Source organism: Marinobacterium halophilum, from assembly GCF_003014615.1.
Taxonomy (GTDB): domain Bacteria; phylum Pseudomonadota; class Gammaproteobacteria; order Pseudomonadales; family Balneatricaceae; genus Marinobacterium; species Marinobacterium halophilum.
The window spans coordinates 57,672-115,342 of sequence record NZ_PYGI01000005.1; the positions used below are offsets into that span (position 1 = coordinate 57,672).

Consider the following 57,671-nt stretch of genomic DNA (forward strand, 5'->3'; position numbering starts at 1 on the left):
CCTCGGCGATCGCTTCACGGGCTTTCCAGTCTGCAAAAATCAGTTCTTGGCTCACGGGGTAACTCCGAAATTGTCAATGCTCAATTTGGGTGCGCGCATTATCCTCTTTTCGGCGATCCGGAGCAAACCCAACAACGTAGACTTTCGTCACGCCTGCGCGTCAAGGCTGCGCTTAGCGCCGCCAGCAGGTACACTTCACTTTTTTCAGCAGGATCAAGGAGCCAGAGTTGTCAACGGTATTCAGCATCCCAACACCCAAAGGCCCTGGCGACCAGAAACGACTGGGACAGGTGATCGGCAGCGCGACCGGCCTGCTCGTCGAACAGATCAGCCGCCAACATGCGGGCATGATTCTGCTGATCAGTCAGGATATGGAAAGCGCCGAGCGCCTTCTGCAGGAAGTCCGCTTCTTTTGTGGCCCATCGCTGCCGGTCACGCTTTTGCCTGACTGGGAAACACTGCCCTATGACAGTTTTTCGCCGCATCAGGATATCACCTCAAGTCGTATCCAGACGCTGCATCAACTTCCCGAGCAACAGCGCGGCGTATTGATCGTCCCGGCGTCAACACTGCTGCACCGCCTGCCACCGGTGCGATTCGTTTCGACAAATGCCCTGTTTCTTGAAACAGGTCAACGCCTGGACAGCATTGCATTGCGCCAGCGCTTTATTGATGCCGGCTACCACGCCGTGGATACCGTGTATGAACATGGCGAGTTTGCGATCCGCGGTGCCATTATCGACCTCTTCCCGATGGGCGTTGAACAGCCGCTGCGTATTGATCTGTTCGATGATGAAATCGATACCATCCGCACCTTCGACCCCGACACTCAACGCTCAATCGAGAAAGTCGAACGCATTCACTTATTACCTGCACGCGAATTCCCGTTCGATCAGGATGCCATCACCCGCTTCAAGCAACGCTGGCGTGAACGCTTCGATGTCGACCATACCCGCTGCACCATCTACCAGGATGTTGCCAGCGGCCTGACACCACCGGGCATTGAATATTATGCGCCCCTGTTTTTCGAACAGATGTCGACTCTGTTTGATTATCTGCCCGCACAGACATTGGTGCTGTACGATCAGGCACTGAAAGTCGTCGCCGACCAGTTTGGCAACGACGCCCGCCATCGTCATGATGAACGCAGCGGTGACCTGCAGCGCCCGGTCCTCACTCCGGCAGAGCTGTTTTTATCAGCGGATGAACTGTTCACCCGCTTGCGTGAATACCCGCTGGTACGCCTTAACGCCGATGCGGAAGAGGTTAAGCCCGGCCGTGACAACCTGCCCTGTGAACAGCCGCCAGACCTCAGCAGCCCGGACGCTCAAAGTCCGCTGGCCGGACTGGCCTCATTCCACCAGGCAGACTCAACTCCCCTACTGATCTGCGCCGAGTCAGCCGGCCGCCGCGAGGCGCTGCTGGAGCATGCGCGCAAGATCGGCATGGATCTTGTTGAATGCCGCGACTGGGCAGAGTTCAGAGACAGCCGCCCGGCACTAGCCATCACCACCAGCACGCTCGAGCAGGGACTAACGGTTCGTGGCCAGGCAATCGTAGTCACCGAAAGCCAACTGTTCGGACGCCAGGTTTTCCAGCGTCGACGCCGCGACAAGGAACAGATCGACGCCGATCAGGCGATACGCCACCTGTCTGAACTGACACTGGGCGCGCCCGTCGTACATATCGACCACGGTGTTGGCCGCTACCAGGGCCTGCAAACCATCAGCGTCGACAACCAGGCTGCAGAGTTTCTGGTACTGGAATATGCCGATGCCGCCAAACTCTATGTTCCGGTTTCCTCACTGCATCTGATTGGTCGCTATTCAGGTGCCAGCGACGAGTCCGCCCCCCTGCACCGCCTGGGTACCGAGCAATGGAGCAAGGCCCGCCGCAAGGCCGCCGAGAAGGTACGCGACTCGGCCGCCGAACTGCTGGATATCTATGCCCGCCGTGCAGCCCGCAAAGGTTTCAGCTTCGACTGCAGTGACGCGGAATATCAGCAGTTTTCGGCCAGTTTCCCGTTCGAGGAAACGCCCGATCAGGCCAACACCATTCAAGCCGTTGTCGCGGACATGCGCGCACCCGCGCCGATGGACCGTCTGGTGTGTGGCGATGTCGGCTTCGGCAAGACGGAAGTGGCGATGCGAGCCGCCTTCATCGCGGTGCAAAGCGGCAAACAGGTTGCCGTTCTGGTACCCACCACTCTGCTTGCACAACAGCACTTCGAGAATTTCCGCGACCGTTTTGCCGACTGGCCCGTTGAAGTTGAGCTGATTTCTCGCTTCAAAAGCGCCAAACAACAGCAGGCGACCCTCACCGCCCTTAGTGAAGGTAAAGTCGACATTCTCATCGGCACACACAAGCTGCTGCAGGGCGACATTCGTTTCAGCGATCTCGGCCTGTTAATCATCGATGAAGAACACCGCTTTGGCGTACAGCAGAAAGAACGCCTCAAATCACTGCGCTCCGAGGTTGATATCCTGACCCTGACCGCCACACCGATCCCGCGCACGCTGAACATGGCCATGTCCGGCATCCGCGACCTGTCGATCATCGCCACACCGCCTGCGCGCCGCCTGTCGGTCAAGACATTCGTGCGTCAGAGCGAGAAGCCGATGATCAAGGAAGCCATTCTGCGTGAATTGCTGCGTGGCGGTCAGGTGTACTACCTGCATAATGAAGTCAAAACGATCGAGAAAACGGCCGCCGAGATCAGCGAACTGGTACCTGAGGCACGGGTTGCGATTGGCCATGGCCAGATGCGCGAGCGCGAGCTTGAACAGGTGATGAGCGACTTTTACCACAAACGCTTCAATGTTCTGGTCTGCACCACCATCATCGAAACCGGCATCGACGTCCCCAGCGCCAATACCATCGTCATCGATCGCGCTGACAAATTCGGCCTGGCCCAGCTGCATCAGTTGCGCGGACGGGTCGGCCGCTCACACCACCAGGCCTACGCCTACCTGCTGACACCACCGCCGAAGCTGATCACCACCGATGCTGCCAAACGCCTGGAAGCGATTGGTCAGTCCAGCACTCTGGGGGCCGGTTTCACCCTGGCCACACACGATCTGGAAATTCGTGGTGCCGGCGAGCTACTGGGTGAAGATCAGAGCGGACAGATGCAAAGTATCGGCTTCAGCCTGTACATGGAAATGCTGGATCAGGCGATCAAGTCAATACAGGAAGGCAAGACTCCCAACCTCGACAAGCCGCTGCACCATGGCTGCGAGGTCAACCTGCACATTCCGGCCCTCATCCCCGAAGACTATCTTCCCGATGTTCATAATCGCTTGATCATCTACAAACGGATCGCCAATGCCGCCGATGCTGCCGCACTGGATGAACTGCAAGTTGAAATGATCGACCGCTTTGGGCTATTGCCGGAACCGACCCGCAATCTGATCCGCCTCACCCACGTCAAACTGCGCGCCGAAGCACTAGGCATTATCAAGCTCGATGCCGGTGATAAAGGCGGCCGCCTCGAATTTGAGGCGGAGCCCAACGTCGACCCTCTGGCACTGATCACCATGATTCAACGCCAGCCACAGCGTTTTCGTCTGGACGGCGCCAGCATATTGCGTTTTACTCAGCCCATGGAAAAGGTCGCCTCCCGTTTTGAAGCGGTCGAGACCCTGCTGACCCAACTGTCATCCAAGGAGAACGCTTAACTCATGGCTCCCCTATTGCGCCGCTCAATCGCATTGGCCACGCTCGCTGCATTACCGGCAATCACCCAGGCCGCAAGCTTGTACAAGGTTGAAATGCTGGTTTTCAGCCACGAAAATCCTGCCAACCTGGGCGAGGAATACTGGCCGGACGACTTGCCAGCCCTGGACCTGAGCGCAAGCCTCCTCCCTTCAAGCTGGGATGGCTATCCTCTATCGAGATTCGAAGAGCTGCCGCAGAACGACTTGCAGCTCGGCGGTGATGCCGCCGCTCTGTCGCGCTCGGCCGACTACAAGCTGCTGTATCATCGCGGCTGGCTGCAATCGATCGGCGGGAAATCACGGGCGCGCGAAGTCCGCATCAAGGCTGACTTCGATGATCTACAGCTGGACGGGAGTATCAAGATCTACAAGAACCGCTTCCTGCATGCACAACCCCGACTGGAGTTCAGCAGCACAAACATGAACGGCAATTACACAGCGGAAAACCCGGACACACCCGCTACCGTAAGCAATATTACCGTACCGGTAGTGGTTGATGCTGATAACACGCAACGCTGGCGCATGGACCAGTCTCGCCGCATGCGCTCCAACGAAACCCATTACATCGACCACCCCCGCTTCGGGGTTCTGTTGCGCATACGCGCATTGAATTGAGCTAACTAGAGCGCCCGCAGCTGGTTGTAACGGCTATCAGGGCGCTCGGCCAATTCAACCGGCGTGCCCGCCTCGATAACACAACCACGGTCGAGCACTATGATGCGATCAAAGTGGTTCGCCATCTGTAAATGATGACTGATCATAAGCACCGTGCGCCCCTGGCAGCTATCCAGCACACCCTTGATGACGGCTGCTTCTGTCACTGCATCCAGACCCTCGGTTGGCTCATCCAGCACCAGCAACGGTGATGGCTTGAGCAATGCACGCGCCAACGCAAGGCGCTTGCGCTGCCCTCCCGACAGACGACTGCCTGACTCACCAATCTGATATTCCAGAGGATTGTCGCCCAACACCTGATCCAGGCAAACACGACGCAACACCTCCAGCAGCTCTGAGGGCGAGGCATCCGGCAGCGCCAAAGACAAATTATCCGCGACGCTGCCGGCAAATAACTGCACTGGCTGCGACAGAACACTCATCTGCGCTCTGAGCGTGGTTTCGGAGTAACTCCGAACCGGACAGCCACTCAACTCCACAGCACCCGCTTCAGGATCATAAAAGCGCGCAAGCAGGTTGATCAAACTGCTCTTACCACTACCCGTATGCCCCAATACCAGCACATGCTCACCAGGCGCGACCGACAGCGACAATTGATCCAGTGCCAGCGGCGCATGCTCCGTGTAGCGCATACACACATCGCGCAACATGATCTGACCGGGGATAACCGGCACCTCAAGATCAGCATCGGGATAGCAGACACCAGCAGAAGCGCCCGATACTTCATTCAAGCGCTCCGCAGCCGTAATGGTTTTGCTCAAATATTGATACGCCAGCGGCAACGGAGCCACTGCCTCAAACACAGCCAAGACACAAAACAGCAACATGGCCAGATGTGCCGGCGCAATCACATCACTCAGCACCAGCTCGGTACCCAACACCAACGCACCCACCCCCGCCACACCAGCGATGATGGTCAAGACTGCCGTTGTCAGCCCACTGATCAACGCCATACGTAACTGCGTCCGTTGCAGCTGCCGCTCAACCGCCTGCGCTTCCTGTATTGATGTATCCACACCGCCATAGATGTGTAGATCAGCCTGCCCCTGCACCAGCGCCAACAGGCGCACACGCAGACGGCTGAGCAGCAGTAGCTGGAGCCGCCCCAAACGGCGACCGGCGTACTGCGCCAGCATCGGCAGCAATACACCCGCCAACAACAACGCAACGGTAGTCAGCAGCGCAATAGCCGGGCTGTAGCGAGCGATAAATAACACCACCAAAATACTGACCGCCAGTGCCACCAGTGTCGGCACCAATACACGCAAGTACAGATTGTCGAGTGCATTGATATCGGCCACCAGCCGGTTGAGCAGATCGGCCGAGCGGAATGCTTGCAGCCGCGCCGGTCCGAGCACCTCCAGACGCCGGTAGAACCAGCTACGCAGTTCCGCCAACATCCGAAAGGTTGCCTCATGCGTCGTGACCCTCTCAAAATAGCGACCAACAGTGCGCGCAATGGCAAAACCACGCACGCCAGCCCCAGGGGTGAAGTAATTGAATTGACGGGCACTCAACACACTCACGCCCGCCAGCGCAGACGCCGAAATAAACCAGCCGGACAAGGTCAGCAATCCTATTGCCGCCAACAGAGTAAGCAAACTGAGCAACATGCCCGCAAATACCCAACCACGATGTGCCAGCAACATGCGTACAAATGGCAGCAACGCTTTCATTTACTCACCTCGGTTAGCACCGCCGTCAAGCTGCCGGCATCCAGCTGCCAGACTTCATCCGCCTGCAACACCGAACGCTGCCGGTGAGTCAACATCAAGACCAGCCGCCCCTGACAAAGCACCCGCAGGGCAGCCAACACTTTCACCTCACTGTCGCGATCCAGATTCGCGGTTGGCTCATCCAGCAACAATACCGGCGCATCCTTTAAAAAAGCACGCGCCAACGCCAGGCGCTGAATCTGCCCACCCGATAAACCAACACCTCGCTCACCCACCTGTGTTTCCAACCCGTCAGGCAGCCGCTGTACAAATTCCAGCGCATTAGCCTGTTCCAGCGCCTGATAGAGTTGACGCTCATCAGCACCACTCTTGGCCAGCAGCAGATTGTCACGCAAAGTGCCCGGAAACAGGGAAGTGTGCTGACTGACCCATGCCACCTGCTGCAACCAGGCATTAAGCCCCACGTCTTCCAGAGGAAGGCCATTCACTCGCACCTGGCCGGCGTTCAAACGTCGAAAGCCCAGCAACACCTGCAGCAAACTCGACTTGCCAGCACCACTGGGCCCGACCAGCGCCGTGATTCGGCCCTGCCGCAACACCAGATTAAGATCAGAAAAGACTGGATCGGCCTGCCCGGGATACTGCAAACAGGCTGACGTTATCGCGACCTCACGCACCGGTTCATGCAGCCCTTTACCTTCTTCCGGTAGCGCCAACGGCTCCTGCTCCAGTATCGCCCGCAAACGCTCAGCCGCTGCAATCGCTTCCTGCTTGGCATGATAATGAGTGCCGAGCTCGCGCAGAGGCAAATAGAACTCCGGCGCCAACAGCAAAATAAACAAGCCCTGATACAGATTAACCGGCGCATCCCAATAGCCAATATCCAGATGCCCCAGGAAACTGAAGCCCAGATAGACCGCCACGACCGCAATGGAGATTGAAGCAAAGAATTCCAGCACGGCCGACGACAGAAACGCCAGACGCAATACCTGCATCGTTCGTTGACGGAATTCGTCCGCCCCTCGTTCGATCACGGCGGCCTGATCACGACTGCGGTCAAAAAGTTTCAAGGTCACAATGCCCTGCACGACATCAAGAAAATGCGCACTGAGCTGTGACAAGGCAGAAAAGTTGCGTCGATTGGCCTCAGCCGCACGACTACCGACCAGCGCCATGAACAACGGCACCAACGGCGCCGTAAGCAGGAAGATCAAACCCGCCATCCAGTTGAGTGGAAACACGAATGCCAAAATAACCAGCGGCAACATGGCTGCCAACGCCATCTGCGGCAGATAGCGGGCAAAGAAACCATCCAGCGCCTCGACCTGTTCCAGCAGCTCACTACCCAGCTCCCCGCTACGCTGATCTCCGCTATAGGCAGGTCCCAAGCGGGCCAATTGCTGCAATAAGTCGGCCCGGACGCGGCGACGCACTCTGATCGAGCTCTGCTGCCCGGCCCACTCCCGCAAAACACCTAGCGCCGCGCGCACCAACAGAGCAGCCAGCAGCACCCCTAAAAGAGGCCAGGCTATGCCGGTAACCGTATCGTCAAACAGAACTTCACTGACCAGGCGCGCCAGCAAGTGGGCCTGAACAATCAGCATCAAACCGATTCCAACACCTGCCAGCACACTGACACGCGTCCAGAAACGCTCAGAGCGCGCCAGCTGCTTTAGCCAGCGGACCTGCACACTCCCCTCGGAAGCACCCATTATCGCCCTTGCAACTCGGCAACACCTTCAGGTAACACGTTTGGCTCAAGCCCGGATTCGGTACCCGCTATATGCAACGTCTGAGTCGGGAAGGCAAATTCGGCACCATGACTGAAAATAATATCGGCAATGCGTAACATCACGTCCTGCTTGATCGCGTGATATTTCACCCACTGAGTGGTTTTGGTGAAGGTATACACCATGAAATCCAGCGAAGACGGCCCGAATCGATTCAAGTGAACAATCAGGGTCTGGTGAATATCTATCTCGGGATGCGCCTTCAGCATTTCACGAACATCATCCACGATCTGCTTAACCTTGTCCGCGTCGTCATAGCGTACGCCAACATGCTCATAGATACGTCGATTGCGCATGCGTGACGGGTTCTCGACCGATATGCTGGCAAAGGTGGCATTCGGCACATACAGCGGCCGCTGATCAAAGGTACGAATGCGAGTCAGACGCCAACCGATATGCTCAACGGTTCCCTCAATTTCCTTGTCGGGCGAACGCACCCAATCACCCACACGAAACGGGCGATCCAGGTACACCATCAAACCACCAAAAAAGTTGGCCAACAGGTCCTTGGCCGCAAAACCGACGGCAATACCGCCAATCCCCCCGAAGGCAAGTATCCCCGAGATACTGATACCGGCGGACTGCAGCACCGTGAGGCCGGCCAGAATAACAACGATCAAACGCAACAGTTTTGCCACAGCATCCGCCGTGGTGCGATCAACCTGCTTGCGCCCGCGCTCAGGCTGCGTGAAAAAAGCCTCCGCCGAATTGATGAAACGCAGCACACCCCAGGCAATAATCAGAATTGCCCCGAAGCGCCGCACCTCCGTACCGGCACCGACACTGACCGCCATCCCGTTGCGACTGAAGATTTCAAGCAGCAACGACAGGCCAATTACCCAGATCAGTAATCGAAGCGGTGTGCGTATGGATTGGAGCAACAACTCATCCCATACCGGCGCTTTCTGACTCAGATGTCTGATCAAACGCACCGTGACCCAGTTGAACATGACCGTCAACAACCAGACAATCAGGACCACGGTCATTGCTGCAATCTGCCAGCCATATTCATTCAATGCCGGCCACTGGTTGAACAGTGGCGCCAGTATCGGTTTGAGCAGCTGCTCTAACATCAAGCCTCCTCGATTAGTGCCGCAGCCAGCATGCGACTGTCATGCAGGCGTTCCTCGTCTGCAATACGGGATGGACGAGCACGCATTCGTGCCAGACGATGGGACGCCGCTACATCCTGTTGCTGAAGGTGGGCCAGTACTTCACGCGCACCCTCTGGGTCGTTACAGACCAACACCATGTCACACCCTGCTGCGAGGGCTCGATCACAACGATCAGCATAGCCACCCGCCTGACGAGCCCCTTCCATACTCAAGTCATCACTGAAGATGACGCCATCAAAGCGTAGCCGCTGACGCAAAATCTGCTGCAGCCAGAAGGTTGAGAAACCCGCCGGTGCCGAGCAGGCATCACGATAGACTACGTGCGCCGGCATTACGCCATCAAGCCCGCGTCGAATCAATGCGTCAAACGGTCGCAGGTCCTGCTCTTCAATCTGGGCAAAGCTGCGCTCATCAACCGGCAACTCCAGGTGAGAGTCGGCTTTTACCCAGCCATGCCCCGGGAAATGCTTCCCGGTTGCGGCCATGCCCGCTTCATGCATACCCGCCATAATACCGCCAGCAAGCTCGATCACCGCCTCCGCCGTTTGCCCAAAAGCGCGATCACCGATCACACTGCTTTGTCCCCAGTCCAGATCAAGCACTGGCGCAAAACTGATATCAATGTCGAACTGGCGCAGCTCGGTTGCCATCAACCAACCAATTTCATGTGCCTGCGCGATAGCGCGATGAGGGTTATCCAGCCAACGCCGACCCAGCGTCGACATTGGCGGCAAACGGGTAAAGCCGTCACGAAACCGCTGCACCCGCCCCCCTTCCTGATCGACGGCAACCAGCAGATCAGGCCGCAATTCACGGATGCGCCCCATCAGCTCACGCAGCTGTTCCGGTCCGTCGAAATTGCGACTGAACAGAATCAGACCGCCGACCTCCGGAGCCTGCAACGTATTTGCTTCTTCAGGAGTGAGCGTCAGCCCCTCCAGATCCAACATCAAAACACCAGTGGTCATAATGTCACTCTTCTATCAGGACTGGGGTACCTGGCTGCACCTGCTCGAATAGCTCGATCAGATCGGCATTGCGCATCCGAATACAACCATGGGAGAGCGGCACCCCCATTGGCTCGGTGTCCGGGGTACCATGAATGTAAATGTAGCGGCGCTGAGTATCGACATCAGCGCCGCGGTTGAAGCCGACCTCCAGGCCGCATAGCCACAGTATGCGGCTGAGTATCCAGTCCCGTTGCGGGTACTGCGCAGCCAACGCATCCGTGTAGATTTCACCGGTTGGACGTCGCCCAATAAATACTGCACCCAAGGGCTGACCAGCGCCGATACAAGCACGAATATAATGAGGGCCTCGAGGCGTACAACCGGAGCCATTACGCTCGCCCGCTCCCGCCAAAGCCGTGGAAACAGGGTAGTGGCACACCGAGGCACCACCTGCCCACACATCCAGCCGCTGCGCCGCAATCGATACGGTGAGCCGGACAGACATCAACCGGGGTCGCTATTGCCTGGAGCCAACAGACCGGCACTGATAACCGGCACCATACGCTGCAGGATCGCCTGAACCTCCACAGCCGCATCCACTTCAGTGCCCGGCTTATCCAGTGCAATCAGCACATGCATGTTGGATAACGTGAAAATGACCGACCCCATCATGAAGTGCAGGCGCCAAAAAAATTCGCGCTCATCCAGCGACTGCGTTTCCTGTCTCAGGTAATGCATAAACACCGCCATACGCTTGCCATACTGCGTATGCATGAAGCTTTGCAAGCCCTGTTGGGCAGGGCGGTACGCTAGATCCAGCAGCCTCATCAATACGGCCAGAGCGTAAGCATTACGGCCATGGACCCGCACCAGCGCTGTTGCCAGAACCTGCAACAATTCTTCCAAAGCCGGTGCTGATATATTGGCATCCAGCCGCGCAAGCCCTTCTTCAATCGCATCACACAAAGGTGTCAACGACCGCTCTGCCACCGACTGTATCAACCCCTTTTTGGAGCCGAAGTGGTAGTTGACAGCCGCCAGATTCACATCCGCCAGTGTGGTAATCTGGCGCATTGTGGTTTCCTTGAAACCCTGTTCGGCAAACAGCTGCTCAGCTGCCCGGATGATACGACTCGACGTATCAGAGGTCTGGTACATGTTTTTATCTGCCGACATTGGTTTTACTGCTCTCCAGGTGGACCACTGGTGTTCACCGATGCTCATTATCTCTGCCCTAACGTGACAATAACCGACTATTTGTAACGCGCTGCCACCAGCGCAACAACAAGCCATCCGACGTATTGATTGCCAACTGACCCAAACGCTCCTGCAAACCGAGTTTAACCTCATAGCTGAGTTCAAACACATCATGTTCCTGACACAACTCAAAGAGGTAGTCATCACTGGTTGAGATAGCGTCAATCAGCTGTTCATTCAGCGCCCGACGGCCAAACCAAACTTCACCGGTCGCGACTTTCTCGACATCCAGCTGTGGTCGATACTCGGACACGAACGTCTTGAACAGTTCATGGGTATCTTCCAGCTCTTCGATGAATTTTTCACGTCCCTTATCCGTATTCTCACCAAAAACGGTCAATGTGCGTTTGTATTCGCCCGCAGTCAGCACTTCATAATCCACGTCATGCTTCTGCAGCAAACGGTGGAAGTTGGGCAACTGCGCAATCACACCGATAGATCCGACCAGAGCAAATGGTGCCGCCACCAGGTGATCTGCAATACAGGCCATCATGTAACCGCCACTGGCTGCGACTCGATCGACACAGATCGTCAACCGAATGCCTTTGGCCTTGATCCGCTCCAACTGCGAGCTGGCAAGACCATAAGCATGCACCAGACCACCAGGACTTTCCAAACGCACGACAACTTCATCATCCTTGTCGGCGATGGTCAGAACAGCGCTAACCTCTTCACGCAGCGACTCGACTTCCGAGGCATGCATGTCACCATCAAAGTTGAGCACAAATACACGCTTGCGGGGTTTTTCCGGCTCTTTACCCTGTTTGAGGGTTTTCTTCAGTGCCTTGGCTTCCGCCTTATCCTGCTTGCGCCGCGCTTTTTCGTGCTGCCGTGCCAACGCTTCGTCCACCACCGCCGCTTCTATATCGGTTTTCAAATCTTCAAGGTGGTCATTCAGGCTTTTGACTTCAATATGCCCTTCACGGTGCTCTCGACGCCGCTCAAGCAGCGCGCCAACACCACCCACCAGCAATAAAACGCTGGCCACGAGGGTAATTACTTTGGCTAGAAACAAGCCATACTCTGCAAAAAAAGCTGTCAATATATCTCTCCGCTCAAGGCATCATGGGTTCGCTTCAGAGTTCGCGCTACTGTACCATAAACCTGATAGTTATCATGCCCATGTGTATATCAGGACACCATCACTTATGACATCGCCACTGACCCTGCAACGCATCGTCGACAAACTGCCGGAAAAGTTCAACCCTGAACAGGCAAACGAGTTGCAGGCCGTATTCCAGTTTCGCCTGTCTGATGCAGACGCCTTCTTTATCAGTATCGACAAGAGCCAGTGCGTCACCTGCTTCGGCATACATGACGACCCCAACCTGGTTGTGCATCTGGATGAAGCCACACTGATACGCGTGATCAGCGGTGAACAGGACGGCATGAGTGCCTATTTGAAAGGCCAGCTGCGCGCAGAAGGCAACGTCATGCTGGCAACGCGCCTGGGTAAACTATTTAGCCGCTGACACACTGATGGATGCAAAGAAATGATCGATCAGCTGACGCGAAATACTGAAAGGAGGCGGCAGGTCCGGCAAGTTATCGACAGAAAACCAGTCAGCCTCAAGGATCTCCTCACCATCAGGCGTCAGCACACCTCCGGCATAATCGGCAAAAAAGCCCAGCATCAACTGATGCGGGAACGGCCATGACTGAGTGGCAAAAAACTTCAGGTTCTGCACCTCAATCCCTACCTCTTCCCGAATTTCACGCTGCACCGCAGCTTCGGCACTTTCGCCCGCTTCGATGAACCCCGCAAGTGTACTATAGCGCCCAGGTGGAAAACGCCCCGAACGCGCCAACAGGCAGCGATCACCTCGCCGTACCAGCACAATAACGCAGGGTGAGATGCGTGGATATTGCACCAGCTCACAATCCGGACACATCCGCGCCAGGTCACTTGCATGCGCTACCATTGCAGTACCACAACGCCCACAAAACCGGTGCTGATCAAACCATGTCGCCAACTGGGCCGCACGTGCCAGACGTGCATATTCCGACTCATCCGCTGCCTGCGACAAAGCCCCACGCAGTCGTACATCCTCACTTACGCCGGCAGGGAGCTGACGCAGAATCAGTAAGCCATGACCGCACCCGACCTGTAACTGACATTCGGTAATATCTGCCCAGCGCCTTGCCTGTGACAACGGGGCAGTCAACTCGGCCTCATGCCGCAACAGCTGACCCTGATAACTGAGATAGTAACGCTCCGCTTTTACCGGCTCCACAGCCATCGGCATTTACTCCCCAAGATCCAATTGACGCCAGACCGCACCATCACTTTTCTTATCCAGCAGCTGAATGAAGGCGTCATGCTGGCGCAATTCATCCGCGCTGGCTCGCACGACCGCTAAAGGCGAGTGCGTCACTACTCGACGGATCGGCTCATCATCACTGTCATCCCCCTGCCCTGACGACTGCCCCAGCTGCAAGGCGGTCTGACCGCCGGTCAGGAACAGATAGACATCGGCCAGAATCTCGGAGTCCAGCAATGCGCCATGAAGTTCACGGTGCGAGTTGTCGATTCCGTATCGACGACACAGTGCATCAAGGCTGTTGCGCTGCCCGGGATGCTTTTTGCGTGCCATCGCCAGGGTATCGGTGATCGTACAGATATCTTCCATACGCTCACTGAAGCCATTACGCGCCAATTCGGTATTCAGGAAGCCGATATCAAATGCCGCATTATGGATAATCAGTTCTGCACCACGAACAAAGTTCAGGAAATCCGCACCCAGAGACGCAAATTTTGGCTTGTCTTCCAGAAACTCATTGGTGATTCCGTGTACTTCAATCGCTTCGGTTTCAACCGTCCGGTCAGGCTTAAGATAGTGATGCCACGTATTACCGGTCAGCTTGCGACGAACCATCTCGACGCACCCGATCTCGATAATATTGTGACCCGCTTCGGGATCGATACCTGTCGTTTCGGTATCCAGAATAATCTGACGCATACTCACTACTTGCCGAACTCCTCTACACCCCGGTTTGCCAACTGGTCAGCCCGCTCATTCTCGGGATGACCACTATGCCCCTTGACCCAGCGCCAATCGACTTCATGACGCGCCACCTGCTCATCGAGCGCCTGCCACAAATCGATATTCTTCACCGGCTTCCTGGCAGCGGTTTTCCAGCCATTACGCTTCCAACCTGCCAGCCAGCTCATAATCCCCTGACGTAAATATTGCGAGTCAGTGGTCAGCACCACGCTGCATGAGCGCTTCAAACTTGCCAGTGCCGAGATAGCTGCCTGCAGCTCCATTCGGTTATTAGTGGTATCCGGCTCACCGCCGTACAACTCTTTTTCCTGCTCGCCGTAACGCAACAATGCGCCCCAGCCACCCGGTCCCGGATTACCCTTGCAGGCACCATCGGTAAATATCTCAACTGGTTTCAAATCACTTCATCCTTCTGGCGGTCGGCTTCGGTTCAGCACTCGGCATACTCAATAACCGCCTGTGTTTCCATTCGGCTTTCAACGGGGTCATACCCGCTACATCTTTACGTGCCAGCACCATCAAAACTGCACCGCTATTAATTGGCAACTTGCGACTGCAACACTCAAACATGCGCAACCGTTGACGCCAGCGTTCGCTCTCAATCGGCAGATGATGGCACATACTCCGGTTTTTCAAACTGGTCATTTCCAGCAATCCGAGCCAGTCCTGCAACCGCCCCGGACTAATGAATTGCCCGCTCCACAACGGCGGCATGCGCCGCTTGAAAAAGCGCCATAGGCCCCAGTAACTGACAGGGTTGAAACTGAAGCTCAAAAGATGTCCGCCCGGACGCAGCACGCGTGCGGCTTCGCGCAACACCTGATGCGGGTTATCTGCGTAATCCAGTGCATGATGCAATATCACCACATCAACCTCGCTGGACTGGATCGGCAGCTCGGCAGGATGTGCAATCAAGGTACGAGCATCGGCACCCAGCTGCATCTGCGGAATCAGCGTCAGCTTGCGTGACACCGGACTGGCACCAAACAGGCACTGACGATGATCCCAGCCAATCTGCAGCAGATGATATCCGAATAGCGTTGGCAACACCTGTTCGGCAAAGTCCTGCTCTTGCTGCAGCAACTCCTGCCCCAATGGGCTGTCAAACCAATCACTAAGCAACGGTATCAGTTGCGGGTACGGCAGCTGTTCGCTGAACTTCATGCAAAGCCACCCTCTTCTGACTTAGATGTAAACTCGTGCCAGTATACAGTACCCTTATAGGGCTCTGAACCACGAAATGCCATGACTACAGCCATAGACTCACAGGACGTCAACATGTTCATCGTCACCGCCATTCCTGCTTTTAATGATAATTACATCTGGGCACTGAGTACTCACGCACAGCCGGATGCCGTCATTGTGGTCGATCCTGGCGATGCCGCACCGGTTCTGGAGTGGCTGCAACGCGAACAGCGTTCATTGCATGCCATCCTGATTACCCATCATCACAACGACCACACTGGTGGTGTTGCCGAACTTTCCGCCCATGCCGACATACCGGTATACGGGCCGCACAACTCACCCTTCAAGGGAATCACTCATCCGCTGGCGGCCGGAGATACCCTCGAACTGCTGGGCCAACAGCTGAATATACAAGCCGTGCCCGCGCACACACGCGACCATATCAGCTACTTCCAGCCTGCCGGTACTGCACAGCTGTTCTGCGGCGACACCCTTTTCCTGGCAGGTTGTGGCCGTCTGTTTGAAGGCAGTGCCAAAGAAATGCTTAGTGCCATGCAGTATTTTTCTTCACTGCCTGACACCACTGAAGTCTATTGCACCCATGAATATTCATTGGCCAATCTGGCATTCGCGGCCAGCGTAGAGCCCGAAAATACTGATATTCGCCGGGTTCATCAGCATTGTCATGAGCTGCGCAGCCAAGGCCTGCCTACCCTGCCATCCACCATTGCTCAGGAAAAACTGATCAATCCGTTCATGCGGACTCAGGTCAACACCGTCGTCCTGGCCGCCGAGCATTTTTGTGGTGCCGCCCTGAGGTCAGAAGTCGAAGTTCTGGCTGCACTGCGCGAGTGGAAAAACCAGTTCTGATTGACCCTCCTGCCCGGGGTCCATAGAATCATGTTTTTTAAGGTTATTTCAGGACTGATTTACAATGCGACGAGTGCCCGCCCCCCTTCTGGCCGCGATGCTGGGAATGTTCCTTGTCGGCTGTCAGACGGCGTCTGTACAGCCCCAGTCTGCACGCGTCGCGCCAACCGATCAAACGCTTGCATCCCTGGCTGGCAAAAACCGCGCCGAGGCATCAAAGCCTGACCAGCAACCCGAAGATCTCTGGGCACTGAGCCGCCAGCACATGCAACTGCCGCTGGACCTTGAGCACCCGCGTATCCAAACGCAGCTCAACTGGTATCAACGCCACCCCTCTCATCTGCTGCGGGTGACCGAGCGAGCACAGCCTTACTATTACTATATTCTGAACGAAGTACTGAAGCGGGATATGCCCGCCGAAATGGCACTGCTGCCCATGATTGAAAGTGCCTACGACCCCTTTGCCTACTCACACGCCCGTGCGGCAGGCCCTTGGCAGTTCATCCCGGGTACGGCACGCCACTTCGGACTGCGCACCAACTGGTGGTATGACGGCCGTCGCGACATTGTCGCCTCTACCGATGCCGCACTGACCTATCTGCAACAACTGCACAAACGCTTTGACGGTGACTGGCTACTGGCTCTGGCGGCCTACAATGCCGGTGGCGGCACCGTGAATCGGGCCATGCGCCGTAATCGTGAAAAAGGCCAACCCACAGACTTCTGGTCGCTTGATCTGCCGCGCGAAACCCAGGCATATGTGCCCAAATTACTGGCCGTCGCACGTGTGATCCGTGATGCAGACACACTCGATCTGGCCATCACGCCGGTCGCTAACCGGCCTCATTTCGCCATGGTTGAAACCGGTGGCCAGATCGACCTGGCACAGGTTGCCAGCATGGCCGAGATGGAATTGAAAACACTGTATCGCCTCAATCCCGGCTTCAATCGTTGGGCAACCGATCCGGAAGGTCCACATAAATTGCTCATACCGGTCGAAAAAGCCGAACAACTGCGTGAACGCCTGAGCGCCCTGCCGATTGCCAACAGAGTCAGCTGGCACCATTACAAAGTAAAACCCGGCGATACTCTCAGCACCATTGCCCAGCGCTTCAACAGCTCAACCCGCGTCATTCGTCAAGGCAACCGCCTCAAGGGCAACCTTATCCGCGTCGGACAAAGTCTGGTCGTGCCCAAACCGGGACAGACAGCTGAGCACTATGCGCTCAGTGAAGATCAGCGCAAACAGGCGAAGATCAAGCAACTCGAACAACGTCACGACAACACGCTATACCACGCGGTCGGCAACGGTGAAAGTTTCTGGAGCATCGCCCGCCGCTACGGTGTCAGTGTGCGCGAATTGGCACGCTGGAACCAGATGGCACCCGGCGACACTCTGCGCACCGGCCAAAAGCTGTTAGTACTCAATGCCACCGCGGCCACAACAGACAGCACACCCCGGATGGATCTGGCTGTACGGGATGCGCGCGACATGGTTCGCAAAGTGGGTTACCGTATCCGCAGGGGTGATTCACTATCGCGCATCGCCAACCGCTTTAGTGTCAGTATCGACGACATTCTGAGCTGGAACAGCCTCACTACTGACACGCTGTTGCGCCCAGGTCAGCCATTGACGCTGTACATCAATATTGCCGATGCAGGTTAACGCATGGATACACTGAGCATTTTCATTATTGTGGTATCGGTGGTGCTTGCCGTTGCCTTTAAATGGATACTGTTTCGCAAGATCCAGCGCTGGATGGATCAGGATTTGATCAAACAATTAGCGGCCGGAGACCATACGGCACAGGGCCGCCTGGAACATTATCATCAGCAAATGATCGCCGACGGCATCAAGCGCCCGGAACGTCACCGCCGCCTGCAAGATCAGGCCAGCGGACCTGGAACACACTAGGCGGTCACGGGGCACGCACCAATATTGACTCATCAAGTATGTTATCAAGGAGAACGCGGTGTCCGGATTCAGAGTAAGACAATCCTTTTTCAGCACAGCCCTGACCCTTGTTTTCAGTTTCACGGCCGCACTGGCACTGGCTGAACCGGCCTCGGTTCACGGTATTGCCATGCATGGCACGCCCAAATATCCGGCTGACTTTGAGCACTTCGACTACGTCAACCCCGATGCTCCCAAGGGCGGGCGCTTGCGCGAAGCCGCTATCGGCACATTCGACAGCCTCAATCCTTTCATCATCAAGGGTACCGTGGCCGACGGCACTGGGCTGCTGTATGACTCACTGCTCAGTCGCTCACTGGATGAACCGTTTTCGCTCTATGGACTGCTCGCCCGCCAACTGCGCGTAGCCGACGACCGCAGCTGGATTGAGTTCGATCTGCACCCGGAGGCACGCTTTAATGATGGCACTCCGGTCACCGCAGCGGATGTGGTGTTCACCTTCACCATCCTGCGCGAACAAGGCAGCCCCTTTTTCAAAAGCTATTATGCCGATATTGAGCGCATAACCGCCATTGCCCCGCTCAGCGTCCGTTTCGAGTTCAGCGACACCACCAACCGCGAACTGCCACTGATCGTTGGCGAAGTGCCGATATTGCCGGCACACGCATGGGCCGACAAGGACTTCACCGCCCCCTCACTGGACATTCCCGTCGGTTCCGGCCCTTACACGATCAGCACCATTGATCCCGGCCGCACCCTGACCTACACCCGCCGCAATGATTACTGGGGCGCGGACTTACCGGTCAACCGCGGCCGCTTCAACTTCGACGAGCGCCAATACGATTACTACCGCGACAGCACCGTCGCGCTTGAGGCCTTCAAGGCTGGCGAATACGACTTCCGTACTGAATTTGCTTCCAAGGCGTGGGCAACCGGCTATACCGGTGCGCCGTTTGATGAGGGCCGCATTCGCAAGGAAGAAATTGCCCATCAAAACCCTCGCGGCATGCAGGGCTTTGTGATGAATACACGCCGCAACCTGTTTGCCGATGTCCGAGTACGCCAGGCACTGACCCAGGTCTTTGATTTCGAGTGGACCAACCGCAACCTGTTTTATGGTGCCTATACCCGCAGCAACAGCTACTTTTCCAACTCGGAGATGGCCGCCGATCAACTGCCAACACCTGCTGAACTGGAGATTCTGGAGCCTGTTCGCGATCAGGTACCGGCCGAAGTCTTTACCCAGGTGTACAAGGCACCGAGTACTGACGGTTCCGGTCGCAACCGCATCCAACTGCGCAAGGCTCTGGGCCTGCTGCAGGAAGCCGGCTGGACCTTGGAAAACGGTCGCCTGATCAATGCTGATGGTGAACCCTTCCATTTTGAAATCCTGCTGGTGCAAAAAGAGTTTGAGCGGGTTGTCTCACCCTATATCCGCAATCTTGAACGATTGGGCATTAGTGCCGACATCCGCATTGTCGATGTATCGCAATACATCAACCGGTTGCGTCAGTTCGACTTCGACATGGTGGTCTACGGCTTTGGCCAGTCCAGCTCTCCCGGAAATGAACAACGCGATTATTGGCACTCAGATGCGGCACAGCGTCCCGCCAGCCGCAACCTGATCGGCATCCAGAATCCCGCTGTAGACTATCTGGTCGAAAAGCTGATCGCGGCACCTAACCGTGAGCAGTTGGTGCTGCGTGCTCGCGCCCTTGATCGGGTTCTGCAGTGGAATCACTATGTTATTCCGCATTACCACATCAGCGCCTGGCGCATCGCCTACTGGGACAAGTTTGAGCATCCCGAAACCAGCCCTACCTATGATCTGGGCCTGGATACCTGGTGGATGAAGCCTTGATGGCCGCCTATATACTGCGGCGACTGCTGCTGATCATCCCTACCCTGTTTGGCATTCTCCTGCTGAACTTCGTACTGGTGCAGTTCGCACCCGGCGGCCCGGTCGAACAGACACTCGCTCAGCTGCAAGGCTTTGGTGATGCCGCCGGCAATCGCATCGGCAGCAGCCAGCAATCGGATGTCGCCGCCGGTAGCCAGAACGAATCCGGTTACCGGGGGGCACAGGGGCTGGACCCCTCACTGGTAGCGGAGATCGAGCGCCTGTACGGTTTCGACAAACCGGCTCATGAACGTTTTTATCAAATGCTGGTCAGCTATCTGCAATTCGATTTCGGCAAAAGTTTCTACAGCGATAAAAGCGTCACCGACCTGATCATAGAAAAGCTGCCGGTATCGATCTCACTTGGCCTCTGGACCACCCTGCTGACCTACCTGATCTCTGTCCCTCTGGGGATTCGCAAGGCGGTCAGGGATGGCTCGGCGTTTGATGTCTGGACCAGCAGCGCCATTATTGTCGGCTACGCCATCCCCAACTTCCTGTTTGCCATCCTGCTGATCGTCCTGTTCGCCGGCGGTACCTATCTGGAATGGTTCCCGCTACGCGGCCTGACCTCGCAGAACTTCGATCAGTTGACCTGGTGGCAACAGATCGGCGACTACTTCTGGCATATTACTCTGCCGGTCCTGGCATCGGTTGTATCGAGTTTCGCCACCCTCACCATGCTGACCAAAAACTCGTTTCTGGATGAAATCAACAAGCAGTATGTACTGACTGCCAGAGCCAAGGGACTTGGCGAGAACGCCGTGCTCTACCGCCATGTTTTCCGCAACGCCATGCTGCTGATCATCGCCGGTATGCCTGCGGCTCTGATCGGCATCTTTTTCACCGGCTCCATGCTGATTGAGGTGATCTTCTCACTGGATGGCCTTGGCCTGCTTGGCTACGAAGCGGTTATTAACCGGGATTATCCCGTCATTTTCGGTACGCTCTATATTTTCACCCTGGCAGGCCTGCTGATGAAGCTGGTCAGCGACATCACCTACACACTGGTGGACCCTCGCATCGACTTCAGTAGCCGAGAGGTATAAACCATGCCCCTGTCACCCATGCAACGCCGACGTCTGGACAGTTTCAAGCGCAACCGCAGGGGCTTCTGGTCACTGTGGCTGTTTCTGCTGCTGTTCGGCTTCAGCCTTTGCGCCGAAATGATCGCTAACGACAAACCCCTGCTGATCAACCATCAACAGCAGCTGCACTGGCCACTGCTGCAGGACTATACCGAAGTCGATTTTGGCGGCGAGTTTGCTCTGCCTGTAGATTATCGTGACCCTTACATACAGACACTGATCGAAGAAAGTGGTGGCTGGATGATCTGGCCACTGGTACGTTTTGGCCACGACACCATCAACTATGACCTTAGCCAACCGGCTCCGTCTCCGCCTTCGCCGGACAACTGGCTGGGAACGGATGATCAAGGCCGCGATGTATTGGCCCGCGTGATCTACGGTTTCAGGATATCGATTCTGTTTGCACTGGCCCTGACCCTGGCAAGCTCGGTGATTGGCGTCTGCGCCGGTGCCGTGCAAGGCTATTATGGCGGGCGCATCGATCTGTTATTCCAACGCTTTATCGAGATCTGGTCCGGTTTGCCGGTACTGTTTCTGCTGATCATACTGGCAAGCCTGGTACAGCCGAATTTCTGGTGGCTGCTGGGCATCATGCTGCTGTTCTCATGGATGAGCCTGGTCGACGTAGTCAGGGCCGAGTTTCTGCGCGGGCGCAATCTGGAATACGTGCGTGCAGCCAAAGCACTCGGGCTCAGCGATCTGCGCATCATGTACCGTCATGTCTTGCCCAACGCGATGATCGCGACACTGACCTTCATGCCATTCGTGTTCAACAGTGCCATCGTAACCCTTACTGCACTGGACTTTCTCGGCTTCGGGCTACCGCCCGGCTCTCCGTCGCTCGGTGAGCTGGTAGCACAAGGCAAGGAAAACCTGCATGCGCCGTGGCTTGGCATTACCGCTTTTCTTTCGCTGGCCACCATGCTGACGTTGCTGATCTTTATCGGCGAAGCCGTTCGTGATGCCTTTGACCCCCGGAAAATATGACATGACAAGCCCACTGGTTTCAGTCAACAAGCTGTCCGTCTGTTTCAACGGCGCATCAAGCCCTGCGGTAAAGGAGGTCAGCTTTGAAATTGAGGCGGGTACCACTCTTGCGCTGGTAGGCGAATCCGGCTCCGGCAAGTCCGTAACCGCACTCTCCCTTTTACGCTTGCTGTCACCCCAGCAGATTCACCCCCCTGAAGGCCAGATTCTGTACCGTGGTGAAGATCTGTTACAGGCCGACGAGTCACGCCTGCAGCAACTGCGCGGCAATCGCGTGGGTATCATCTTTCAGGAGCCCATGACCTCGCTGAATCCACTGCATACACTGGAAAAGCAGATCAGCGAAACCTTGCGCCTGCACAAGGGTTTTAGCCTCGATGCCTGCCGCGAGCGCGTTATTGAACTGCTGACACTGGTAGGCATCGACGCACCCGAAAAACGGCTGGACCAATACCCGCATCAGCTGTCTGGAGGCCAGCGCCAGCGCGTCATGATTGCCATGGCACTGACCAATGAACCAGAGCTGTTGATTGCTGACGAGCCTACGACCGCGCTGGATGTCACCATCCAGCAGCAGATACTGGAGTTGCTGCAAACATTGCAGGCCCGGTTCAACATGGCGATTCTGCTGATCTCGCACGATCTCAATGTTGTCCGCCGCGTCGCCGATCGCATCTGCGTCATGCATCAAGGTGCAATGCTGGAAAATCAGGCCTGTAACGACCTGTTTACCCACCCTCAGCATGACTATACTCGCCAGTTGCTGGCCGCCGAACCTGAAGGCTCACCGACACCGGTCGCCCAGGGCGCACCGTTATTACTGCAAACCCAAGGATTGCAGGTATTGTTCGAGCAACGTAAAGGCCTGTTGCAGCGCGTGCATGACTACCATCGCGCGGTTGATGGCATTGACCTGCAGTTGCGCGCTGGCGAGACACTGGGCATCGTCGGCGAATCCGGCTCAGGCAAAACTACACTCGCCATGGCGATTCTCCGCCTGATCCGTAGTCACGGCGATATCCACTTCAAGCAACACTGCCTGTCGAAGCTGAAACAGAAGCAGATCACACCACTGCGCAAACAGATCCAAGTGGTGTTCCAGGACCCCTACGGCAGTCTCAGTCCACGCATGAATATACTTGAGATCATCGCTGAAGGGCTGCAAGTTCAAGGCTGTAACGACCTTCAGCAACAGGAGCAGCACGTCTGCCAGGCACTCGTCGATGTTGGCCTTGACCCGGTAATCCGTCATCGCTACCCGCATGAATTTTCCGGCGGCCAGCGCCAGCGCATCGCCATTGCCAGAGCATTGGTACTCAAGCCCGAATTGATCATTCTGGACGAGCCGACGTCAGCACTGGACCGTACCGTGCAGAAGCAGATCATTGAATTGCTGCGAACCCTGCAGCAACGCTATGGGCTAAGCTATTTATTCATCAGCCATGATCTTGCCGTCGTCCGCGCCATGAGCCACCGCGTAATGGTCATGCAGCATGGCAAGATTGTCGAGTCTGCGGATACACACGCTCTGTTTGCACACCCCGAACAGGCTTATACCCGCAACCTTCTGGACGCAGCCTGCCTGCCTGATACGCATAAAAAAGCCACTCATTGAGTGGCTTTTTTACATACCGTGATCGCGCTATATAAAGGTTAATGCAGCGTCGGGTTATCTTCATCCGATACCGGTATGATCAATTGCCCGGAGCTATCCAGCGCCAGCGCGCCCTGCTCCTGAGCCACTTCCAGCAGTTGCTGCAGCAACATTTCGGTCAAATGAGCACTGATGATCAGCCCCGCTGGCGGCTCACCCTCGAACATCTCTTCATCAACCAGCTCGTCTGCACGCAGACCCAGCAACAGCGGGTTTTCAACAATCAACGGCGCAAGGTCTTCAGGCGCAAAGACCACATAATCGGATGAAACCTGAAGCGCCAGATGGTAAGCGTCATGCGCCGCTTCTGACAGCTGCTGAAGGTAGGCTTTCTCTGCAGCGTTGAATAGCACACTCAACTGGCTCGGACCCGGACGTTCCAGATCAGGCCCCTTGACGTCACTGTAGTCGATACTGCGCACGGCTGGCACATTGTCCAGTTCCCACGCATCAACCAGTATGCGCTCTTCAGCATCAATCTCCAGCCACTCACGATTGACCGCAACGGCCAGCAGCCCTTCCAGAGCCGCCGCGCAGATATTGCTGGTGACAATCACGCCCACACTGGGGTTATCTATCTCGGCGGGATCTTCCACCAGGTTTACGGCACGAGCCGACAGGAGCTTGGGGTCATCAGCAATCAGCTCAGCCAATGCCACCGCATCCAGATTCAACATCTGCTGACAGACACGATGCGCCGTCAGATAAGGCTCGTGCGGACCCTGCTCCTGCATTTGGCGCACATATACCTGCCGTACCTGATCCATCAGTTCAGCCAAACGCTGACTCATACCTACCTCCGCATCCCGCTCTGGGGCCGTTCAGTGAATGGTAATGCCCACAGCCTGGACATCATCCTTCATGCAATCAAACGCACTGCGCAACTGCTGCAGTGGAATCAGGCCGTAATCCACCGGATCTTTCGGCAATTCACACCAGTCCAGCGCCCATACTCGGGTCATCAACTCGTACTCGCCGATCAGGGCATCAAGGAAGATCATCACCGCCTCAACACGCGGGTCCATTTCCAGAATTTTGGGTGCATCCTGAAGATAAACTGCCAGCTGCATTTTGCTGTTGATCACCCTGAGTGAACACCAGAAATCTTCGATATCACACAGCTCTTCGCCCAGATTGACACAGGACGGAATCGGGTCATAACGGTGATTGAAGGCGCGAAAGGATATACCGCTCAACTGCGGCGCTTCACCCACAACACTCAACACCGAATGAATCGATTCAGGGTAGCCATCACAGCCAAAAATCATTTCGACCGGACCTTCTTCGTGCTCGCGCTCGAAATGGAACGTCAGGTTACGATCGATCAGCTGCAGGCTGTCACGGTAGGTATCCAACAGATTTTCAGCGTCAAACTGCATCTCCTGCTGACTTTGCAGAAGCTGATCGAGCGTGCGCTCAATCTGCTGCCAGAACGCCTGGATCTGTTTCAGATCAGGATTGGTTTTCATGCACACCTAGTTAAAATATCAGGTTCGCGGGACAACAACGCCAGTCTGGCCCTGGTATTTGCCATTGCGGTCCTTGTACGAAGTCTCGCAGACCTCATCAGCACCGAGAAACAGCATCTGGGCCACACCCTCATGGGCGTAGATCCGCGCCGGTAACGGCGTGGTGTTGGAGAATTCAAGCGTCACATGGCCTTCCCACTCGGGCTCAAGCGGTGTGACGTTGACGATAATGCCGCAACGCGCATAGGTACTTTTACCCAGGCAGATGGTCAGAACATCACGCGGAATGCGGAAGTACTCAACCGTACGCGCCAACGCAAACGAGTTCGGCGGAATAATGCAGACATCCGACTTCACATCGACAAAGCTGCCCTCATCGAAGTTCTTCGGGTCGACAATGGAGGAGTTGATGTTGGTGAAGATCTTGAATTCATCGGCGCAACGAACATCATACCCATAGCTTGACGTGCCATATGACACGATCGGCTGATCGTTGGCACGACGTACCTGACCGGCCTCAAACGGCTCGATCATTGCGTGCTTGTCCGCCATCTGACGAATCCAGCTATCTGACTTTATACCCATAACGACCTTTCACCTGAAGAAACAGTTCTGCAAACCAACGCGATATTCTATACGTTTTGCACAAAAAAAACCGCCCCGACGGCTGCCGGGGCGGAAAATTTCATCTCACTGTACTAATCAAGTTCGACCGCGATGTTGGGTATAGAGTTCCCACGCTGAGCAGATTTTTCTGCCAACGCAGCACTGACCCGACGTGCGATGGCCAGATAACGTTCAGCATGCGCACTCTCGGGCGCAGCAATAACCGTTGGTGTGCCGGCATCTGTCTGTTCACGAATCGCCATCGACAGTGGCAACTGACCAAGCAGTTCAGTGTCATAATCAGCGGCAATACGCTCACCGCCCCCATGACCAAACAACGCTTCCTCATGACCGCACTGACTGCAAATGTGCACGCTCATGTTTTCAACGATACCCAAAACCGGAATATCGACCTTGCGAAACATCTCAATTCCTTTGCGGGCATCCAACAGCGCGATATCCTGCGGGGTGGTAACAATCACCGCAGCGCTGACCGGCACACGTTGCGCCAACGTCAACTGGATATCGCCGGTTCCCGGCGGCATATCAATCAGCAAGTAATCCAGATCCTGCCACAGCGTCTGGTTCAACAACTGCTGCATGGCACCACTCACCATCGGCCCACGCCACACCATCGGCGTGTTCTCATCCACCAGATAGCTCATCGACATCGACTGCAGACCGTGGCGCACGATCGGTTTGAAGTACTTTTCTTCAGCTGTTTCCGGGCGTTCACCCTCGGCAACACCCAGCATCATGCCTTGACTGGGGCCATAAATATCAGCATCCAGAATACCGACCCGTGCACCTTCGGCCGCCAGTGCCAACGCCAGGTTGACGGTGGTGGTGGATTTGCCGACTCCCCCTTTGCCCGAAGCCACCGCTATGATGTTCTTGACCCCTGCCAATGCTGGCAGTTTTTTGGGGCTCGGGTGTGCTTCAACCTGTTGAGCAAGCTTAATTTCGACCGCACGCCCACTGGCCAGCGGTTGCAGGTGCTCACTCAACTGCGACCGCAATGCATCATGACGGCTCGCACATACATGCTTCAACTGCAGCTGGATACCAATGTGGCGGTCATCAATATCGATCTGCTGCACGCAGCCTGCTGCCAACAAAGACTGTTTCAGGTCCGGGTCGATATAGTCCGCAATAGCGGCTTCAATCTGTTCACGGGATAACGCTGTCACTTGGCCTCCTTGATTGCCGATACCTCGACAATAACCAACTTAATTACTCGGATATTATGCCCGCTTCACGCAACCAGATCCAGCGCCAACCGCTTGGCCGCCGCCAGATCCGTCTTGCCACTGCCCAGAATCGGGATCTGCGCCACAGTCAACACCTCCGCCGGACGATACAGCGGCGGAATGTCGGCCTTGCGCAGCGTGCGACTGACAGGATCCGCTTCCTCTTCTATCAACAGCACGATCCGCTCTCCTTTCTTGGCATCCGGCACCGCCACCGCCGCCAGGCGCTGCTCGTCATAGCCCAGCGCCTGGCGCAGTGCGTTCTCGACGGTGGACAACGACACCATCTCGCCACCGATTTTGGCAAAGCGGGAGTACCGATCAACAATGGTCAGGAAACCATCCGCATCCAGATGCCCCTTGTCACCGGTCTTGTACCAGCGCAGCCCGTCCTGCCTGATCACCACATCAGCTGTTTTCTGCAGGTTGTTGAGATAGCCTTTCATGATTTGACTGCCACCCAGCAGAATCAAACCATCATCACCAACGGACAACTCTTCCAGCGTATCGGGATCAACAATACGGAACATGGAGCCGGGCAATGCCATACCCACCGTCCCTTGACGCTCGCCAGTCTGCACATTCCACCAGCGCGTATCCAGATAGTCCGGCAAGTTGACGCTGGCCACCGGGGTCGTTTCGGTACAACCGTAGCCTTCCAGCACCGGCACCTTGAAGCGTGCTTCAAAACCGGTCTTGATGGTCGGCGAAAGTTTCTCGGCCCCCGCTACTACGACCCGCAGACTACTGAACATCAACGGGTGCAGACGTTTGTTACGCATATACATGCCCAGAAACGTACTGGTCCCGCACAAGATTGTGGCTCGGTAACGCGCAGCGGCCTTACCGATGTTGGCAGCGTCCGTAGGGTCAGGATGGCACACCAACGGAATGCCCTCGACCAACGGCATCATGCAGGTCACAGTCAGACCAAACGCATGGAACAACGGCAATGTGGCCAATACACAGTCATCGGCCTGAACGTTCAACACGGCGGCGATCTGCTTCAAATTTGCCATTATATTACGGTGACTCAACATCACGCCTTTAGGCGGACCTTCACTCCCGGACGAGAACAGGACAGCAGCGGTCTCATCCAGCTGACCGCGACCACCATAACGCCACTGCAGTACCGCTACCGGCAGCAGCACCGACTGTGCCAGCGTCAGAATCGACTCCAGCTTACCGATCTTCGCCTTCACATCCTCCAGCTTGATCACGTCAACCTGTTGCAGCAACTGGTCGAGCTTTACTCCGCGTTGCGCCAGCTTCTTCAGGAAGCGCTCCGAAGTCACGAGAGTCGTCAGCCCCGCCTGTTCGACCGCACTTATGAGTGCCTCCTGAGGAGCGGTGTAATTGAGATTGACCACGGTTTTCCCCGCCATCAGGACGGCCATATTGGCGATGGCACCACCCGCAGCGGTCGGCAGCAACAAGCCTACATTTTGCGCCGGTATCCTGCGCATGCGGCGACTGAACAGAATTGTCGCCGTGAGCAAGCGTCGGTGATTGAATACTGGCCCGTTCATATCGGTTAACGCCCACTCGGCAGGCGCGGCCTTGGCAGTACGGATAAATGATGCAGGCAATGTTTCCAGCGTATCGGTGTATTCGTTCCAGGCCCTTACCGACAATTCGGAGACCTTCTGCTTGACCACTTCGGCCTTTGCATCCAGGGCGATCGGTGTACCAAAAGCGACAATAACATCACGTTTCATGCCCCGGCACTCCGAACCCTGCATGCGTTCATTTGAGCGGGAGAAACGACTGCCCCACAGCCCATGCAGATAGAACGGCAGAATACGGGCGTTCGGCAAGGTCTCGCCTTCATCGACGCGGGTCACACGCTCAAAGCCACGTTTGAACTCACCCAGCTGGCCGCTATAACTGATGGCACCTTCGGGAAACAGGCAAACCACCTTGCCCTGTGCCAACAAGTTACGCACTTGGCGCATCGCACTGCGGCTGCCGCCTGTTGAAATCGGGATCACGCCATACAGGTCCAGGAACCAGCGCAAATACCAGCGCTCATAGATCGAACGCTCCATGACAAAATGGATATGTCGCGGGCATGCCATCTGCAGCATTGCCCAATCCAGCCAACTGATATGGTTACCCAGCAACAGAGTGCCTTCGCCACTGGTAGGCAGATGTTCAAAACCCAGCACCTTCAGGTTGTAACGTCGACGCACCAGGGCCGACACCAGCAACCGAATCAATGCCTGCGGCAGCAGCACAATGGCGTACAGCGCCCCCAAAGACCCGATAATGCCCAGAGCCCACAGCAGACTGATCGAAGGGATCGACAACAGCGCACTGACCACCGTCAGAATGAGAAATGCCAGCATGGCTACGTTCTGGATGAAGTTGTTACCCGCCAGAATGCGCCCCACACGAAGCTCGGGTGCATTGAACTGAATCAGCGCATTAAGCGGAATGGTCATCAGCGAGCCAGAGATGCCGATCAGCAGAAACGCGCCGGCACTCACCCAGATACTGTCCAGTGTCGGCAACAGCATCAGCCCCAAAGCGACCCCGGCAGCGCCTAGCGGAATCAATCCGGCATTGATGAAGTGTCGGGACAACCGCGCCGCCAGCACCGAACCGATCATGATACCGATACCGGCCAGCGCCATGACGCTCTGAATGACAAAGGTGTTGCTCTGACCCAGGTGTTCCTCGGCATAGGCCGGAAAAACGGCCAGCATGACCTGACTGACCGACCAGAACAGCGCCAGACCAGCGATCGATGACATAATGACACGCGGTTCACTGAGTATTCTCAGGTTACGCCGCAGGCTACGGCACGTCAGATAGTCCTGCATGTCGAAGGATTGCTCGGTATCCGTATGGCCCAGTGCCGGCAGGCGGTACGCCAGTACCACTTCACATACCGCGCCTGCGACCAGCAGCCAACCCAACGGCGCAACCTGCAGCAGAATACTGGTTGAAGTCAGCTCGTCCAGTGACGACACCCGCCACTCGAACAGCGCCGAAAACACCACGATGCCGCTGAGAATCGCGACCATGGTAGTCGCCTGAATCCAGCCATTGCCTTCACTCAGCCGTTCCGTCCCCACCAGCTCGCGAATAAAACCGTATTTTGCCGGCGAATACAGTGCACTCTGTACCGCCAGAATAAAGGTCAACACAAACGCGGGGACAAACCATCCCTGGTAATAACAGACGGTAATCGCCAAGGTAATCACGACCGCCGCCCATGCGGAGATGCGCATGACACGAGGTTTGGGATATTTGTCGGAAATAAACCCGGCGGGCGTAAACAACAGGATGAATGGCAACAGAATCAAGCCATTGACGATGGCGGTCAGCAGTATCTGGGTATCACCGTCATACACCTTGAACAGCGTGTTCTGGATGGTGATTTTATGACCAAGATCGACGAACGCGTTGATGAAGGCAATGGCCACAAAGGCCAGAAAGCCGCGCACTCTCAGTAATTCAAGCATCCCTGCATTCCTCTATCAACCAACCCTTGATGAAATGATCGACCAGCTGCTGCAACATTTTGTCTGCAGATTGTGCCTGATCCAGAAACAGCTTCTGTCGCAACGCCAGTACCGCAATGCCATGCACGCCACTCCACAATGTACGCGCGGTCAGCGCGCACTCCGCCGCCGGCATTTCCGGTTTGAGTTGTTGCAAGCACACTTCCACACGGGCAAACAGCGAGTCGATACGTTCACTGAGTGACGCTGGTGTTGGCATATCTCGACTGCCACCATGCTCGAACAGCAACGCCCAGCGCGCCGGATGGTCATGAGCAAAAGCCATATAGGCATGGCCATAAGCCAACAGACAGGATTTGGCATCGGTCTGTTCAACCCGATCCAGCTCTGCCAACAACTGCGTGAGCGTACGGGCATTGAGCTGCCAGCACAGATCATCCAGATTCTTGAACAAAGTGTACAATGAGCCGGCCGAATAGCCGATATCAGCCGCAACACGGCGCGCACTCAATGCCTTGAATCCTTCCTGTTGCAATACCCGCTCAGCAGCACTAAGCGCCATCTCCCTGAGTTCATCCCTGGAGTGATCGTTGCGTCTTGCCATGACACTGCCCTCAACTAAACACTGTTCAATAATATTGAAGCAGTCTATTAAACACCGTTCACAATCGTCAAGAATAATTATGAACGATGTTCAAAATAATGAGAGAAGTGCCAGCATTATTCCGCCCTGCCCTCTAAAACCAACACGATTAGCCGTTGTCTCCTGCCACCTCGCCCCTATAATGAGGCTTTTACTTAATCGGGAGAGCACCATGTTCAAGCCCCTTCTGACCGGCCTGATGCTGGCCGCTACAATCAGCAGCCACGCACTGGCCGAAAGCGTTCTGCTGGAAACCAGTCAAGGCGAAATTCTGCTCGAGCTGGATAGCGATAAAGCACCTGCCAGTGTCACCAATTTTCTGACCTATGCTGAACAGGGCCACTATAACGGGCTGGTCTTCCACCGCGTCATTCCCGGATTCATGGTGCAGGGCGGTGGCTTTACCCCCGACATGGAACAACTGGACACCAGTGCGCCGGTCAAGAACGAGTCGGACAATGGACTGAGCAATCTGCGCGGCACTATCGCCATGGCACGGACACGTGACCCTGACAGCGCAACCGCCCAGTTCTTCATCAATACCGTTGATAACCGACGCCTGGATGGCATGCCGGGGCGTCCAGGCTACACCGTATTCGGCAAGGTGACCCGTGGCATGGATGTCGTGGATGCAATCAGCAAGACCGCTACCGGTAACCGTGGTCGCTACCAGAACGTGCCCGTCACACCGGTTGTAATCCAGAGCGTACAGATTTTGAAAACCGAAGCGCCTGCAGCAGAAACTGAACAATCGCCGGCAGAGTGATCGGCCGGTATCCGCACGTGATGGCATAAGCCGTCGTCACAACGCAAAACGCCCGGTGTATTGCACCGGGCGTTTTGCATCATACGGATGGCTGTACCAGCCTTAACGTACCGGCTGACGCATGGTAACAAACTCTTCTGCTGCCGTCGGGTGGATGCCGATAGTGCTATCAAACACCGCTTTGGTTGCACCTGCTTTCAGTGCTACACCAATCCCCTGAATGATCTCGCCAGCATCGGCACCGACCATGTGTACACCCACCACACGATCAGTTTTCACATCAACGATCATCTTCATCAACGTGCGCTCTTCACTCCCGCTCAGCGTATGTTTCATGGCGCGGAACTCGGAGCTGTAAACCTGGATCTCATCGAAACGCTCACGTGCCTGCTCTTCACTCAGACCCACGGTACCAATATTGGGCTGACAGAAGACAGCAGTCGGAATCAATTCATAATCCACCGCAGGATTACCCTTGGCATACAGATGCCGCACCAAAGCCATACCTTCAGCCAGAGCAACCGGCGTTAACTGGACGCGGTCAATCACGTCACCGATCGCATAAACCGAGGGCACTGATGTTTGAAAGCTGTCATTAACGACAATGGCACCGTTGTTCTGCAGTGCTACACCAACCGTATCCAGACCCAACCCCTGAGTATTGGGGACTCGGCCTGTTGCATAAAGAATCTGATCAGCGTCCAGTACGCGACCGTCCGTCAAGTGAGCCTGCAGACGACCGGACGGTAATTTCTCGACCCGTTCAATATTGCAATTGAAGTTCAGACCAACACCTTTTTTAGCCACTTCCTGGGCCGTGAATTCACGCACTTCCTGATCAAAGCCCCGCAGGAACAGGTCACCTCGATAAATCAGTTCAGTTCGCGCACCGAGGCCCGCGAAGATACCGGCAAATTCGACCGCAATGTAACCTCCCCCCACAACAAGGACATCTTGAGGGAAGTGTTCAAGATCAAACACTTCGTTGGAGCTGATTACGTGCTCATTGCCTTCGAAATCGGGAATGAAAGGCCAACCACCGGTTGCCACCAGAATGCGCTCGGCCGTATATGTGGTATCGCCGACACGCACCTCGTGCTCACCCACTACTTCGGCACGGCCATTGATCAGATCACAGCCGGAATTTTCCAGCAATCGGGTGTAAATGCCGTTGAGGCGACCGATCTCCTGCTTCTTGTTGTCACGCAGCGTCGGCCAATCGAAGGTCACGCCTTCGGCCTGCAATCCGAAGCCTGCCGCCTCATGGAAAGACTCGGCATAGTGCGATGCATAGACATACAGCTTCTTCGGTACACAGCCAACGTTGACACAGGTGCCGCCCAAATAACGATCTTCGGCAACAGCGACTTTCACACCTTCCGCTGCAGCCATGCGTCCGGCGCGCACACCACCCGATCCCGCTCCAATCACAAACAGGTCATAATCAAAATGTGCCACTGTGCCTCCTTGAATGTATTCAGAATATGCCGTCATTGTAACCAGCCCACACGGGCCAGGCCCAATAAAATTGGACTCTGTAGTCCGATAGTGAAAAGCTATCAAGCAAAGCCTGTATTAGCCTGACTTTCTGTTACCATGCCCACCTTTACCATCCGTGCCCGTATAGGACCTGTATGAAGCTGATCTCTTTCAACACCAACGGCATTCGCGCCCGCATGCACCAGCTTGAGCGCCTGATCGATACCCACCAACCGGATGTGATCGGCATTCAGGAAACCAAAGTGGCGGATGAACAATTCCCCGTTGCGCAGATTGAAGCCCTGGGCTATCACGTCGTTTATCACGGCCAAAAGGGACATTACGGCGTTTGCCTGATATCCAAACAGCCCGCCCTCAATGTGCAGTACGGTTTTGATGGTGATGAAGCGGATGCTCAGCGCCGCATGATCATGGCAGATTTCACCAGCGCCAACGGCACGACCGTGCGGGTGCTCAACGGTTACTTCCCGCAAGGTGAAAGCATCGATCACCCGACAAAATTCCCCGCTAAACGACGCTTTTATGCCGATCTGCTACAGCATCTTCAAGAACAGTGCAGCCCGGAACAGCCCCTGGTCGTAATGGGCGACCTGAACATTTCCGCTGAAGATCGCGACATCGGTATCGGCGAGCCCAACCGCAAGCGTTGGCTGCGTACCGGCAAAACCAGTTTCCAGCCGGAAGAACGCGAATGGTTGGCACGCCTGCACCAATGGGGCTTGAAGGACAGCTTCCGCCACCTCCACCCCGAAGAGGATCAGCTGTTCAGCTGGTTCGATTACCGCAGTCGCGGCTTTGATGACGAGCCCAAACGCGGCCTGAGAATCGATGCCATCCTGGCAACACCGGTACTCCTGGAACACTGCACCGATGTCGGTATCGATTACGCGATTCGCGGGATGGAAAAGCCTTCTGATCACGCGCCGATCTGGGCCGAGTTCAACCTCTAGAATTCAGTTACCGGGCAGTGAAAACTGTCCGGTTTCAACACCAACAGATCACAACCAACCTTATCCAGCAAACGCTCGGCGGAACTGCCCAGCAACATGCGGTCAAGGAAACCACGCGCCTGACTCCCCATCGCCAGCACATCAATCTGGTTATCCTGGGCCCATTGTGGCACCAGCTGATGCAGCTCCCCTTCAAGCAGATGTACACAGGGGTCCTGTACTGAAAGCCCGTACGGCGCAATCAGCTCATCTATACGGGTATGATGCTCAGCCCTCACGCGCTGCTGTAGCGCTTCGTAATCCAGTACCAGATGCTCATCAAAAATTGCCGAATGCGGCAGGGTTTGAAATACATGCAGCACGTGCAGCTCGCCATCCAGCTGTTGCGCCAGCCCGGCGGCATGTGCCAGCAAACGATGATCCAGTGCCGCCGCTTCATCATCCAGGTGGAATGGGTCGATCGCGGCAGCAATAATCGGACGATCGTTCCAGTGCGGCTTTTTACTCAGCAATAGTGGTGCCGGGCATTGTCGCAGCAAACGCCAGTCTGGTGCGGACAGCAACCGCTGTAGCGGATTGGCATGATGTTCAGGCGCATGCAAGACCAGATCCGGCTGATAACGCAGTACCTTGCGCACAATACCTTCCGCCTGATCACGGTCCCAGTACACATCAGCGCCAGCCGTCAGCCCACGCTGCTGCAGCTTGTCGACATGTGACATCAACCCCTTCTCAGCCTTGCGCAACACGGCCTGTATCGCATGTTGACGACCGTCAGCATCGAACAGATGGCTACTGGCCAGGCCCGCTGAATACAGACAACTGAACAGCTCGACCTGAGACGCATGTTCGCCCAGCCTCCGCAGCTTCTGCAACAGCTCGCCACGATGCTCATCATCACGCAAATTCACCAATACCCGCGCATACTGACTCATATTTCCTCCGATCAATGGCCCATTCACCTGAGCATAGCCCGCTAGCTTCGATTAAGTAAGCGCGCAGCACTAATGTGTGCGTATATTGATCCATGTCACTTTTATGCGACATAAAGACAATGCGATGTTAGACTATCGTCTTTCATCTGAATCAGAGCACACACCCGTGATTTGGACCTCGGCCCTGCGACTGCTGCCTCTGTTGCTACTGCCCCTACCACTGATACTGGCTGCTGCTGCACCGGATCTATCGGCCACTCACACACTATTTTTGACCACCCTGCCCTGGCTGGCTGGCCTCGTCATTCTATTTTTGTCACTGGGCTTCAAACAAAGCCGCCTGCTGCTGATGTCGTTGCATCTGGCCCTGGCAACCGGGCTGATTCATCTGGTGACGAACAGCGGTATCGACAACCCTGCCAGCTATGTAGCATTGGTGTTACTTGGCCTGATATCACCCATCATGCAAGCATGGATACTGCTCACCCCGGAGCGGAGTACGCTGTCACGCACGGGCCTGGTGCGTATAAGCAGCATGCTCGCCATTTATATCAGTCTGGCTTACCTCTGGTTGCATCAGCCCTTAATACTGGTCACTTTACTGCCCTCATTGCCCAGTAACTTCATCGAATTCCTGTTCAGCAGCGTCACCATTAGCCACGCCATTTTCTGGTGGCAGCTGCTGGTCCTTGCGGGCACGACCTTACTGGGCCTGCTCTACCGTCGGGACGATACCGGGGTTAACCTTCTTCTTGGCTTGACCCTGCTACTGATTCTGGCTCGTGCAGATGCGCCGTTACAGGGACCGCTCTACCACCTGCTGGGCCAGCTTATACTGTTTGTTGCACTGATCCGGCGAGGCTATGCCATGGCGTTTGTCGACACCTTGACGGGTGTGCCGGGGCGCCGTGCACTGGAACATTGCCTGGCCAGTCCCGGCAAGCACTACAGCCTTGCCATGCTCGATATCGACCACTTCAAGCAGTTTAATGACCGTTATGGTCATGACACGGGTGACCAGGTACTGCGCATGGTCGCCACCCAGCTGCGTAGCATTGGTGCCGGTGGCCAGTTATTCCGTTATGGCGGTGAAGAGTTCACCATTGTCTTCAAACGGCGCTCGGAAGAGGAAGCCTTTGCCGCACTTGAGGCCGTACGCGAACGCATTGCGCACTATCCCATGAAAGTACGCAGCCCGGACCGGCCGGAACATGACACCCACGGACGCCCATTGCGGGAACGTCCGGCGGCCTCAACACAGGTTGTCAACGTTACCATCAGTATCGGCGTATGCACTCGTGCAGCGGGCGAGACGCCCGATATCGTCATCAAAAAGGCGGATGAAGCGTTGTATGCGGCCAAACGCGGGGGGCGCAACTGCACCCGCACTCCACGGCCTGAATCAGCACAAAAAAAAGGGCGAAGCCGTAATGACTTCGCCCGTAGTCGCAACTGACGGCGTTAGCGGTTGCCGTATTCTTCAGCGCGTTCTTCAATATGGATCGGTTCTTCAGGTTCCTCACCGGCATGCTCTTTCAATGCCGATTTGGAGCGCTTCTCGAACAGCAAGTACAAAATGACACCAACTGCCAAACCATATGCAGCACCGTATACCGACAGCACTACACCCATGGTGCCCGCCACGCCCATGGAAGTCGCGTTATCGACCTGCTCCACACCGACACTGATACACAGGTAACCGGTAATCAGCAGAGTCAGCGACAGCGCGATCGGCAACACCGGCTTGAACAGCGTAGCCAGCGGCAGGATAAACAGAGCAATGAAGCCTACAATCCAGAACACGCTTACACCGCCATAAATGGTATCCATCGCCTTGCGGCCGTAACGGTAACGTTCGGCAATTGTTGCCATCGCACCGGTAAACAGCGGACCCGCCAGGCCAGGATAAGGCGCCAGCAGTGAATGCAGCAGGTTACGGATCGCAGTGACCAGGTGTACGCGGTCAACGTTGACTTCGATTTTTTCGTCAGGACGCAGGTGGTCTACTCGCTTGAGCAGACTCTGGCCGACAATGATGTCACCGAAGGCAATGATGTACGCAATGATTGCAGTTGGAATAGCCATCCAGACCATTTCCCATGACGGCAGACCGACGCCAAAGACGGTGTAGTCCAGCATCTTGTCAAACGCCGGTGTCGAAATACCGAACTCGATATTCGGGACCGGATATTCACCCACACCCCAACCGATACCCATGGCGACCAGTGAACCCGGCACCATGCCATAACCGGCAACAATACGTGCCCAGCGGTGTTTTTCAGTCCAGTCACGGAATGACAGCGAGAACAGGATATAACCTGTCACTGCGCCACCGATGATCAACGAAATCGGTGTTTCTGCCAGACGACCACCTTGAACAATCTCCCCGGAGATCGCCGCGATACCCGCACCCATCAGGATGCCGCCCTTGATCGAACTCGGGAACATGTCGACCAGCTTACTGCCCAATCGGGTAATACCGAGCACAAAGAAGATCAGTGTGACCACCAGCTGCAAACCAATCAATGCACGGATCGCATCGGGGCCCGGCTCGAAGTTGCCCAGATAAAGGCCGACAACAGGAATCGCAGGGGTAATCCAGCCAGGCACCATCGGTACACCCAGCATTGCCGGTAACATGAAGCCCACGCCACACACTACAACGAATGCCAGAGCAACGTCATACGGCAGGCCAAGATACTTTTCCAGCAACGGAATCATCGCCATGCCGATCACGAACATGATCAACGCCTGAATGGTTTCCGGCCATTCCCAGCGATAATGGACAAACGGTAAACGGACTTTAAAGGGACCGAACTTCCAGTACGGATGCTCGGCACCATGCTCACGCCGATAAATTCCCATAAATGCTCCCCAATAAGCGATACGGTATTGTTCTTAGATGTTCGGGCATTCCCCTATGCCCAAGTGGGGAGGACAGTACTGTCAGACGGCGAACAAGTCGAGTTGTCGACAATCAACTTTAGTCTTGAATTGAACTAAAGTATACGGGAAAACCTTTATCACCTTCAGTCGACGTAGCGGGAAACATACACACACGTTATAGGGATATGCATTCTGCGTATATTAGAGGAATGGGATTAAATCAGGAAATGGGATAACATGGCCGGCAAATAACAAGATCGATGAGGCCTTCCGTGACCAAGCTGTCAGCACCCGTACAACCCCATCGCTTGCCCCAGGACAGCCTGGAGCCGATGAAGCAAAATGCTGCTGCCGCCGCCAAACTAATGCGCGTTTTAGGCAATGACAGCCGACTGCTGATCCTCTGCTACCTGGATGGCAAAGAGTTGTCAGTTTCAGAACTCAACCGCTGCCTGGACCTGAGCCAATCAGCACTGTCTCAGCATTTGGCAGTGTTACGTCGCGACGGCCTGGTGCGCACTCGCCGCGAATCACAGACAATCTATTACTCCCTGAACGGCAACACGGCCATCACCATCATCCGGACACTGCACGAACTGTTCTGCCCAACCTCGCCCTGAAGTTCAAACCAGCAGTCCGCTCTGGGTCAGGAACATGAACAGACCCGTTCCTGACATGATGCTGACCAACGGGTTGCGCAATAACAAATGCAAAATCATGACGACGCTCAGAGCTGCCAGTGACGGCCACAGACCCTCTCCCGTTACCAGCGCATCCTTTAACGCATACATCAACAGCAGCACCATCAGTACCGGCGGCAGATAGCGGCCCAGATGTTTCAGCAGCGGATGATCTGCCCAGCGGTACAACAACACAAAAGGCAATGCCCGCGTCAGGAAAGTCGCTACCGCAGCCACGACCACAACGGTCAGAAGATACGCAGTCGTGTCCACTCCACCCCTCCTCTTGCCATCACCAGTAATGACACCGCCATGGCGATTGACAGCATCAGCATATTATCCGGACTGATCAATAGTGCCAGCACACCAATGGCAAGCGCTAACACAAATACGCGAGGGCGGCGGACCGCACGGTACTGCTCCAGCGCCAGCACCAGAAACAGGGCTGGCAACGTAAATTCGATACCCGCCGTGGAAAACTCGATCTGTCCGCCCAGCCAGGCTCCCAGCGTACAGCCTGCCACCCAGTAAACATGGTTGAGCGCCGCTATGCGGAACTGCAGGCGTGCGCGCAGCTGGTCACAACCGGTCTGCAGCATGCTAAGCAGCGAGTAGGTTTCATCGGTCAGGGCAAAGATCAGATACCAGCGACGCGGCCCTTGCAGCTTCAGGCTGCTTAACAGCGACAGGCCATACACCATGTGCCGCGCATTCAGCAGCAACGTGGCAACAAACACTTCAACCAGACCGGCGTGGTTGGCCAACAGGCCGACCGCCAGAAACTGACCGGCTCCGGCATAGATTACGATGCCCATCAGCATGGCATACAGCCAGTGATAGCCCAGCTCCGAAAACATGACACCGAAGGCGGCGCCCAGCGGGATGTAGCCAAATAGTACCGGCAACGACAACCGTATGGCTGACGTGTTGTTATCTGTATTCATAAGGCCAAATGCCGCCCGAACAGGCGGCACCATTAATAGCGGGATGGATGATTAATGCTGCAGACGGTAGATCTGCCAATCCTCGGTCGGCTCGTTCAACATCATTTTCATATCAACCACATCTTCTTCCATGTTGTAGCTGATTTTGAAACCAAGCTTGCGGGCCAGGCCCTGCATACTCTTGTTTGAGGTCATGGTAGAACCTACCATTTGCAACGTGCCCCGGGCGCGACAATAGTCGATCGCCTTCTGCATCAGCAGCACACCCAGGCCTTCACCCTGCAGATCGTCACGGATCACGATCGAGAATTCGCTGCGTACATTATCAGCATCGGTCACCGCACGCACTACCCCAAGCGTCTCGAAACCTGCACCACTGAGTTTCGGTGCCGTGACGATGAATGCCATCTCACGGTCGTAGTCGATCTGAGTCCAGGTCGCCAGCTCGGCATGAGTCGGTACCCCTCGGCTGTAAAAATAGCGTAACCGGATCGACTCAGGGCTCAATGAGTTGAAGAACGCCAGGTGAGCGGGCTCATCCTCGCCACGAATCGCACGCAGTGTTGCCGCGCGCCCCGAACGCTTCAACGTCACCTGCTCGGTCAGATATTCCGGGTACGGCGAGATCGATAGCTGTGCCGGCTCACCCAGCGATACCGCACAATCCACTGCCAACAGACCACGTTTATTGAGCAGCAGCGGATTGATTTCCAAACACTTCAATTCAGGCAGGTCAACCGCCATCTCGGACAACCGAATCAGCAGTTCGCACAAATGATCGACATCACGCTCTACCTGGTAACTGTTTTCAGCAATGATGTTATAGACACGCGAACGCCGAACCAGCTGACGCGCCAAAGCAAAGTTAAGCGGCGGCAACATGATATTTCGATCGGCCAATACATCAATGGCATACCCACCCACACCGAACAGGATAAGGGGGCCAAACACGGGATCACGGGTAATACCCACATTCACCTGCATCGACTGGAAGCCACGCTTCATCTGCTGCACCACGAAACCATGCGACTCTTCCGGGGCATAACGCTCACCTACCCGATAGGCCAGCTTGGTCGTGGCATGACGTACTTCACTGATTGAATACAGATCCAGCGCCAAATCGCGCCAGCGCTGATGCGAACTGTTGTCGTAGCTGAACGGATAGATGTTCTCGCAATGCAACGCCTTGACCGCGACCGAACCACCCATTTGGCGAGCAATATCCACCACACCGCTGATGTCATCCGCATATCCGGTATTCGGCGTCGGAATTTCATACAGATCCAGCAGGTCACACGCTTCGGAGTGCAGCAGATAGTCACGCCCTTCTTCTTGCGCCTGTTGCAGCATTTTCCGTGCCCGCTTGCGATTAGGCAGGTTGTGCAGATGGAACGGTGCCGGTGTCTGGCGCATGGCCGCCTGATTGCGATGGTATTCCACCATCTGCATAAAGGCATCCACCGCTTCCTCTGGCGTCATGAACGTCGGAATACCTGCCGCGTTGCAATGGTTACGCGCCTCAATCGCCGAATATCGCCCCATCCAGCAGGTCAATACATTACGTGGCGTCTTGCGCGCCACCTTGATCACTTCGTCAGCCGTTGCAACGCTCGCAGCCATGCGCGTCGGTGCATGAATGGTCAACACCGCATCTACATTCGGGTCTTTGGTCAACAGGCGCGTAATTTCAGCAAAACGCTCCGGCGTCGCATCAGAATTGAGATCGACCGGGTTAAGCCCGTTCCAGGTAGCCGGTAGCAACTCAGCGATTGCCTGCCGGGTTTCTTCGGTGATTTCGGCCAATTTCCCCTGCTTGCGCAACAACCGGTCATACGCCAGCGCATTCGGGCCCATGCCGTTACATAGCATGGCCAGACGCTCACCGCGCATTGGCTTCATGCGTGACAGCGTTTCCAGTGCATTGAACAGCTGATCAGAGGTTTCAACGCGGACGGCACCGGCACGGCGCAGCGCCGCATCATAGACCCGGTCTTCATCATCGATTCCGGGTGCCAACTCAACACTGTAACGGCCGTCCTGAATGATATTGGACTTGAGCACCAGCACCAGCTTGTTGCGTGAGGCCGCACGTACGGCAGAAACAAAGTTGCGCGACGAACCTATGATGCGGTCCATCTGCAACAGGATCGCCTGGGTGGCGGGCTCATTGGCCAGATAGTCAATAATTGCGGGCAAGTCGACATCAACCCCGTCCCCCAGCGTCAGGAAATGGGAAAAACCGATCTCCTGACCACTTGCCCAGTCAATCATCGCGGTGCCCAGCAAGCCGGACTGACCCACATAGGCAACCTTGCCTTTGCGAATATTGACATGGGAATAGCTGGCATTGAGCTTGGCACCGGGAATCAGCAGCCCCATACAGTCAGGCCCGAGGATACGAATACCATAGGGCTTGGCGGCTTCACGCACATCTTCACGCAGCGAGCGGGTATGGTTACTGTTCTGCGGGCTCAGCCCTCCCGTCAGAATCATCGCCGCCTTGACCATATTCGCACCAAGCTTGCGAATGATGCCGGCCACGCTTTCCGGTGGGGCACAGATAATGGCCAGATCGGGCATTTCAGGCAGCTCTGCCACACTGCGAAAACACTGAATGCCATTAACCTCGTCATACCCCTGAGCATTCACCGCCATCAGCTTGCCTGGATACTGGCTTTCGATCAGGTTGCGCAACACAATCCCGCCCATGCTGTCCTCGCGTTCAGACGCACCGAACACAGCTATGGATTGGGGTTTGAAGAAGCGTTTGAGGTATTTTGTCGACACTCAGTGAGTTCCTATATTGGCACAGTCAATTTTCATTACGGGTCATACACCCGATAGCGTATTCTATCCTTTTCGCACCTGCAGCAAAAGGCGATAAAAAACCGATCCGGCAATTGGACTTTGGGTGAAAATTACTCATACCTGACCATACACCCTCGACTGCCAGACTGGTATTCTCTTTGCTTGCGCCCACCCGTCAGAGAAAGGAGATTCAGATGACACGCATGCCTTTTCCCGATATCAAGAACAGCATCGACCGCGTTATACATGCCATCGAGGGGCGCCATACCAATGGTCTGTCGCCCGCATCTCTGACATTGGCCTACATGGACTGGCTTATCCACACTAGCCACTCGCCGGGTAAACTCAATGAGCTGTTGGAAAACATTCTACGCAAAAGCAGCGCTTTTGGCCTTTGGGCTGCTCGCGCCAGCCTCGACAGCAACGCAGCGCCCTTCATTCAATCTCTGCCGGGAGATCGGCGCTTCAATGACCCGGCCTGGAAGCGTTTTCCCTACAATGTCATGGCGCAGGGTTTCCTGCTGCAGGAACAATGGTGGCACTATGCCACAACCGGCATCCCGGGCGTGGCCAAGCATCACGAAAATGTAGTCTCGTTTGCCGCACGTCAGTGCCTCGATCTTTTTTCGCCGACCAATTACCCGTTCACCAACCCGACAGTAGTGGAGAAAGCGATCAGCACCGGCGGCCAGAGCCTGGCCAAAGGCATGCAGAACTTGATGGAAGACCTGCAGCATTCCCTGCTGGAAGACAAAAACCCCGACGACCAGCCCTTTGTCGTCGGCAAGCAACTGGCCTGCACGCCCGGTAAAGTCATTTTCCGCAACCGCCTGATCGAGCTGATTCAATACTCACCAACCACCGACAAGGTTGCAGCGGAGCCAATCCTGATCACACCGGCATGGATCATGAAGTATTACATTCTCGACCTGTCAGAGCACAATTCCATGGTGCGCTATCTGGTCGACAAGGGACATACAGTGTTCATGATATCCTGGCACAACCCCGATGCCCGCGACCGCGATATGGGCATGAGCGACTACCTGAACCTGGGTGTCATGGACGCGCTGAAAGCGATTAATGCCGTCCTTCCCGAGCGCAAGGTACATCTGGTCGGCTACTGTCTGGGCGGTACGCTCGCGACCATCGCCGCTGCCGCCATGTCACGTGACAATGATGATCGCCTGCAGTCGTTGACCATGTTCACTGCACAGACCGACTTTACCGAGGCCGGTGAGTTGATGCTGTTCATCGACGAAAGTCAGCTGACCTACATGGAAGATATCATGTGGGACAAAGGCTACCTGGATACCCAGCAAATGGCGGGAGCCTTCACCCTGCTGCGTTCCTATGACCTGATCTGGTCACGTATTGTCAGTGAATACCTGCTCGGTGAAAGTCCACGCGTGAACGACCTGATGACCTGGAACGCCGACTCCACACGCATGCCGTACAAGATGCATTCGGAGTATCTGCGCCATCTATTCTTGAATAACGACTTGGCCAGCGGCCGCTTCCCGGTTGGTGAGCGCCCGATCTCCTTGCGCGACATCCGTGTCCCGGTCTTTTGCGTCGCCACCCAAACCGACCACGTTGCGCCTTGGCGGTCGGTGTACAAGGTACACGATCTGATGAATACAGAGGTGACCTTCGCCCTGACCAGCGGCGGCCATAATGCCGGTATTGTCAGCGAACCCGGCCACCCCCGCCGCAGCTATCAGCTGGGCGTACAGACCCCCGAGGACAAGCATATTCCAGCCGATGACTGGCTATTACGCCACGACAGTCGTGATGGCTCCTGGTGGGAACCCTGGTCAGACTGGCTGACCCAACACAGCACCGGACAGATCAAGCCACCTGCCATGGGCAACGCGGATGCGGGCTACCCTGTCATCGCACCGGCTCCGGGCACTTACGTCTTCGAACGCTGATCAACTATGGTCGCGCCCTGAGCATGGGCGCGACCGATTGATCTGAATCGATATATTCAATGATCCTGATAGGTATTTTTTATTTTGATGCCGGCCACAAGCTGGACTATATTCGCGCTTAGATGAGGGATTCAACTGAACGCGCGTAAACCTCCATGTTTCCTGCGTTTGAACACCTTCCCGAATCGTCACTATTGCGGCGCTGCCGTTCCCTAAAAAACCTTACGTGAGAGTGAGAACGATGGGCACTAAAATCCGTGTCGATCAAGTGGCTGATGATGATCTGGACGACTGGAACGAGCCGCTCAGTGAAGAGGAAGAAGACACAGGCCGAAGCCGGTTGAAATATAACGGCAAGCGCCGGCGTCAAATTGAAGACTTCATGGAAGAGCGCCGCTTGATCCGACAGATAAGCGATAGCTACGACGACTTCGACCACCTGCGCTAGCCGTTGATACTTGCCGGCAGGACTTAAGAGTCCCTGCTGGCAAGTTCCGCATCCGGCCCGGTCAGAACCGACATGAAATCAGGTTCTTGCGACAATGACAGCAGCCTCTGCTCCTGACGCGCCTGCTCCCGATACTCATCGGAAATACTGACCGCCTGCTTCAGGTAATCCAGTGCAATACGACTGGCTCCCAAATCCGCATATGCGCACGCCAGCTGGAAATAGGCATGGCCACTGTCCGGCTCCGCCGTCAAGGCAAGGTTACACAGTGAAATCGCCCACTGATGCTGGTTCAACTCCAATGCCGCATCCGCCTTATGGGTCAGCGCTTCCGCATTATCGGGGCGCAATTCAAGAATACGATCATACAGCCGTATCTTCTGCTCCCACGATGTTTCCTGAGAAGCCTTCACCCAAAGCGTCTGCACTTCATTGGTAATTTCCAACTCATGCTGGTTTTCCTGAATGATCCTGGATTTGCGCAGCAACTCTTTCTCCACGCGCTCCAGACGCTCCTCATACTCTTCAACCAGACGTCCAACCTTTTCGTCGGCGATGGACTGCACCCGATCACGAATCTCGCGAATGGAGCTCCAGCCCACGATCAACAGGATAGAGGATGCCGCCGCGATCAGGTAGAAGAAGTAGGTGACCGTATCGGTCGCATATGAGATGGAACTATTGGCAACCTTGAGTTCACGATCGGTAATCTCGCGGATCATCTCGACGCGCTGACGCTCCATATCAGTACGCAACGCCTTGATCTCATCGATGATATAGCGTTCGATAAACGGCTTGAACATTGGCTCTTTAATCTGCTCCACATGCTCACGCAGTGTCAGCCCTTGATCACCCGACTCAACCATGCCTTCCACAACGGAAACGGCCCCCTGATCGGGGGCCTCCTCTTGTGCCATCGCCAGACATGGCAACAACATCAGTAAAGCTACCTTCAGGCAGCGCATATAACATCCCCATGCTCTTCTTGCTCGATCAATGCATGGTGCAAGGCACGCACGGCAGACTCATAATCGTCCTGATTAACGATACATTGCATTTCAACCTGACGCATAGACTGGTGCAGCGCTTGCACACTGATACCTGCCTTGGCCAGCGCTGAAACCGTTTTCGCCAAAATACCCGGCACCTTCAGATCCGAACCGATGGCAGAAACGATGGCAACCTTATGCAGACCCACTTCGGCACTGTTATATTTTTCGCCAATCAAGCGCACGGCGCGATTGACCATCTTGCGCGAGCCGGCCACAAAGTAGGTGATGCTGTTGGCATCGGAGTCGCGATTGACCACATAAAGCTTCAGGTCCTGCAGCAGGCGCGACAATTCAATATCGTAGCGCGCCTCACCGAGCATATCCTGATCGAAGATTTCAATGGCAAACACGTTCGGGCGCCCGGCAATGATTTCCACCTGCGGCTTGGCGCTGCAGTAATCAGTGCTGATAACCGTACCGTCGTGGTCAGGCTCGAATGCGTTCTTGATACGCAGCTCAATCTCCTGCTGACGCAAACCTTTAGCCGCCTTCGGATGAATCGCTTCCATACCCAGATTGGAGAGCTGGTCGGCCACATCGTAATTGGTACGCCCGATGGTAACCACGTTATCCAGGCCCACAATACCCGGATCTGCCGTACTCAGGTGAAATTCCTTATGAATCACCGCTTCGGCCGCGCCGGTTTTGGTCGCTATCTTGCTGAACGTCATCTCGCTATAGCCACGATCAAAGGTGCGCATCAAACCTTCGCTGCAGTGCGTGTAGCCGGTCACTATCGGCATTTCCCGGCTGACATCAATATCCTTGAAGCTCTGTTCGATCATCTCATCGAACGGCAGCGGGTTAGGCTGATCCCAACCTGACAAATCAACAAAGCGTGCGTTAACACCCGCTTTCTTCAACGCCAGCACACTATTGTGAGCACTATGCGCCTCACCGATTGCGGCCAGCATCTCGCGCACTTTCATCAAATGCTCATCCAGCTGAAAGTGCCCGTGGGAGCAGAGCTGCTGCAAGCTGGACATGATTGTTTCCACATCCGTGATTCGCTGCGTGATAAAGCGGTCAGCTTCGACCCGCTCAACGGAATCACCAAACAGCTCCAGGTTGATATCAGCCATGCGGGCGCGCACATCGGTCAAGGCTTCACGCCAGGCGCTTTCGTTTTCCGCATTGGCAAACCGCGCATACACGCCCGGTTCTCCGGTTTTCTTGTGCTCAAGGAGCAGATTGGTGATGCCGCCATAGGCGGATACAACGAAGATACGGTTGTACAGTGTCTCGCCTGTGCGTTCACCAATCAGAATGGTATCCATCAGCTCACGAAAGCGACTCATTGAGGTGCCGCCGATCTTCTCTACAGTATGCATGTTATGTCCTGTTGGCTTCTCTCGTATATTCCTGGGCGCGAATGGCTGCGCCATGGTCGACAGATAAAAACATGCCGGCAATCATGCCGGCATGTTTAACTTCGGGCAGGCACTCAAGCCTCGACCGTGTCTGCCTCCAGCGGGTAGACGCCATTCTCGTCGTGCACTTCTTTACCGTTCAGCGGCGGATTGAATACACACGCCAGCTTCATTTCTTTGGTGGCACGCAGCAGGTGCTCATCATGTTCATTCAGATTATACAGAGTCCCGGGCTTAATCGAATAGATCTTGCCATCAGCAAGCGTTTCAACTTCACCTTCACCACTGATGCAATACACGGACTCCAGATGATTCTGGTACCAGATGTGCGTTTCGGTTCCTTCATAAATCGTGGTGATATGGAAGGAATACCCCATTTTGTCATCTTTCAACAGCATCCGCGTACTTTCCCAGGTTGCAGATACCACACGACGTTCTGAGTTTTCGCATTCTTCCAATGTTCTTACGATCATTACAACTACTCTCTATTAATGAATGAATTCAGGCAGACAGCAATACAACCTTAAGATGCTTTGCGGGCTCGCTTGGCAAATGCATTGGCGAACGCCTTATCCAGTACGTTCAAGCCAAATTCGATTTGCTCATCCGTAATCACCAACGGCACCAAACACTTGACTACCTGATCATGCGCACCACTGGTTTCAATCACCAGACCCTGCTCAAATGCATAGCTGGTCACATCACCGGCCAGATCACCATCCGGACACTCGATACCGCTCATCAACCCACGCCCTTTCAAAACCAGCGTCTTGGCACCGTGTGAACGGATAAGTTCTTGCAGGCCATTACGCAGCTTCTCAGCCTTGCGACGCACTTCCTTCTCGAAGGTGTCATCACTCCAAAAAGTCTTGAAGGCTGTCGCAGCAGTGATGAAGGCATGGTTGTTGCCACGGAAGGTACCGTTGTGCTCACCAGGGCTCCACAGATCCAGTTCCGGGCGGAAAATGGTGACTGCAAATGGCAAACCATAGCCACTCAATGACTTGGACAGGGTAACGATGTCCGGCTTGATACCGACTTCTTCAAAGCTGAAGAAACGGCCTGAACGTCCACAACCTGACTGGATATCATCCACGATCAGCAGCATATCATGGCGACGACATACTTTTTCCAGGTTACGCAGCCATTCGAAGGAGGCCGCGTTCAAACCACCCTCACCCTGAATCGTTTCCACGATGACCGCTGCCGGGTGATCAACACCGCTGCTCGGATCGCTCAATACCTGATCCAGATACTCCGTTGTATCAACGCCCTCGCCCAAATAGCCATCGAAGGGCATGCGCGTCACATCAGGCATGGACGTGCCCATGCCGCCACGGTGGTGCTGATTACCGGTCGCAGCCAAGGCACCACCGGTCACACCGTGGAAGCCATTGGTGAAGGAGATGATGTTGCTGCGCCCTTTCACCTTGCGTGCCAGCTTCAATGCCGCTTCAACGCTGTTAGTACCCGTCGGACCGGTAAACATGACCTTGAAATCAGCCATGCCACGGGGGGCAAGAATCAAATCACGGAATGCGTACAGGAAGCTTTCCTTGGCAACCGACTGCATATCCAGACCGTGGGTCAAACCATCATTGGTGATGTATTCAATCAGAGCCTGCTTGAGGATGTCATTGTTATGACCGTAGTTAAGCGTACCCGCACCGGCCAGGAAATCGACATAGTCCTTACCGTCATCAGTGGTCAGTACAGCGCCCTTCGCCTTTGAAAAGGTGACGGGGAACGAGCGGCTGTATGTACGAACTTCAGATTCAGTTTTCTGGAAAATATTCATCGATCTCTCCTGAGTTACGAATTCGGTGTTACAAACGTGAACGGACCAGCGCGGTAAAGCACTTCATCATCATGCAGGCCGTTAAAGTGCTCCTCGCATGAGAACAGCACTGAACGTTCAACCGGCGCTGCCAGTGCATCAAACACGCGTGCAAAGAGGGTTTCGGATGCCACATTTCCGGGTGTGATTGTGGTTTCAATATATCGCACACCCTCGGGAGCCAGTCTCTCAGCCAGCGCCAGCAACATACGCTGACCCAACTTGCGACCACGGCAGCGGGAATCAACTGCCACTTGCCAAACGAACAACGTGTCCTGTCGCTCGGGCGGACGATAGCCGGAAATAAAACCGACCAGCTCTCCATTCTCATCTTCTGCTGCAATCGCTGTAGCAGCGAAATGACTGCAGTGAAGCAGATTGCAATAGATGGAATTGGGATCCAGAGGCACACAACGCTCTACGAGCGAGTGCAGGGCAAAGCCGTCAGTGGCTTTAGGCTTACGTAGTGTATAAATGTCAAAGTCCATAGTATTTGATTTATTTAGCCTTGCTATGGTTTTTAGTATAAAACATATCTAGAATGACTTTTCAAGCACGTAAGTAATCGTAACACGTAAGAAACAAAAGCCCTGTTGACGGCATTTCACGCCAACAAGCTCCATATAAGGGCAAAATATCCATTGCTTTGCATTGCAAAGCATTAACCGTGGAGTGATAAAGTTATTTTGCATTACTCAACAAATCAGGCTAAAAGGCGCTCAGAGTTCAAACCAACATCGGGGAACCTTCCAAGCGCTATGGAAAAAAGTCAGGACGCACTGGTATTACTGCGCCAGATCATTCGTGCTACAGACCTGCACGACAAACATCTGAGCCGAATGACCGGTCTCACCATGCCACAGCTCATGACCATGCAGACACTGCGTATAAACGGTCCGCTGACCATTGGCATGCTTGCCAAAGAGATGAATCTCGCGCAAGCAACAGTCACCAGTATTCTGGATCGCCTTGAGCGCAAAAATCTCGTGCGCCGCGAACGCAGCAACACCGACAAGCGCAAAGTACTGGCCTGCCCGACCGAGCAAGGGCAAGAGCTGTTGAAGTCAGCCCCAACCACGCTACAGGACACATTCATTCGTCAGTTCGATGACATGCATGACTGGGAGCAATCCATGATTGTGGCGGCACTGGAGCATGTATCCCACATCCTGGGCGCTCACCACATTGATGCGGCTCCCATGCTGGATATCGGCGCACTCGACCGCACCAGCGATAACCATATGCCCGAGTACTTGAAGCCGACACACCCACCCTTCAAGAACTGAAGCGGGCGATTGTCGCCCGGGCAGCCGCTCTCTGTTATGATGCGTGTTTTGTGCATGTAGATGGACTGCCGAACATGAGCCGATTCTGGAGCCCGGCGATTCAGTCGCTGGTTCCCTATACCCCGGGCGAACAACCCCAGGTAGAGGGGCTGATCAAGCTGAATACCAATGAAAACCCTTATCCGCCTGCCCCGGCGGTCGAAGCCGTGCTGCGGAACTTTGATACCGAGCGGTTACGCCTGTATCCAGATCCCGAATGCCTCGCGCTCAAACAGGCACTGGCTGACAATGCCGGTCTGACACATGACCAGGTTTTTGTTGGCAACGGCTCTGATGAAGTATTGGCCCTGACTTTCATGGCACTACTGCGTCAACAGCAGCCTATTTTGCTGCCTGAAACGACCTATAGCTTCTATAATGTCTACATTGATCTATTCGATATCGACGCACGCCATATTCCGCTAACGGATCAATATCGCATCGATCTTGAAGCCTACTCCGGCGAAAATGGCGGCATAATCTTTGCGAACCCCAACGCCCCCACCGGTATCAGCATCGATCTGAAAACCATCAGCGCCCTGCTGGAACGGAACACCGATTCAGTCGTGGTCGTGGATGAAGCCTATGTGGATTTTGGTGCCCAAAGCGCAACACAGCTGGTCAATCACTACCCCAACCTGCTGGTTGTCCAAACATTTTCCAAGTCACGCTCACTGGCTGGCATGCGGGTTGGATTTGCCTTCGGCCACCCTCAGCTGATCGAGGCACTGGAGCGCGTCAAAAACAGCTTCAATTCATACCCGCTCGACATGCTGGCCCAGCAGACCGCCATTGCTGCACTACAGGACGAGACCTACTTCGACCAAAGCATCCAGCGCATTATCGACACCCGTACCTGGACAACAACAAAGCTGGAATCGCTCGGCTTTGAAGTACTGCCCTCACATACCAATTTTGTGTTTACCCGTCACCCAGACATTGCTGCGACCGAGCTGATGCAGTATCTGCGCGATAACAAGATTCTGGTGCGTCATTTCACCAAACCCGGTATCGACAACCATCTGCGCATCAGCATCGGCACGGATGAAGAAATGCAGGCACTGATCAGCTGCCTGAAGTCATACCCCGGGATATAACCCCCAGGACAGGAGGCGCTTTACAGCGCCTCACCCTCCACCCGATTGAACCCGCTGTGCTGCGCAATCAGCAGATGTTCACGGGCACGCCGCATCATGGCGACCGCATTATCTTCAGGATTCAGGGCAGAGGCCACGCCAATGCTGACCGTCCACCCAAGCGCAGCAACATCGCCGGATAGTTGCAGACCCTCAACCGCTGCACGAATACGCTCCGCTGCCAGCACCCCCTGCTCATGATTGGTTTCAGGCAGCACCATCACCAGTTGGGAGTCGGCATAACGTGCAAGAAAATCTGACGTACGCTTCAGGCGATCCAGCGTCGCCACTGTGTGCTGCAGCACCTGATCACCGGCATCCCAACCATACTGATCATTAATGGCCGACAGGCCGTCGACATCGATCAACAGAACACTCGTAGCACCGTCATAGCGCAACGCTTGCGCAGTGGCCACTTCAAGGACAGGGATCATTGCACGTCGATTGTAGGCCCCTGTGAGCAGATCACGCTGCGCCTGATATGAAACCTTCCGCTCAAGCTGCTTGCTGGCCGTAATATCGTGCGCACTCCATACCACCTCGCCTTGCGCGGTCATCACCCACCGACTGCTATACCAACATACCTCTGCCAACCCCCGCGCACGCAACTCGGGCAAATGCTCAGGCCGCAACTGATATTCAAGTTCGACCATCGACTCACCCTGCACCAACAAGCTCAGAGCATCTCGAAACTGCAGTAACAAATCATCTGCAAACAACTCGGATAACGTTCTCCCTACCAAAGCCTCAGGCTCCAGCCAGGACTGCCGAGCCGCACTTGCCGCAACAATGGTTTCATTATCCAGAATCAAAACCGAATCCAGACACGCCTTAAGAATCGCCTGATAGCGCGCCTCACATGCATCTATACTCATAACATCTTCCTCTGTTGTCGCCACCAACCCGGCCATACCCACCAGGCGATCTGTTATTTATACCCCTAAGACTATACTATCTTTTACAAAACGGACGATATGAGATCCATCGCCCAGCCGATCATTCGAGGCTTTCAGCATGACCGACAAGATCCTGATGGCACGCCAACCCATCTTCAACACCGAGCTGAAGGTTGTTGCCTATGAACTGCTTTATCGCAGTGAAGCAGGCATCAACCCCCTGCCCATGATCAGCGGCGACCAGGCCAGCAGCCGGGTCATTCTGCATTCCTATACCAGCATTTCCGATGCCGGCAATCTGCGCGTTCTGCCTGCCTTCATTAATTTCAGCCAACAGATGCTGGAAGCCGATACCTTGCCTGCCGTCTCCCCGCGTGAGGTCGTTATCGAAATTCTCGAAGACAGCCGCGCAACACCCGCACTCATCGCGGCCGCGCGCCGCTTCAGCAACGCCGGTTTCAAGCTTGCTCTGGATGACTTCATTTACCAGCCAGAATTTGATCCATTGCTGGAAATTGCCCATATCGTCAAGCTCGACATCCGTACATTAAATCGCCAACAGCTTGCCGAACAGATCAAGCTACTCGAGCCGTTCGAGCTCACGCTATTGGCCGAGAAAGTGGAAACACTGGAGGAATATGAACTCTGCCGAGAACTCGGCTGTGAACTGTTTCAAGGCTTTTTCTTCAGCAAGCCCGAACTATTAAAGGGAAACAAGGCTTACAGCAACAAACTTATTCTAAGCCAAGCCCTGAGCACCCTGAGCCAACAGAATGTTGATTTCAAGGACCTGAGCGCATTGATCTCCCGCGACCCCGCTTTGACCTATAAATTATTACGACTGGTCAACTCGGCCGCGTTTGGCACGAAACGCAGCATCAGCAACCTGCATGATGCACTGACCTATTTGGGCCTGCAGGAACTGAAGAAATGGGTTTCGTTGATCATGCTGGCGGACGATCATGGCAAGCCCAGCGAGCTGATTCGACAGATACTGCTCCTGGCACGCTTCTGCGAATTACTTGCGGAAACCCATGAGCAAATCGATACCGGCCAGGCCTTCATGACCGGATTGCTGCTGCATTTGGATGCCTTGATGAACCAGGAGCAGAGCCTGATGCTAAGCCAGATCGATATAGACACACATATATACGATGCACTAATGACGCGAACAGGACCGCTGGGGCAACTTTTATCACAGGTGGAAGCGTTTACACAGGGCAACTGGGACGATACTGACCAGTCCCTCACCACCAAATTGCAAAGTTGTTACCTCAGCAGCCTTGAATGGACCCGTGAGTCGATGCAGCTCATGAGTCAGGCACAACATGACACTTTACCGTAGCGGCGATGTCAGCACTTCTACTGCAGCCTTGAGGGTAGCTTCATCACAGGAACCACAGGTCCCTTTCGGCGGCATTGCACCTTTACCTGTAAGCACCGTTTGCGTCATTGCATCCACACCTGTCGCAATTCGCGGTGCCCAGGCAGCTGTATCATCCAGCTTGGGCGCGCCACCCAAACCTGCCTGATGACATGCGACACAGTGCTTTTGCACCACTTCGTCAGCACTCATCGCCTGCACCGAAACTGGCACCAGTAAAACCGCCATAACCGTCAACGCACTGCGCATACCCATAGCCCATCTCCTTTATATTATTGTCTCAGCTTAACGTCACCTCGACCAAAACGCTTTGACCTATCGCAGACAAACGAAAAAGGGCGACCCAGAGGCCGCCCTTTTGCATGCGCAGTAAACGCGGTTTAGCTGCTTAGTTCCAACAACAGCTTGTTCAAACGCGATACATAGCTTGCCGGATCATCCAGCGTAGCACCGGCCGCCAGGCCCGCCTGATCAAACAGCACCAGTGCCAGCTCACTGAAACGATCTTCATCCGGCTCTTGATCCAGCTTGTTGATCAGCGGGTGCTCAGGATTGATCTCGAAAATCGGCTTGCTCTCCGGTAACGGCTGACCCGCCGCTTCCATGATACGACGCATCTGCAGACCCATATCATAGTCACCAATCACCAGGCAGGCCGGAGAATCGGTCAGACGGTGAGTGATACGAATCGAGTCAACACGATCATCCAGCACCTTATTCAGACGCTCAACCAGCCCTTCATGCTCCTTGGCCACTTCTTCAAGCTTCTGCTTCTCTTCTTCCGTCTCGATCTCACCCAGATCCAGCTCACCCTTGATGACATCCTGGAAGTTGTGACCGTCGAAATCGAACAGCTGACTCATCATCCATTCGTCAATGCGCTCAGACAGCAACAGAACTTCGATACCCTTCTTGCGGAAAACTTCAAGATGGGGGCTGTTTTTGGCGGTATTGAAAGAGTCTGCTACCGCATAGTAGATCTTTTTCTGACCCTCCTTCATGCGGCTAATATAATCTTCCAACGATACGTTCTGTTCCGCCGTACCGGTATGTGTAGACGCAAAACGCAACAGCTTGAGGATCTTGTCACGGTTGGCGTGATCTTCAGCCGGCCCTTCCTTCATCAACTGACCAAACGTTTTCCAGAACGTCGCGTACTTGTCCGCATCGTTTTTGGCCAGTTTGGACAGCATATCCAACACACGCTTGGTCAGCGCGGTGCGCAGCTTATCGACGTTAGGATCTTTCTGCAGAATCTCGCGAGATACGTTCAGTGACAGGTTGTTGGTATCAACCACGCCCTTGATGAAGCGCAGATAAAGCGGCAGGAACTGGTCGGCCTGATCCATGATAAAGACACGCTGCACATACAACTTGAGGCCACGCGGCGCTTCACGGTTCCACAAATCGTATGGGGCACTTTCAGGCACATACAGCAGACTGGTGTATTCCAGGTTGCCTTCAACTTTATTGTGCGACCAGGTCAGTGCATCAGCAAAATCATGGGAGATGTGCTTATAGAATTCCTGGTATTCCTCGTCGTTCAGATCCGACTTGCTGCGCGTCCACAAAGCCGTCGCGGAGTTGACGCTTTCCAGCTCCGGTGCCTGTTCGGACGCATCACTACCCTCTTCAACCGGCTCTGGCTCTTTCAGCATTTTCACCGGAATAGAGATGTGGTCAGAGTATTTGCGTACCAATGAGCGCAAGCGGAAACCATCGGCAAACTCTTGCTCATCTTCCTTCAACTTCAGCACGATGCGAGTCCCGCGCACCGGCTTTTCAATAGTCGCAATGGTGAAGTCACCCTCACCCGCTGACGACCAATGCACGCCGTTGGCCGCCGCATCACCGGCACGACGGGTATAAACATCGACCCGCTCAGCAACGATAAACGCAGAATAGAAGCCAACACCAAACTGACCAATCAACTGACTGTCACGCGCCTGATCACCGGTCAGGCTGGACAGGAAACCGGCCGTGCCGGACTTGGCAATAGTACCCAGGTGATCAATCACATCCTGGCGGTTCATACCGATACCACGGTCTTCAATTGTGACCGTGCCGGCATCCTTGTCAAACGCGATACGGATGTCGAGATCGGTGTCACCCTCATACAGGGCATCATTGTGCAACGCTTCAAAACGCAGCTTTTCGGATGCATCGGATGCATTCGAAATCAGCTCGCGCAGGAAAATCTCCTTATTGGAGTACAGCGAGTGGATCATCAGTTGCAGAAGCTGTTTCACTTCTGTCTGGAAACCAAGTGTCTCTTTCTGAGTTTCTGTGCTCATGGCGGGCTTATCTAACCTCCGAATGCAAACAATCAACCCTACCCGATATATGGGTCACTCATCTGTTTTCAAGGGCTTAGTCATCGATTTCTGCTAATTACCGCGATCAAGCAGGAAATGGGCACGAGCCTGAGCGATTGGCCGGCTTTTACGCTCCTGCCACGCCAGCACTGAACAGTTGCCTACCCGTCGCCCCTGGCGACTGATGTGGCAGACAGCAAAGGTATCGCGATCCAAACCTGCACGCATGTAGTCGAGCGAAAAATCGATGATCTTGGCCAGCCCTGGCTGTGGCAGCTGCAGAGTCAACTGAAACAACGCAGTCAGCTCCATGAACGACGCAATAACGCCGCCATGAATCGCGGGAACAGTCGGATTGCCGATATTATCGGCCTTGGCCGGCAAGCGGAAAATGATCTCTTCGCCATAACACTCGCACTGCACACCCAAAATACGCGCGTAAGGAATAAGCTCCACCAATGGCTGGTAGTCACCACTGGCTTTTGCTTCGGTCACCAGCTCAAGCAGTTGCTGCATCGGGCTCTCCCTCTATCAATGTACTGAATGCTGACTCTGTAGCACCACCCTCAGGGCGCATGAACGTCGCAATCGCATAGGCCACCGGGTGTGCCGGATCATCCTGATACACTGACGCTCGGGTAAAAAGCACACTGCGCGTTACCCGATAGCATTCAGCCGCTACGTACAACGGCTGACTCTGCACCGGGGTACGCATGTGATCAATACGCAAATCCAACGTCGGGCAAAGTTCGAAACGGTCCAGTGCACAGAGCGTCGATACACTGCTGGCGGCATCAACCAGCGTCGTCAAAACGCCGCCATGCAGATAGGTATCCAACACTGTGCTGATCAGCTGCGGCTGCACCGGCAACACCAGCGTAGCCTTACTCTTTTCCGCACGAATCAGGCGAATACCCAGACGGCACATATGCGGCTGCGCATTGAGAAAGCGGACACAACGAGCCCTGTACTGCTCAGGTGTCATGACTCCCCTCCCGAACTCATCATCAAGGTTTTCAGCGTGGACGAAGTGAATTCACGCCGGTAGAGCACCACCACAATCGAGGCGGCGAGCAACATGAATACCCAGGGACTAATGAACCAGCCCAACACCGAAATGCTGAAATAGTAGGTGCGCAGCCCCAAATTGAAATTATGCGCCGCCATGGATGCCATCTGCGCAATGCGCTCGGCATGGGCTTTCAGCTGTGTCGGCGATGGGTTTTCAGTCGGCAAGGGCGCGCCCCCTATCATTACCGAGACAAAACCGTACTGGCGCAGGCTCCA

At 55.1% G+C, this 57,671-nt stretch carries 54 protein-coding genes (2 of these 54 cut by a window edge); 19 read left to right on the top strand and 35 right to left on the bottom strand.

The window, feature by feature from the left end; all coding sequences use genetic code 11:
• A protein-coding gene (locus tag CLV44_RS04670; RefSeq protein WP_106590952.1) for a glyceraldehyde-3-phosphate dehydrogenase crosses the window boundary here: on the bottom strand, nucleotides 1–55 show its start. Its footprint begins 1,388 nt before the window's first position; only the first 55 of its 1,443 coding nucleotides appear in the window; the start codon lies at nucleotides 53–55; its stop codon lies off the left edge, out of view.
• A gap of 172 nt (nucleotides 56–227) precedes the next feature.
• Between CLV44_RS04670 and mfd the strand changes: the two genes are divergently transcribed.
• Nucleotides 228–3,677 (top strand): transcription-repair coupling factor, encoded by a 3,450-nt coding sequence (mfd, locus tag CLV44_RS04675; protein WP_211298079.1) that lies wholly within the window; start codon nucleotides 228–230, stop codon nucleotides 3,675–3,677.
• Between the two features lie 3 nt (nucleotides 3,678–3,680).
• A complete protein-coding gene (locus CLV44_RS04680) occupies nucleotides 3,681–4,331 on the top strand; it encodes a peptidoglycan binding protein CsiV (RefSeq protein WP_106590953.1) in 651 nt (216 codons plus the stop codon).
• A gap of 5 nt (nucleotides 4,332–4,336) precedes the next feature.
• Here the strand turns inward: CLV44_RS04680 and cydC are convergent, their stop codons facing one another.
• Genes cydC through sohB form a run of 7 tightly spaced genes read right to left on the bottom strand, consistent with a single transcriptional unit; the run spans nucleotide 4,337 to nucleotide 12,221 of the window.
• Nucleotides 4,337–6,067, bottom strand: coding sequence for a thiol reductant ABC exporter subunit CydC (gene cydC / locus CLV44_RS04685; RefSeq protein ID WP_106590954.1), 1,731 nt, complete (start codon nucleotides 6,065–6,067; stop codon nucleotides 4,337–4,339).
• Nucleotides 6,064–7,779, bottom strand: a complete 1,716-nt coding sequence (gene cydD, locus CLV44_RS04690; RefSeq protein WP_106590955.1) for a thiol reductant ABC exporter subunit CydD — start codon at nucleotides 7,777–7,779, stop codon at nucleotides 6,064–6,066. The genes cydC and cydD overlap by 4 nt, the downstream gene beginning before the upstream one ends.
• Entirely contained in the window at nucleotides 7,779–8,930 is a 1,152-nt protein-coding gene (locus CLV44_RS04695; protein WP_106590956.1) for a mechanosensitive ion channel family protein, read from the bottom strand. The genes cydD and CLV44_RS04695 overlap by 1 nt, the downstream gene beginning before the upstream one ends.
• The gene (gene nagZ, locus CLV44_RS04700) at nucleotides 8,930–9,940 is read right to left on the bottom strand and encodes a beta-N-acetylhexosaminidase (RefSeq protein ID WP_245912606.1); all 1,011 of its coding nucleotides are present in this window, start codon (nucleotides 9,938–9,940) and stop codon (nucleotides 8,930–8,932) included. Before nagZ ends, CLV44_RS04695 begins: the two co-directional genes overlap by 1 nt.
• A gap of 4 nt (nucleotides 9,941–9,944) precedes the next feature.
• Nucleotides 9,945–10,427: a L,D-transpeptidase gene (locus tag CLV44_RS04705; protein WP_106590957.1), complete on the bottom strand. Its 483-nt coding sequence runs from the start codon at nucleotides 10,425–10,427 to the stop codon at nucleotides 9,945–9,947.
• Nucleotides 10,427–11,098, bottom strand: a complete 672-nt coding sequence (locus CLV44_RS04710) for a TetR/AcrR family transcriptional regulator (protein WP_245912607.1) — start codon at nucleotides 11,096–11,098, stop codon at nucleotides 10,427–10,429. Before CLV44_RS04710 ends, CLV44_RS04705 begins: the two co-directional genes overlap by 1 nt.
• A 58-nt stretch (nucleotides 11,099–11,156) precedes the next feature.
• On the bottom strand, nucleotides 11,157–12,221 hold the full coding sequence (sohB, locus tag CLV44_RS04715) for a protease SohB (RefSeq protein WP_106590958.1): 1,065 nt from the start codon (nucleotides 12,219–12,221) through the stop codon (nucleotides 11,157–11,159).
• Between the two features lie 106 nt (nucleotides 12,222–12,327).
• Here sohB and CLV44_RS04720 point away from each other — a divergent pair, with 106 nt between their 5' ends.
• Nucleotides 12,328–12,651: an SCP2 sterol-binding domain-containing protein gene (locus tag CLV44_RS04720; protein ID WP_106590959.1), complete on the top strand. Its 324-nt coding sequence runs from the start codon at nucleotides 12,328–12,330 to the stop codon at nucleotides 12,649–12,651.
• On the opposite strand, the gene nudC is transcribed toward CLV44_RS04720, so the two are convergent.
• From nudC to CLV44_RS04740, 4 genes are read right to left on the bottom strand one after another with little or no spacing between them, the layout of a single operon-like run.
• Nucleotides 12,637–13,419 carry an NAD(+) diphosphatase gene (nudC, locus tag CLV44_RS04725; RefSeq protein ID WP_106591050.1) on the bottom strand — a complete coding sequence of 261 codons (783 nt, stop codon included), beginning with the start codon at nucleotides 13,417–13,419 and terminating at the stop codon, nucleotides 12,637–12,639. The two genes, CLV44_RS04720 and nudC, sit on opposite strands and share 15 nt — an antisense overlap.
• 6 nt (nucleotides 13,420–13,425) lie before the next feature.
• Complete coding sequence (dnaQ, locus tag CLV44_RS04730; RefSeq protein ID WP_106590960.1) at nucleotides 13,426–14,139, bottom strand: DNA polymerase III subunit epsilon; 714 nt, start codon at nucleotides 14,137–14,139, stop codon at nucleotides 13,426–13,428.
• A gap of 5 nt (nucleotides 14,140–14,144) precedes the next feature.
• Complete coding sequence (rnhA, locus tag CLV44_RS04735) at nucleotides 14,145–14,582, bottom strand: ribonuclease HI (protein ID WP_106590961.1); 438 nt, start codon at nucleotides 14,580–14,582, stop codon at nucleotides 14,145–14,147.
• A gap of 1 nt (nucleotide 14,583) precedes the next feature.
• The gene (locus CLV44_RS04740; RefSeq protein ID WP_106590962.1) at nucleotides 14,584–15,348 is read right to left on the bottom strand and encodes a class I SAM-dependent methyltransferase; all 765 of its coding nucleotides are present in this window, start codon (nucleotides 15,346–15,348) and stop codon (nucleotides 14,584–14,586) included.
• Between the two features lie 81 nt (nucleotides 15,349–15,429).
• On the opposite strand from CLV44_RS04740, the gene gloB reads away from it, so the two are divergent.
• From gloB to CLV44_RS04775, 7 genes are all read left to right on the top strand, one after another.
• Nucleotides 15,430–16,239, top strand: a complete 810-nt coding sequence (gloB, locus tag CLV44_RS04745) for a hydroxyacylglutathione hydrolase (protein ID WP_342748481.1) — start codon at nucleotides 15,430–15,432, stop codon at nucleotides 16,237–16,239.
• Between the two features lie 64 nt (nucleotides 16,240–16,303).
• On the top strand, nucleotides 16,304–17,905 hold the full coding sequence (locus tag CLV44_RS04750; protein WP_106590964.1) for a LysM peptidoglycan-binding domain-containing protein: 1,602 nt from the start codon (nucleotides 16,304–16,306) through the stop codon (nucleotides 17,903–17,905).
• A 3-nt stretch (nucleotides 17,906–17,908) separates the two neighbouring features.
• Nucleotides 17,909–18,154 carry a hypothetical protein gene (locus CLV44_RS04755; protein WP_106590965.1) on the top strand — a complete coding sequence of 82 codons (246 nt, stop codon included), beginning with the start codon at nucleotides 17,909–17,911 and terminating at the stop codon, nucleotides 18,152–18,154.
• A 58-nt stretch (nucleotides 18,155–18,212) separates the two neighbouring features.
• On the top strand, nucleotides 18,213–20,015 hold the full coding sequence (locus CLV44_RS04760) for an extracellular solute-binding protein (protein WP_245912608.1): 1,803 nt from the start codon (nucleotides 18,213–18,215) through the stop codon (nucleotides 20,013–20,015).
• Complete coding sequence (locus CLV44_RS04765; RefSeq protein ID WP_106590966.1) at nucleotides 20,015–21,103, top strand: microcin C ABC transporter permease YejB; 1,089 nt, start codon at nucleotides 20,015–20,017, stop codon at nucleotides 21,101–21,103. Before CLV44_RS04760 ends, CLV44_RS04765 begins: the two co-directional genes overlap by 1 nt.
• A 3-nt stretch (nucleotides 21,104–21,106) precedes the next feature.
• Nucleotides 21,107–22,129 carry an ABC transporter permease gene (locus CLV44_RS04770; RefSeq protein WP_106590967.1) on the top strand — a complete coding sequence of 341 codons (1,023 nt, stop codon included), beginning with the start codon at nucleotides 21,107–21,109 and terminating at the stop codon, nucleotides 22,127–22,129.
• A gap of 1 nt (nucleotide 22,130) precedes the next feature.
• A complete protein-coding gene (locus tag CLV44_RS04775; RefSeq protein ID WP_106590968.1) occupies nucleotides 22,131–23,744 on the top strand; it encodes an ABC transporter ATP-binding protein in 1,614 nt (537 codons plus the stop codon).
• Between the two features lie 38 nt (nucleotides 23,745–23,782).
• On the opposite strand, the gene CLV44_RS04780 is transcribed toward CLV44_RS04775, so the two are convergent.
• The 6 genes from CLV44_RS04780 to CLV44_RS04805 all read right to left on the bottom strand — a co-directional run bounded on the left by CLV44_RS04780 (nucleotide 23,783) and on the right by CLV44_RS04805 (nucleotide 31,182).
• Nucleotides 23,783–24,574, bottom strand: a complete 792-nt coding sequence (locus CLV44_RS04780) for a hypothetical protein (RefSeq protein ID WP_106590969.1) — start codon at nucleotides 24,572–24,574, stop codon at nucleotides 23,783–23,785.
• A 30-nt stretch (nucleotides 24,575–24,604) separates the two neighbouring features.
• Nucleotides 24,605–25,252, bottom strand: coding sequence for a hypothetical protein (locus CLV44_RS04785; RefSeq protein WP_106590970.1), 648 nt, complete (start codon nucleotides 25,250–25,252; stop codon nucleotides 24,605–24,607).
• Nucleotides 25,253–25,270: 18 nt separating this feature from the next.
• On the bottom strand, nucleotides 25,271–25,837 hold the full coding sequence (gene dcd / locus CLV44_RS04790; protein WP_106590971.1) for a dCTP deaminase: 567 nt from the start codon (nucleotides 25,835–25,837) through the stop codon (nucleotides 25,271–25,273).
• A 113-nt stretch (nucleotides 25,838–25,950) separates the two neighbouring features.
• Entirely contained in the window at nucleotides 25,951–27,048 is a 1,098-nt protein-coding gene (gene apbC / locus CLV44_RS04795; protein ID WP_106590972.1) for an iron-sulfur cluster carrier protein ApbC, read from the bottom strand.
• A gap of 65 nt (nucleotides 27,049–27,113) precedes the next feature.
• On the bottom strand, nucleotides 27,114–30,578 hold the full coding sequence (locus CLV44_RS04800) for an acyl-[ACP]--phospholipid O-acyltransferase (protein ID WP_106590973.1): 3,465 nt from the start codon (nucleotides 30,576–30,578) through the stop codon (nucleotides 27,114–27,116).
• Nucleotides 30,571–31,182 (bottom strand): TetR/AcrR family transcriptional regulator, encoded by a 612-nt coding sequence (locus CLV44_RS04805; protein ID WP_106590974.1) that lies wholly within the window; start codon nucleotides 31,180–31,182, stop codon nucleotides 30,571–30,573. The genes CLV44_RS04800 and CLV44_RS04805 overlap by 8 nt, the downstream gene beginning before the upstream one ends.
• Nucleotides 31,183–31,393: 211 nt before the next feature.
• Here CLV44_RS04805 and CLV44_RS04810 point away from each other — a divergent pair, with 211 nt between their 5' ends.
• Nucleotides 31,394–31,987 (top strand): peptidylprolyl isomerase, encoded by a 594-nt coding sequence (locus CLV44_RS04810; RefSeq protein WP_106590975.1) that lies wholly within the window; start codon nucleotides 31,394–31,396, stop codon nucleotides 31,985–31,987.
• A gap of 102 nt (nucleotides 31,988–32,089) precedes the next feature.
• On the opposite strand, the gene gorA is transcribed toward CLV44_RS04810, so the two are convergent.
• The gene (gene gorA / locus CLV44_RS04815; RefSeq protein ID WP_106590976.1) at nucleotides 32,090–33,445 is read right to left on the bottom strand and encodes a glutathione-disulfide reductase; all 1,356 of its coding nucleotides are present in this window, start codon (nucleotides 33,443–33,445) and stop codon (nucleotides 32,090–32,092) included.
• A 176-nt stretch (nucleotides 33,446–33,621) separates the two neighbouring features.
• On the opposite strand from gorA, the gene xthA reads away from it, so the two are divergent.
• Entirely contained in the window at nucleotides 33,622–34,437 is an 816-nt protein-coding gene (gene xthA, locus CLV44_RS04820; protein ID WP_106590977.1) for an exodeoxyribonuclease III, read from the top strand.
• Here xthA and CLV44_RS04825 read toward each other — a convergent pair.
• Nucleotides 34,434–35,372: a universal stress protein gene (locus CLV44_RS04825; protein WP_106590978.1), complete on the bottom strand. Its 939-nt coding sequence runs from the start codon at nucleotides 35,370–35,372 to the stop codon at nucleotides 34,434–34,436. The genes xthA and CLV44_RS04825 overlap by 4 nt on opposite strands.
• 166 nt (nucleotides 35,373–35,538) lie before the next feature.
• Between CLV44_RS04825 and CLV44_RS04830 the strand changes: the two genes are divergently transcribed.
• Nucleotides 35,539–36,828 carry a GGDEF domain-containing protein gene (locus CLV44_RS04830; RefSeq protein ID WP_170069262.1) on the top strand — a complete coding sequence of 430 codons (1,290 nt, stop codon included), beginning with the start codon at nucleotides 35,539–35,541 and terminating at the stop codon, nucleotides 36,826–36,828.
• Nucleotides 36,829–36,833: 5 nt separating this feature from the next.
• Here the strand turns inward: CLV44_RS04830 and CLV44_RS04835 are convergent, their stop codons facing one another.
• The gene (locus CLV44_RS04835) at nucleotides 36,834–38,237 is read right to left on the bottom strand and encodes a xanthine/uracil/vitamin C permease (protein ID WP_106590980.1); all 1,404 of its coding nucleotides are present in this window, start codon (nucleotides 38,235–38,237) and stop codon (nucleotides 36,834–36,836) included.
• A 353-nt stretch (nucleotides 38,238–38,590) separates the two neighbouring features.
• Here CLV44_RS04835 and CLV44_RS04840 point away from each other — a divergent pair, with 353 nt between their 5' ends.
• Entirely contained in the window at nucleotides 38,591–38,878 is a 288-nt protein-coding gene (locus CLV44_RS04840; protein WP_211298082.1) for an ArsR/SmtB family transcription factor, read from the top strand.
• 3 nt (nucleotides 38,879–38,881) lie between these two features.
• On the opposite strand, the gene CLV44_RS04845 is transcribed toward CLV44_RS04840, so the two are convergent.
• From CLV44_RS04845 to CLV44_RS04855, 3 genes are read right to left on the bottom strand one after another with little or no spacing between them, the layout of a single operon-like run.
• Nucleotides 38,882–39,211 (bottom strand): AzlD domain-containing protein, encoded by a 330-nt coding sequence (locus tag CLV44_RS04845; protein WP_106590982.1) that lies wholly within the window; start codon nucleotides 39,209–39,211, stop codon nucleotides 38,882–38,884.
• Complete coding sequence (locus tag CLV44_RS04850) at nucleotides 39,187–39,882, bottom strand: AzlC family ABC transporter permease (protein WP_106590983.1); 696 nt, start codon at nucleotides 39,880–39,882, stop codon at nucleotides 39,187–39,189. Before CLV44_RS04850 ends, CLV44_RS04845 begins: the two co-directional genes overlap by 25 nt.
• 51 nt (nucleotides 39,883–39,933) lie before the next feature.
• Nucleotides 39,934–42,669 (bottom strand): bifunctional acetate--CoA ligase family protein/GNAT family N-acetyltransferase, encoded by a 2,736-nt coding sequence (locus CLV44_RS04855; RefSeq protein ID WP_106590984.1) that lies wholly within the window; start codon nucleotides 42,667–42,669, stop codon nucleotides 39,934–39,936.
• A gap of 215 nt (nucleotides 42,670–42,884) precedes the next feature.
• Between CLV44_RS04855 and CLV44_RS04860 the strand changes: the two genes are divergently transcribed.
• The gene (locus CLV44_RS04860; protein WP_106590985.1) at nucleotides 42,885–44,621 is read left to right on the top strand and encodes a PHA/PHB synthase family protein; all 1,737 of its coding nucleotides are present in this window, start codon (nucleotides 42,885–42,887) and stop codon (nucleotides 44,619–44,621) included.
• 241 nt (nucleotides 44,622–44,862) lie between these two features.
• On the top strand, nucleotides 44,863–45,069 hold the full coding sequence (locus tag CLV44_RS04865; protein ID WP_106590986.1) for a PA3496 family putative envelope integrity protein: 207 nt from the start codon (nucleotides 44,863–44,865) through the stop codon (nucleotides 45,067–45,069).
• 23 nt (nucleotides 45,070–45,092) lie between these two features.
• On the opposite strand, the gene CLV44_RS04870 is transcribed toward CLV44_RS04865, so the two are convergent.
• The 5 genes from CLV44_RS04870 to ectA all read right to left on the bottom strand — a co-directional run bounded on the left by CLV44_RS04870 (nucleotide 45,093) and on the right by ectA (nucleotide 49,816).
• On the bottom strand, nucleotides 45,093–46,034 hold the full coding sequence (locus CLV44_RS04870; protein WP_106590987.1) for a TPR end-of-group domain-containing protein: 942 nt from the start codon (nucleotides 46,032–46,034) through the stop codon (nucleotides 45,093–45,095).
• Entirely contained in the window at nucleotides 46,022–47,452 is a 1,431-nt protein-coding gene (locus CLV44_RS04875; protein ID WP_106590988.1) for an aspartate kinase, read from the bottom strand. Before CLV44_RS04875 ends, CLV44_RS04870 begins: the two co-directional genes overlap by 13 nt.
• 113 nt (nucleotides 47,453–47,565) lie before the next feature.
• Entirely contained in the window at nucleotides 47,566–47,964 is a 399-nt protein-coding gene (locus tag CLV44_RS04880) for an ectoine synthase (protein ID WP_106590989.1), read from the bottom strand.
• Nucleotides 47,965–48,014: 50 nt separating this feature from the next.
• Nucleotides 48,015–49,289 carry a diaminobutyrate--2-oxoglutarate transaminase gene (gene ectB / locus CLV44_RS04885; protein ID WP_106590990.1) on the bottom strand — a complete coding sequence of 425 codons (1,275 nt, stop codon included), beginning with the start codon at nucleotides 49,287–49,289 and terminating at the stop codon, nucleotides 48,015–48,017.
• A 14-nt stretch (nucleotides 49,290–49,303) separates the two neighbouring features.
• On the bottom strand, nucleotides 49,304–49,816 hold the full coding sequence (gene ectA, locus CLV44_RS04890; protein ID WP_106590991.1) for a diaminobutyrate acetyltransferase: 513 nt from the start codon (nucleotides 49,814–49,816) through the stop codon (nucleotides 49,304–49,306).
• Nucleotides 49,817–50,086: 270 nt separating this feature from the next.
• On the opposite strand from ectA, the gene CLV44_RS04895 reads away from it, so the two are divergent.
• Nucleotides 50,087–50,614, top strand: coding sequence for a MarR family winged helix-turn-helix transcriptional regulator (locus CLV44_RS04895; protein ID WP_106590992.1), 528 nt, complete (start codon nucleotides 50,087–50,089; stop codon nucleotides 50,612–50,614).
• A 74-nt stretch (nucleotides 50,615–50,688) separates the two neighbouring features.
• Nucleotides 50,689–51,750 (top strand): histidinol-phosphate transaminase, encoded by a 1,062-nt coding sequence (hisC, locus tag CLV44_RS04900; RefSeq protein WP_106590993.1) that lies wholly within the window; start codon nucleotides 50,689–50,691, stop codon nucleotides 51,748–51,750.
• Between the two features lie 20 nt (nucleotides 51,751–51,770).
• Here the strand turns inward: hisC and CLV44_RS04905 are convergent, their stop codons facing one another.
• Complete coding sequence (locus tag CLV44_RS04905) at nucleotides 51,771–52,664, bottom strand: GGDEF domain-containing protein (RefSeq protein WP_170069263.1); 894 nt, start codon at nucleotides 52,662–52,664, stop codon at nucleotides 51,771–51,773.
• Nucleotides 52,665–52,803: 139 nt separating this feature from the next.
• On the opposite strand from CLV44_RS04905, the gene CLV44_RS04910 reads away from it, so the two are divergent.
• Complete coding sequence (locus tag CLV44_RS04910) at nucleotides 52,804–54,030, top strand: EAL and HDOD domain-containing protein (protein ID WP_106590995.1); 1,227 nt, start codon at nucleotides 52,804–52,806, stop codon at nucleotides 54,028–54,030.
• Here CLV44_RS04910 and CLV44_RS04915 read toward each other — a convergent pair.
• From CLV44_RS04915 to CLV44_RS04935, 5 genes are all read right to left on the bottom strand, one after another.
• The gene (locus CLV44_RS04915; RefSeq protein ID WP_106590996.1) at nucleotides 54,022–54,324 is read right to left on the bottom strand and encodes a c-type cytochrome; all 303 of its coding nucleotides are present in this window, start codon (nucleotides 54,322–54,324) and stop codon (nucleotides 54,022–54,024) included. The genes CLV44_RS04910 and CLV44_RS04915 overlap by 9 nt on opposite strands.
• Nucleotides 54,325–54,449: 125 nt before the next feature.
• Entirely contained in the window at nucleotides 54,450–56,363 is a 1,914-nt protein-coding gene (htpG, locus tag CLV44_RS04920; RefSeq protein WP_106590997.1) for a molecular chaperone HtpG, read from the bottom strand.
• 93 nt (nucleotides 56,364–56,456) lie between these two features.
• Entirely contained in the window at nucleotides 56,457–56,900 is a 444-nt protein-coding gene (locus tag CLV44_RS04925; protein ID WP_106590998.1) for a PaaI family thioesterase, read from the bottom strand.
• Entirely contained in the window at nucleotides 56,884–57,369 is a 486-nt protein-coding gene (locus tag CLV44_RS04930) for a PaaI family thioesterase (RefSeq protein ID WP_106590999.1), read from the bottom strand. Before CLV44_RS04930 ends, CLV44_RS04925 begins: the two co-directional genes overlap by 17 nt.
• On the bottom strand, nucleotides 57,366–57,671 hold the final stretch of the coding sequence (locus tag CLV44_RS04935; protein WP_106591000.1) for a DUF599 domain-containing protein. The gene runs 414 nt beyond the window's last position; 306 of the gene's 720 nt are visible here — the last part of the coding sequence; its start codon lies off the right edge, out of view — the gene reads right to left on this strand; its stop codon occupies nucleotides 57,366–57,368. Before CLV44_RS04935 ends, CLV44_RS04930 begins: the two co-directional genes overlap by 4 nt.

What these genes read in the sequence shown, in the direction of transcription:
- CLV44_RS04895 (WP_106590992.1), top strand. Translation starts at nt 50,087, where the DNA reads ATGGAAAAAAGTCAGGACGCACTGGTATTACTGCGCCAGATCATTCGT.
- CLV44_RS04805 (WP_106590974.1), bottom strand. Translation starts at nt 31,182, where the DNA reads ATGGCAAGACGCAACGATCACTCCAGGGATGAACTCAGGGAGATGGCG.
- CLV44_RS04710 (WP_245912607.1), bottom strand. Translation starts at nt 11,098, where the DNA reads ATGTCGGCAGATAAAAACATGTACCAGACCTCTGATACGTCGAGTCGT.
- CLV44_RS04860 (WP_106590985.1), top strand. Translation starts at nt 42,885, where the DNA reads ATGACACGCATGCCTTTTCCCGATATCAAGAACAGCATCGACCGCGTT.
- CLV44_RS04740 (WP_106590962.1), bottom strand. Translation starts at nt 15,348, where the DNA reads ATGAAGTTCAGCGAACAGCTGCCGTACCCGCAACTGATACCGTTGCTT.
- CLV44_RS04770 (WP_106590967.1), top strand. Translation starts at nt 21,107, where the DNA reads ATGCCCCTGTCACCCATGCAACGCCGACGTCTGGACAGTTTCAAGCGC.
- CLV44_RS04840 (WP_211298082.1), top strand. Translation starts at nt 38,591, where the DNA reads ATGAAGCAAAATGCTGCTGCCGCCGCCAAACTAATGCGCGTTTTAGGC.
- CLV44_RS04800 (WP_106590973.1), bottom strand. Translation starts at nt 30,578, where the DNA reads ATGCTTGAATTACTGAGAGTGCGCGGCTTTCTGGCCTTTGTGGCCATT.
- xthA (WP_106590977.1), top strand. Translation starts at nt 33,622, where the DNA reads ATGAAGCTGATCTCTTTCAACACCAACGGCATTCGCGCCCGCATGCAC.
- CLV44_RS04750 (WP_106590964.1), top strand. Translation starts at nt 16,304, where the DNA reads ATGCGACGAGTGCCCGCCCCCCTTCTGGCCGCGATGCTGGGAATGTTC.
- CLV44_RS04775 (WP_106590968.1), top strand. Translation starts at nt 22,131, where the DNA reads ATGACAAGCCCACTGGTTTCAGTCAACAAGCTGTCCGTCTGTTTCAAC.
- CLV44_RS04915 (WP_106590996.1), bottom strand. Translation starts at nt 54,324, where the DNA reads ATGGGTATGCGCAGTGCGTTGACGGTTATGGCGGTTTTACTGGTGCCA.
- nudC (WP_106591050.1), bottom strand. Translation starts at nt 13,419, where the DNA reads ATGGCTGTGGAGCCGGTAAAAGCGGAGCGTTACTATCTCAGTTATCAG.
- cydC (WP_106590954.1), bottom strand. Translation starts at nt 6,067, where the DNA reads ATGAAAGCGTTGCTGCCATTTGTACGCATGTTGCTGGCACATCGTGGT.
- ectA (WP_106590991.1), bottom strand. Translation starts at nt 49,816, where the DNA reads ATGGACTTTGACATTTATACACTACGTAAGCCTAAAGCCACTGACGGC.
- CLV44_RS04870 (WP_106590987.1), bottom strand. Translation starts at nt 46,034, where the DNA reads ATGCGCTGCCTGAAGGTAGCTTTACTGATGTTGTTGCCATGTCTGGCG.
- CLV44_RS04930 (WP_106590999.1), bottom strand. Translation starts at nt 57,369, where the DNA reads ATGACACCTGAGCAGTACAGGGCTCGTTGTGTCCGCTTTCTCAATGCG.
- gloB (WP_342748481.1), top strand. Translation starts at nt 15,430, where the DNA reads ATGACTACAGCCATAGACTCACAGGACGTCAACATGTTCATCGTCACC.
- CLV44_RS04680 (WP_106590953.1), top strand. Translation starts at nt 3,681, where the DNA reads ATGGCTCCCCTATTGCGCCGCTCAATCGCATTGGCCACGCTCGCTGCA.
- dcd (WP_106590971.1), bottom strand. Translation starts at nt 25,837, where the DNA reads ATGGGTATAAAGTCAGATAGCTGGATTCGTCAGATGGCGGACAAGCAC.
- CLV44_RS04865 (WP_106590986.1), top strand. Translation starts at nt 44,863, where the DNA reads ATGGGCACTAAAATCCGTGTCGATCAAGTGGCTGATGATGATCTGGAC.
- CLV44_RS04780 (WP_106590969.1), bottom strand. Translation starts at nt 24,574, where the DNA reads ATGAGTCAGCGTTTGGCTGAACTGATGGATCAGGTACGGCAGGTATAT.
- htpG (WP_106590997.1), bottom strand. Translation starts at nt 56,363, where the DNA reads ATGAGCACAGAAACTCAGAAAGAGACACTTGGTTTCCAGACAGAAGTG.
- nagZ (WP_245912606.1), bottom strand. Translation starts at nt 9,940, where the DNA reads ATGACCACTGGTGTTTTGATGTTGGATCTGGAGGGGCTGACGCTCACT.
- dnaQ (WP_106590960.1), bottom strand. Translation starts at nt 14,139, where the DNA reads ATGCGTCAGATTATTCTGGATACCGAAACGACAGGTATCGATCCCGAA.
- CLV44_RS04810 (WP_106590975.1), top strand. Translation starts at nt 31,394, where the DNA reads ATGTTCAAGCCCCTTCTGACCGGCCTGATGCTGGCCGCTACAATCAGC.
- CLV44_RS04720 (WP_106590959.1), top strand. Translation starts at nt 12,328, where the DNA reads ATGACATCGCCACTGACCCTGCAACGCATCGTCGACAAACTGCCGGAA.
- CLV44_RS04905 (WP_170069263.1), bottom strand. Translation starts at nt 52,664, where the DNA reads ATGAGTATAGATGCATGTGAGGCGCGCTATCAGGCGATTCTTAAGGCG.
- CLV44_RS04875 (WP_106590988.1), bottom strand. Translation starts at nt 47,452, where the DNA reads ATGCATACTGTAGAGAAGATCGGCGGCACCTCAATGAGTCGCTTTCGT.
- cydD (WP_106590955.1), bottom strand. Translation starts at nt 7,779, where the DNA reads ATGGGTGCTTCCGAGGGGAGTGTGCAGGTCCGCTGGCTAAAGCAGCTG.
- CLV44_RS04880 (WP_106590989.1), bottom strand. Translation starts at nt 47,964, where the DNA reads ATGATCGTAAGAACATTGGAAGAATGCGAAAACTCAGAACGTCGTGTG.
- CLV44_RS04765 (WP_106590966.1), top strand. Translation starts at nt 20,015, where the DNA reads ATGGCCGCCTATATACTGCGGCGACTGCTGCTGATCATCCCTACCCTG.
- CLV44_RS04910 (WP_106590995.1), top strand. Translation starts at nt 52,804, where the DNA reads ATGACCGACAAGATCCTGATGGCACGCCAACCCATCTTCAACACCGAG.
- CLV44_RS04925 (WP_106590998.1), bottom strand. Translation starts at nt 56,900, where the DNA reads ATGCAGCAACTGCTTGAGCTGGTGACCGAAGCAAAAGCCAGTGGTGAC.
- CLV44_RS04695 (WP_106590956.1), bottom strand. Translation starts at nt 8,930, where the DNA reads ATGTTAGAGCAGCTGCTCAAACCGATACTGGCGCCACTGTTCAACCAG.
- CLV44_RS04835 (WP_106590980.1), bottom strand. Translation starts at nt 38,237, where the DNA reads ATGGGAATTTATCGGCGTGAGCATGGTGCCGAGCATCCGTACTGGAAG.
- CLV44_RS04785 (WP_106590970.1), bottom strand. Translation starts at nt 25,252, where the DNA reads ATGAAAACCAATCCTGATCTGAAACAGATCCAGGCGTTCTGGCAGCAG.
- CLV44_RS04850 (WP_106590983.1), bottom strand. Translation starts at nt 39,882, where the DNA reads ATGAATACAGATAACAACACGTCAGCCATACGGTTGTCGTTGCCGGTA.
- CLV44_RS04755 (WP_106590965.1), top strand. Translation starts at nt 17,909, where the DNA reads ATGGATACACTGAGCATTTTCATTATTGTGGTATCGGTGGTGCTTGCC.
- hisC (WP_106590993.1), top strand. Translation starts at nt 50,689, where the DNA reads ATGAGCCGATTCTGGAGCCCGGCGATTCAGTCGCTGGTTCCCTATACC.
- CLV44_RS04825 (WP_106590978.1), bottom strand. Translation starts at nt 35,372, where the DNA reads ATGAGTCAGTATGCGCGGGTATTGGTGAATTTGCGTGATGATGAGCAT.
- ectB (WP_106590990.1), bottom strand. Translation starts at nt 49,289, where the DNA reads ATGAATATTTTCCAGAAAACTGAATCTGAAGTTCGTACATACAGCCGC.
- CLV44_RS04705 (WP_106590957.1), bottom strand. Translation starts at nt 10,427, where the DNA reads ATGTCTGTCCGGCTCACCGTATCGATTGCGGCGCAGCGGCTGGATGTG.